This window comes from Sulfurimonas sp. ST-25, assembly GCF_048079205.1.
Classification (GTDB): Bacteria; Campylobacterota; Campylobacteria; order Campylobacterales; family Sulfurimonadaceae; genus Thiomicrolovo; species Thiomicrolovo sulfuroxydans.
Genome location: NZ_CP182225.1, coordinates 1798181 through 1854680 on the forward strand (window position 1 = coordinate 1798181; position 56500 = coordinate 1854680).

At 59.1% G+C, this 56500-nt stretch carries 57 protein-coding genes (2 of these 57 cut by a window edge); 27 read left to right on the forward strand and 30 right to left on the reverse strand.

Annotated features, from left to right (window positions below):
• Positions 1–51 carry the beginning of a TetR/AcrR family transcriptional regulator gene (locus ACM66T_RS09280; protein ID WP_231018680.1) on the reverse strand. Its footprint begins 567 nt before the window's first position, so only the first 51 of its 618 coding nucleotides appear in the window; it begins with the start codon at positions 49–51; its stop codon lies beyond the left edge, outside the window.
• Positions 52–161: 110 nt separating this feature from the next.
• A complete protein-coding gene (locus ACM66T_RS09285) occupies positions 162–533 on the reverse strand; it encodes an HIT family protein (RefSeq protein WP_231018682.1) in 372 nt (123 codons plus the stop codon).
• A 268-nt stretch (positions 534–801) separates the two neighbouring features.
• On the opposite strand from ACM66T_RS09285, the gene ACM66T_RS09290 reads away from it, so the two are divergent.
• The 3 genes from ACM66T_RS09290 to ACM66T_RS09300 all read left to right on the forward strand — a co-directional run bounded on the left by ACM66T_RS09290 (position 802) and on the right by ACM66T_RS09300 (position 3341).
• A complete protein-coding gene (locus ACM66T_RS09290) occupies positions 802–1257 on the forward strand; it encodes a hypothetical protein (RefSeq protein ID WP_231018684.1) in 456 nt (151 codons plus the stop codon).
• Between the two features lie 35 nt (positions 1258–1292).
• Entirely contained in the window at positions 1293–1976 is a 684-nt protein-coding gene (locus ACM66T_RS09295) for a metallophosphoesterase (protein ID WP_231018686.1), read from the forward strand.
• Between the two features lie 72 nt (positions 1977–2048).
• Positions 2049–3341 (forward strand): APC family permease, encoded by a 1293-nt coding sequence (locus ACM66T_RS09300; RefSeq protein ID WP_416768449.1) that lies wholly within the window; start codon positions 2049–2051, stop codon positions 3339–3341.
• Positions 3342–3415: 74 nt separating this feature from the next.
• Here the strand turns inward: ACM66T_RS09300 and ACM66T_RS09305 are convergent, their stop codons facing one another.
• From ACM66T_RS09305 to ACM66T_RS09345, 9 genes are all read right to left on the reverse strand, one after another.
• Entirely contained in the window at positions 3416–3982 is a 567-nt protein-coding gene (locus tag ACM66T_RS09305) for a DUF2202 domain-containing protein (protein WP_231018690.1), read from the reverse strand.
• A 214-nt stretch (positions 3983–4196) separates the two neighbouring features.
• Entirely contained in the window at positions 4197–5072 is an 876-nt protein-coding gene (locus ACM66T_RS09310) for an ABC transporter ATP-binding protein (RefSeq protein WP_231018692.1), read from the reverse strand.
• Positions 5072–5755 (reverse strand): molybdate ABC transporter permease subunit, encoded by a 684-nt coding sequence (gene modB / locus ACM66T_RS09315; protein ID WP_231018694.1) that lies wholly within the window; start codon positions 5753–5755, stop codon positions 5072–5074. Before modB ends, ACM66T_RS09310 begins: the two co-directional genes overlap by 1 nt.
• Positions 5742–6596 (reverse strand): ModD protein, encoded by an 855-nt coding sequence (gene modD / locus ACM66T_RS09320; protein WP_231018696.1) that lies wholly within the window; start codon positions 6594–6596, stop codon positions 5742–5744. Before modD ends, modB begins: the two co-directional genes overlap by 14 nt.
• On the reverse strand, positions 6593–7003 hold the full coding sequence (locus ACM66T_RS09325; RefSeq protein WP_416768453.1) for a TOBE domain-containing protein: 411 nt from the start codon (positions 7001–7003) through the stop codon (positions 6593–6595). Before ACM66T_RS09325 ends, modD begins: the two co-directional genes overlap by 4 nt.
• A complete protein-coding gene (gene modA, locus ACM66T_RS09330; protein ID WP_416768928.1) occupies positions 7000–7743 on the reverse strand; it encodes a molybdate ABC transporter substrate-binding protein in 744 nt (247 codons plus the stop codon). The genes ACM66T_RS09325 and modA overlap by 4 nt, the downstream gene beginning before the upstream one ends.
• Positions 7744–7757: 14 nt before the next feature.
• Complete coding sequence (locus tag ACM66T_RS09335; protein ID WP_231018708.1) at positions 7758–8177, reverse strand: TOBE domain-containing protein; 420 nt, start codon at positions 8175–8177, stop codon at positions 7758–7760.
• 17 nt (positions 8178–8194) lie between these two features.
• Positions 8195–8623, reverse strand: coding sequence for a TOBE domain-containing protein (locus ACM66T_RS09340; RefSeq protein ID WP_231018710.1), 429 nt, complete (start codon positions 8621–8623; stop codon positions 8195–8197).
• 10 nt (positions 8624–8633) lie between these two features.
• Positions 8634–10109 (reverse strand): hypothetical protein, encoded by a 1476-nt coding sequence (locus ACM66T_RS09345; protein ID WP_231018717.1) that lies wholly within the window; start codon positions 10107–10109, stop codon positions 8634–8636.
• Positions 10110–10385: 276 nt separating this feature from the next.
• On the opposite strand from ACM66T_RS09345, the gene ACM66T_RS09350 reads away from it, so the two are divergent.
• Positions 10386–11726, forward strand: coding sequence for an MATE family efflux transporter (locus tag ACM66T_RS09350; RefSeq protein ID WP_231018718.1), 1341 nt, complete (start codon positions 10386–10388; stop codon positions 11724–11726).
• Positions 11727–11910: 184 nt separating this feature from the next.
• Entirely contained in the window at positions 11911–12783 is an 873-nt protein-coding gene (locus tag ACM66T_RS09355; RefSeq protein WP_416768456.1) for a hypothetical protein, read from the forward strand.
• A 3-nt stretch (positions 12784–12786) separates the two neighbouring features.
• On the opposite strand, the gene ACM66T_RS09360 is transcribed toward ACM66T_RS09355, so the two are convergent.
• Genes ACM66T_RS09360 through ACM66T_RS09370 form a run of 3 tightly spaced genes read right to left on the reverse strand, consistent with a single transcriptional unit; the run spans position 12787 to position 16926 of the window.
• Positions 12787–13629, reverse strand: coding sequence for a thiamine pyrophosphate-dependent enzyme (locus ACM66T_RS09360; RefSeq protein WP_416768457.1), 843 nt, complete (start codon positions 13627–13629; stop codon positions 12787–12789).
• On the reverse strand, positions 13626–16199 hold the full coding sequence (locus ACM66T_RS09365) for a 2-oxoacid:acceptor oxidoreductase subunit alpha (RefSeq protein WP_231018721.1): 2574 nt from the start codon (positions 16197–16199) through the stop codon (positions 13626–13628). Before ACM66T_RS09365 ends, ACM66T_RS09360 begins: the two co-directional genes overlap by 4 nt.
• 46 nt (positions 16200–16245) lie before the next feature.
• Complete coding sequence (locus tag ACM66T_RS09370; RefSeq protein WP_283949352.1) at positions 16246–16926, reverse strand: superoxide dismutase; 681 nt, start codon at positions 16924–16926, stop codon at positions 16246–16248.
• A gap of 168 nt (positions 16927–17094) precedes the next feature.
• On the opposite strand from ACM66T_RS09370, the gene ACM66T_RS09375 reads away from it, so the two are divergent.
• A complete protein-coding gene (locus tag ACM66T_RS09375) occupies positions 17095–17988 on the forward strand; it encodes a DMT family transporter (protein ID WP_416768458.1) in 894 nt (297 codons plus the stop codon).
• A gap of 3 nt (positions 17989–17991) precedes the next feature.
• On the forward strand, positions 17992–19197 hold the full coding sequence (locus ACM66T_RS09380) for an NAD(P)/FAD-dependent oxidoreductase (protein WP_416768459.1): 1206 nt from the start codon (positions 17992–17994) through the stop codon (positions 19195–19197).
• A gap of 5 nt (positions 19198–19202) precedes the next feature.
• Here ACM66T_RS09380 and ACM66T_RS09385 read toward each other — a convergent pair whose 3' ends face one another.
• On the reverse strand, positions 19203–20078 hold the full coding sequence (locus ACM66T_RS09385; RefSeq protein ID WP_416768460.1) for an AraC family transcriptional regulator: 876 nt from the start codon (positions 20076–20078) through the stop codon (positions 19203–19205).
• A 100-nt stretch (positions 20079–20178) separates the two neighbouring features.
• Between ACM66T_RS09385 and ACM66T_RS09390 the strand changes: the two genes are divergently transcribed.
• The 9 genes from ACM66T_RS09390 to ACM66T_RS09430 all read left to right on the forward strand — a co-directional run bounded on the left by ACM66T_RS09390 (position 20179) and on the right by ACM66T_RS09430 (position 27109).
• Positions 20179–21327 (forward strand): PLP-dependent aminotransferase family protein, encoded by a 1149-nt coding sequence (locus ACM66T_RS09390; RefSeq protein ID WP_231018727.1) that lies wholly within the window; start codon positions 20179–20181, stop codon positions 21325–21327.
• A complete protein-coding gene (locus ACM66T_RS09395) occupies positions 21324–21821 on the forward strand; it encodes a hypothetical protein (RefSeq protein ID WP_231018730.1) in 498 nt (165 codons plus the stop codon). Before ACM66T_RS09390 ends, ACM66T_RS09395 begins: the two co-directional genes overlap by 4 nt.
• 62 nt (positions 21822–21883) lie before the next feature.
• On the forward strand, positions 21884–22462 hold the full coding sequence (locus tag ACM66T_RS09400) for a Spy/CpxP family protein refolding chaperone (RefSeq protein WP_231018731.1): 579 nt from the start codon (positions 21884–21886) through the stop codon (positions 22460–22462).
• A 209-nt stretch (positions 22463–22671) separates the two neighbouring features.
• Positions 22672–23064, forward strand: coding sequence for a DUF1924 domain-containing protein (locus tag ACM66T_RS09405; protein ID WP_231018732.1), 393 nt, complete (start codon positions 22672–22674; stop codon positions 23062–23064).
• A 10-nt stretch (positions 23065–23074) separates the two neighbouring features.
• Entirely contained in the window at positions 23075–23671 is a 597-nt protein-coding gene (locus ACM66T_RS09410) for a diheme cytochrome c (protein WP_231018733.1), read from the forward strand.
• A gap of 30 nt (positions 23672–23701) precedes the next feature.
• Entirely contained in the window at positions 23702–24817 is a 1116-nt protein-coding gene (locus ACM66T_RS09415; protein ID WP_231018734.1) for a cytochrome b/b6 domain-containing protein, read from the forward strand.
• Position 24818: 1 nt separating this feature from the next.
• A complete protein-coding gene (locus tag ACM66T_RS09420; protein WP_231018735.1) occupies positions 24819–25199 on the forward strand; it encodes a Spy/CpxP family protein refolding chaperone in 381 nt (126 codons plus the stop codon).
• Positions 25192–25863, forward strand: a complete 672-nt coding sequence (locus ACM66T_RS09425; RefSeq protein WP_231018736.1) for a response regulator transcription factor — start codon at positions 25192–25194, stop codon at positions 25861–25863. The genes ACM66T_RS09420 and ACM66T_RS09425 overlap by 8 nt, the downstream gene beginning before the upstream one ends.
• Positions 25864–25867: 4 nt before the next feature.
• The gene (locus tag ACM66T_RS09430; protein WP_231018737.1) at positions 25868–27109 is read left to right on the forward strand and encodes an ArsS family sensor histidine kinase; all 1242 of its coding nucleotides are present in this window, start codon (positions 25868–25870) and stop codon (positions 27107–27109) included.
• Between the two features lie 4 nt (positions 27110–27113).
• On the opposite strand, the gene ACM66T_RS09435 is transcribed toward ACM66T_RS09430, so the two are convergent.
• Positions 27114–27881, reverse strand: a complete 768-nt coding sequence (locus ACM66T_RS09435) for an ATP-binding protein (RefSeq protein WP_416768461.1) — start codon at positions 27879–27881, stop codon at positions 27114–27116.
• Between the two features lie 101 nt (positions 27882–27982).
• Here ACM66T_RS09435 and ACM66T_RS09440 point away from each other — a divergent pair, with 101 nt between their 5' ends.
• Both ACM66T_RS09440 and ACM66T_RS09445 read left to right on the forward strand, forming a co-directional pair.
• The gene (locus tag ACM66T_RS09440) at positions 27983–28849 is read left to right on the forward strand and encodes a TIGR01777 family oxidoreductase (RefSeq protein WP_231018742.1); all 867 of its coding nucleotides are present in this window, start codon (positions 27983–27985) and stop codon (positions 28847–28849) included.
• Positions 28850–28958: 109 nt separating this feature from the next.
• Positions 28959–29789, forward strand: coding sequence for a hypothetical protein (locus tag ACM66T_RS09445; RefSeq protein WP_231018743.1), 831 nt, complete (start codon positions 28959–28961; stop codon positions 29787–29789).
• 6 nt (positions 29790–29795) lie between these two features.
• On the opposite strand, the gene ACM66T_RS09450 is transcribed toward ACM66T_RS09445, so the two are convergent.
• From ACM66T_RS09450 to ACM66T_RS09470, 5 genes are all read right to left on the reverse strand, one after another.
• Positions 29796–30521 carry a hypothetical protein gene (locus ACM66T_RS09450; protein WP_231018745.1) on the reverse strand — a complete coding sequence of 242 codons (726 nt, stop codon included), beginning with the start codon at positions 30519–30521 and terminating at the stop codon, positions 29796–29798.
• Between the two features lie 111 nt (positions 30522–30632).
• On the reverse strand, positions 30633–36071 hold the full coding sequence (locus ACM66T_RS09455; RefSeq protein WP_231018747.1) for a cadherin-like domain-containing protein: 5439 nt from the start codon (positions 36069–36071) through the stop codon (positions 30633–30635).
• Positions 36072–36158: 87 nt separating this feature from the next.
• Positions 36159–36845 carry a response regulator transcription factor gene (locus tag ACM66T_RS09460; RefSeq protein WP_231018749.1) on the reverse strand — a complete coding sequence of 229 codons (687 nt, stop codon included), beginning with the start codon at positions 36843–36845 and terminating at the stop codon, positions 36159–36161.
• A complete protein-coding gene (locus ACM66T_RS09465) occupies positions 36842–38029 on the reverse strand; it encodes a sensor histidine kinase (RefSeq protein ID WP_231018754.1) in 1188 nt (395 codons plus the stop codon). Before ACM66T_RS09465 ends, ACM66T_RS09460 begins: the two co-directional genes overlap by 4 nt.
• Positions 38030–38082: 53 nt before the next feature.
• Complete coding sequence (locus ACM66T_RS09470; RefSeq protein WP_231018756.1) at positions 38083–38754, reverse strand: GNAT family N-acetyltransferase; 672 nt, start codon at positions 38752–38754, stop codon at positions 38083–38085.
• 351 nt (positions 38755–39105) lie between these two features.
• Here ACM66T_RS09470 and ACM66T_RS09475 point away from each other — a divergent pair, with 351 nt between their 5' ends.
• Positions 39106–39324, forward strand: coding sequence for a cold-shock protein (locus ACM66T_RS09475; RefSeq protein WP_231018757.1), 219 nt, complete (start codon positions 39106–39108; stop codon positions 39322–39324).
• A gap of 121 nt (positions 39325–39445) precedes the next feature.
• A complete protein-coding gene (locus ACM66T_RS09480; RefSeq protein ID WP_416768462.1) occupies positions 39446–39652 on the forward strand; it encodes a hypothetical protein in 207 nt (68 codons plus the stop codon).
• A gap of 34 nt (positions 39653–39686) precedes the next feature.
• Here ACM66T_RS09480 and ACM66T_RS09485 read toward each other — a convergent pair whose 3' ends face one another.
• Entirely contained in the window at positions 39687–41033 is a 1347-nt protein-coding gene (locus ACM66T_RS09485; protein ID WP_231018760.1) for a DEAD/DEAH box helicase, read from the reverse strand.
• 327 nt (positions 41034–41360) lie between these two features.
• Between ACM66T_RS09485 and ACM66T_RS09490 the strand changes: the two genes are divergently transcribed.
• From ACM66T_RS09490 to ACM66T_RS09500, 3 genes are all read left to right on the forward strand, one after another.
• The gene (locus tag ACM66T_RS09490; protein WP_416768463.1) at positions 41361–41894 is read left to right on the forward strand and encodes a flavin reductase family protein; all 534 of its coding nucleotides are present in this window, start codon (positions 41361–41363) and stop codon (positions 41892–41894) included.
• Between the two features lie 132 nt (positions 41895–42026).
• Positions 42027–42380, forward strand: coding sequence for a hypothetical protein (locus ACM66T_RS09495; protein ID WP_416768464.1), 354 nt, complete (start codon positions 42027–42029; stop codon positions 42378–42380).
• Positions 42377–43531 (forward strand): hypothetical protein, encoded by a 1155-nt coding sequence (locus tag ACM66T_RS09500; protein ID WP_416768465.1) that lies wholly within the window; start codon positions 42377–42379, stop codon positions 43529–43531. Before ACM66T_RS09495 ends, ACM66T_RS09500 begins: the two co-directional genes overlap by 4 nt.
• 20 nt (positions 43532–43551) lie before the next feature.
• On the opposite strand, the gene ACM66T_RS09505 is transcribed toward ACM66T_RS09500, so the two are convergent.
• Positions 43552–44460, reverse strand: a complete 909-nt coding sequence (locus tag ACM66T_RS09505; protein WP_416768466.1) for a DMT family transporter — start codon at positions 44458–44460, stop codon at positions 43552–43554.
• Between the two features lie 245 nt (positions 44461–44705).
• Here ACM66T_RS09505 and ACM66T_RS09510 point away from each other — a divergent pair, with 245 nt between their 5' ends.
• The 4 genes from ACM66T_RS09510 (at position 44706) to tpx (ending at position 47727) form a co-directional block, all read left to right on the forward strand.
• Entirely contained in the window at positions 44706–45047 is a 342-nt protein-coding gene (locus tag ACM66T_RS09510) for a hypothetical protein (protein ID WP_416768467.1), read from the forward strand.
• A gap of 168 nt (positions 45048–45215) precedes the next feature.
• The gene (locus ACM66T_RS09515; RefSeq protein ID WP_416768468.1) at positions 45216–46055 is read left to right on the forward strand and encodes a DUF6544 family protein; all 840 of its coding nucleotides are present in this window, start codon (positions 45216–45218) and stop codon (positions 46053–46055) included.
• An 84-nt stretch (positions 46056–46139) separates the two neighbouring features.
• Positions 46140–47021, forward strand: a complete 882-nt coding sequence (locus ACM66T_RS09520; RefSeq protein WP_416768469.1) for a diguanylate cyclase — start codon at positions 46140–46142, stop codon at positions 47019–47021.
• A gap of 145 nt (positions 47022–47166) precedes the next feature.
• The gene (tpx, locus tag ACM66T_RS09525; RefSeq protein WP_416768470.1) at positions 47167–47727 is read left to right on the forward strand and encodes a thiol peroxidase; all 561 of its coding nucleotides are present in this window, start codon (positions 47167–47169) and stop codon (positions 47725–47727) included.
• 202 nt (positions 47728–47929) lie between these two features.
• Here tpx and acs read toward each other — a convergent pair whose 3' ends face one another.
• The 7 genes from acs to ACM66T_RS09560 all read right to left on the reverse strand — a co-directional run.
• A complete protein-coding gene (gene acs / locus ACM66T_RS09530) occupies positions 47930–49903 on the reverse strand; it encodes an acetate--CoA ligase (RefSeq protein WP_416768471.1) in 1974 nt (657 codons plus the stop codon).
• Positions 49900–50529 (reverse strand): 3'-5' exonuclease, encoded by a 630-nt coding sequence (locus ACM66T_RS09535; RefSeq protein WP_416768472.1) that lies wholly within the window; start codon positions 50527–50529, stop codon positions 49900–49902. Before ACM66T_RS09535 ends, acs begins: the two co-directional genes overlap by 4 nt.
• Positions 50529–52346: a putative nucleotidyltransferase substrate binding domain-containing protein gene (locus tag ACM66T_RS09540; protein ID WP_416768473.1), complete on the reverse strand. Its 1818-nt coding sequence runs from the start codon at positions 52344–52346 to the stop codon at positions 50529–50531. Before ACM66T_RS09540 ends, ACM66T_RS09535 begins: the two co-directional genes overlap by 1 nt.
• Positions 52347–52525: 179 nt before the next feature.
• Entirely contained in the window at positions 52526–54175 is a 1650-nt protein-coding gene (locus ACM66T_RS09545; protein WP_231018779.1) for a cation acetate symporter, read from the reverse strand.
• Positions 54172–54504: a DUF485 domain-containing protein gene (locus ACM66T_RS09550; RefSeq protein ID WP_231018781.1), complete on the reverse strand. Its 333-nt coding sequence runs from the start codon at positions 54502–54504 to the stop codon at positions 54172–54174. Before ACM66T_RS09550 ends, ACM66T_RS09545 begins: the two co-directional genes overlap by 4 nt.
• A gap of 13 nt (positions 54505–54517) precedes the next feature.
• The gene (locus tag ACM66T_RS09555; protein WP_231018783.1) at positions 54518–55921 is read right to left on the reverse strand and encodes an OprD family outer membrane porin; all 1404 of its coding nucleotides are present in this window, start codon (positions 55919–55921) and stop codon (positions 54518–54520) included.
• Positions 55922–56059: 138 nt separating this feature from the next.
• On the reverse strand, positions 56060–56500 hold the 3' portion of the coding sequence (locus tag ACM66T_RS09560) for a response regulator transcription factor (protein WP_231018784.1). 219 nt of this gene lie beyond the right edge of the window; only the last 441 of its 660 coding nucleotides appear in the window; its start codon lies beyond the right edge, outside the window — the gene reads right to left on this strand; the stop codon is at positions 56060–56062.

Sequence of the window (56500 nt, forward strand, 5' to 3'; positions counted from 1 at the left end):
GGCCATTTCCAGCAGTTTCACTCTTTTCGTGTCCGGTACGCTCTTTGTCATATGGCACACCTTGTGTTGTGTGCTTTAAGTATAGGAGCCATTTTCTTAAGAGTAATTTAATTACTGAGAAATTCCCGCAGGCTGTTTTTGATGTAAACGCGCGTGGCCGGTCAGTACTTCCGTTTTCGGGGGATCACGCCGCGAACCCCGCCCTTGGGGTCATCCATGTCCCCCCGGCGGCGCGGGATCAGGTGCATATGGACATGAAAGATCGTCTGGCCGGCGTCGGCGCCGACGTTGATGCCGATGTTGAACCCACTGATCGTCTCATCTAACGCAAGCAGGCGCGCTTTTTGGTGCTGAAGAAGATCGTGCATAGCGGCGATCTCCTCCTGCGTCAGTTCAAAATAGTCCGCGACGTGGCGCTTCGGGATGATCAGCGTGTGCAATCGCGTGACCGGGTATTTATCGTAAAAAGCAAACGCGAGGTCGTTCCCGTCGACGATCGTGTTTTCAGGCAGGTGGCAAAAGATACACTTCATAGACATAGGATGACAGAATATCCATTAAAATGCCTTTCGCCCGCATGCATCGTCTTTTATGCATCAATAAAATTGATATAATTATTGTCATCCCATCGAAAGAGGGTGTGTAGGCTTCGGTATCGTCTCCTTTGCTATGCCTCTCTTTCAAATAGGTGTTTTATTGCCAAATCCGCACAGGATTTACATAAACATAAGAAAACACCTGTAACAATGGGAAATACCGATTTTCATCAGGCGGTACGTTTCGCGCCAAAGGAGTGCTTGCATGAAATACGTCCTTATCCTCTCACTGATCGCCGCTTCCCTGTTGGCCGAGATCGATGTCAGACAGAATATCAAGGCCCTTTATATGGGGGTTCCCCTGACAAAAAACCAGATGAATTACATTCTGGACAACCAGACCCAAATCCTCAGCCTTATGAAGGCCCAGGCGATCCAGACGGTCGGTGCACAGCAGATCCATGACAGCAACGTCGTGGAGTTCATGCTGCGCAGTGACGGCACTGCCGACAGCTACAGAGTCCTTGACCATGCCAGCCGACGCAATATCGACCGGCTCAGCGAACTCGTCGTGATGGAGGGGTACAAGCAGATGCCCGTTCCCCCCATGGACACCCCTATCCGCTTCATTATCCGGTACCGTACCGGTAATATGGAGAACGCCGTCGACCTCACACCCGAGCCCGAACCGCAGCCGAAGAAGAAAAAACGCGTACGCTGACCCCTTTCCCGGGGCAGCACCACTCACCCACGCCAATGCTACACTACTGCATCATCGGCGACGTCCACGGCTACTATGACAAACTGATGCGCCTCATCGCCCAACTGCCGAAGGAAGCGCGGCTCGTCTTCGTCGGCGACCTCATCGACCGCGGGCCGGATTCGGCAAAGGTCATCGCCTTTGTACGCGAAGGCGGACACTTCTGCGTACGGGGGAATCACGAAACGTTCATGCTGTCGCAGCGCCCCGAAAACGGGCGGCGATGGGAAGCGAACGATGCCTATCATCTCTGGATGCAAAACGGTGGCAACGCGACCCTCGCCTCGTACGGACTGCACGACTATCCCTCGTTACGGCAGGAAGGAAGCACCCCTCTGCTCCGCCCTTTTTTCCGCGATATTACGTGGCTGGAGACGCTGCCTTACTACCTTGAGCTCGAGGGGTGCAGCGTGGCCGGCCGCCGGGTCGTCGTCTCCCACGCCTCCGTGTCACGCATCTGGCCAAAGCGCCAAAGCGACCGTGAGGCCTTCAACCGCGACGTCCTCATTAACCGCGATCCCCCCGCGCCGCTCCCCGGCATCTACAACGTCTTCGGACACACCCCTTTTCGCACGCCTACGCTTTACGATTACGCGGCGCGCATCGACACAGGCCCCTATCTCTACGGCACGCTTAGCGCCCTCGAAGTGCCGTCGCTCAAACTGTTTGGCAGCACCTGACGCAGACGTTTCAAACCAAAGGTTAACCGCGGAAGCGTTACCATAGCTACATCCCAACCCAAGGCGGCAACAGTGCAAACGTCCCGGAAAAGTATCGGTCTTGTCGGCGCCGTCGCCATCGGGATCGGCGGCATGGTCGGCGGGGGGATCTTTGCCGTACTGGGCGAAGCAGTCTCCCTCTCCCGCGGCGCCACCCCGCTGGCCTTCCTCTTCGGCGGTGTCATCGCGCTGCTGACCGCCCTCTCCTATGCACGGCTCTCCGTTGCCTTTCCCGGGCGCGGGGGAACCGTCACCTACATTGACAAGGCGTTCGGCAACACCCTCGCCTCGGGCAGCGTCAACCTCATGCTCTGGCTCAGCTACCTTGTCACCATCGCCCTCTACGCCGTCGCCTTCGCCGCCTATGCCCACACCTTTTTTCCCGACGGTCCGCCGCTGCTGCGGCATATCCTGATCTCGGCGGCCATCGTGCTGCCGACGGCCATCAACCTTGTCAGTAGCACCTTCGTCAGCCGTTCGGAGAGCTTCATCGTCGGGATAAAGATGCTGCTGCTCGCCGTCATTATCGTTTCCAGTCTCCCCTACCTCCAGGCGGCCCCTTTCGAGCCGCGCCACTGGGGACCCCTCTTCTCGATCGTCTCCGCCGGAATGATCATTTTCGTCGCCTATGAGGGGTTCGAGCTCATCGCCAACGCCTCCGAGGACATTGCCGACCCCAAGCGCAATCTTCCCCGCGCCTTCGTACTCAGCGTCCTGATCGTCATCGCCCTCTATGTGCTCATCGCCGCGGTGACGGTCAGCACCGTTCCCGAAGCGGTGCTGGAAAAGGCCAAAGATTACGCCCTGGCCGTCGCGGCGCAACCGGCACTGGGACACGGAGGGTTCATCCTCGTCGCCGTCGCCGCACTGCTGGCGACCTTCTCGGCCATCAACGCCACCATCTACGGCAATGCCCGCCTGGGCTATACCCTCGCCAAAGATGGCCGTCTGCCCGAAGCCTTCGATGCGGAACGGCGAAACGAACCTTTCATCGGCATTCTCGCCACCATGGCCGCCGCACTGCTGATCGCCAATACCTTCGACCTGACCGAGATCGCCATCATCGGCAGCGCCGGTTTTCTGCTGATCTTCGCCCTCGTCAACGCCGCGGCGCTGAAACTGGCCGAGGCGACCGGCGGCAACCGTTTTCTGCACCTGTCAGCCCTGCTGCTGAGTGCATGCGCACTGGCAATACTGCTTTATCATACCTGGGAGGAGAACGGCCGTGCCGTCATAATCTTCGGGGGGTTCATCGCTCTGTCGGTCCTCTTCGAGAGCCTCTACGGACGGAGGGTTCGGGGGCACTTTCTCGATCGCCCCTATTGAGGGAATTTGAAGCACGTTTGCCCCCTCACATGCAAGATGATGTGACGGGACGAGCGTGTTGTAGGAGGTTTGCTTTAGGCCTCGAGACGGGCGATGGCCCGGCGGAAGGCATCGAGGTGGCTTTCGCTCCCCTCTTTGAGGTTTTCAAAGACCGACACCACATCCTCGGGCATCCCGGCGGCCGCCGATTCCAGATCGTCCAGGTCCGTCAGCTCGATCAGTTCGCCGACTTTCAGCCCTTCCAAGCGTGAGATATTCCCCTGCGCGACACAGGCGTCGTAGAGATTTTGCAGCGCCGGAAGCTCGAACACACCGACAGCGTCAAGGTCGACATAGGAGATATCGATCCCATAGCTTACACACAGTGCTCCGACGGCTTCGATATGGCTCTGCTCGGAGAGCTGGATCAATGCGAATGTGCTCTCTTCCGGGTAGCGTTCCCCCAGTGTGATGTAGACGTCGCGCGCCACTTTCTCTTCTTGGTAGATATAAAACAGCGTATCGCGCTGATCATCGCTCAAAACCGGATCGGTATCGCTCTTCGCACTCCCGTTTGCGTGCAGCACCGTCGCGCCTCCTGCCAAGAGCACTGCCCCCGTTTTTGCCACTTTACCGAGAAACTCGCGCCTCGCATTAATCATAAAAACTCCTTATATGTGATGGCGCATTGTAATGGGGAAGTGTGAGTGGAATGTGAGGGCACTTTATCCCTGAATCTTGGGATCGGCACCATAAATGATACGCCGGAAGAAATGCCTATAATTCAATCAAACTGTTTAGAAAAAAGGTATAAATTGAAGCAAAAAAATCGGTGCTTTGTCCGGGGGTGTGTTCACGGAGCGATCCGACCCGCCGTCAGAGACGCTCGCTCCCCTGTCTCGCATGCTGTATCGTCGGGGCAAAGGCCTTGGTGCTCACCTGCACGGTTTGACCGACTTCGAACTGTGCCGCCTCCTCTTTGTCGCAGACGACTTCGACGATCTGCTGCCCGATGGCCACGACGGCGATGTAGATGACGTCGGCGCGAATAATGTCAAGCAGCTCACCTTCCAGGGTGAACTTCTGGCTGCCGCTGGTCCGCAGCAGCACCTCGCCTGGGGTCCCGTCATGCACGATACGCCCGTGTTCAAGGACCACGACCCGCTCCGCCAGACGGTAGATCTCGCTGGGATCGTGGCTGACCATCACCGTCGTCGTGCCGAACGCCTTGTGCAGGGTAAGGATGTCATGCTGCAGCTTCAGCCGCATGGCAGGGTCCAGTGCGGAGAGCGGCTCGTCCATCAGCAGCAGTTTCGGACGGTTCATCAGGGCGCGGCAGAGCGCAACGCGCTGCTTCTGCCCGCCGCTGAGCGTCCCCGGAAGACGCTCTTTGAGCTCGAGCAACCCCGTCATCTCCAGTAAGATGGCGGCATGGGCGCGGTCGTTGTTGACGTAAAGCAGGTTCTGTTCGACGCTCATATTCGGAAAAAGCGCATAGTCCTGGAAGACGAAGCCGATCCCCCGTTTCTGCGGCGGCAGCATGGTCTTTTTGCCCAGCCACGTCTCGCCGGCGACGCTGATCTCCCCTTCCGCACGCTCCAGGCCGGCCAGCAGCCGCAGCAGCGTCGTCTTCCCGCTCCCGCTCTGCCCCGCCAGTGCCACAAAACTCTTTTCCCGGATGGAGAGCGCGATATCCAGCGGCATGTCGCCGCTGCTGCCCTGCAGCATTTTATGGATGTTCAGTTCGATCATCACGCCACCCCGATCCGGCGGTTCTGGCGCTGGTTGAAGAGGTAGACCCCCAGCAGCACCACGAAGCTGAGCGCCACCATGATCGCACTGTAGATATGTGCCGTGGTGTAATCCATCACCTCGACCATCTCGTAGATGGCGACCGAAGCGACCTTGGTTTCGCCGGGGATGGAGCCCCCGACCATCAGGACGACCCCGAACTCGCCGACCGTGTGCGCGAAGGTGACAATAAGCGCCGTAATCAAGGCCGGCTTGATGTTGGGCAGCGCCACGCGCAGCAGGGTCTCCGCCTTTCCCTTCCCGCTGATGTAGGAGGCTTCGAGCATGTTCTTGTTCAGCGCCTCGAAGCCGCTTTGCAGCGGCTGCACCATAAACGGAAAAGAGTAAAAAACGCTGGCAATGACAAGCCCCGTAAAATTGAAGACGAGCTTGATGCCGAAGGTCTGCTCGAAAAAGGCTCCCAGCGGCGAGTTGTACGAAAGCGCGTAGAGAATGTAAAACCCGAGCACCGACGGCGGCAGGACAATCGGCAGGGAGGTGACGGCTTCAATAAAGGGCTTGCAGCGGCACGCCGTCTGCGACAGCCACCATGCGACCGGCAGCGCCACGACAAAGAGGATGAACGTCGTCACACCCGCCAGTTTGAACGACAGGATAAAAGGGCCGAAATCAATCGCTTCCATCTGTCTCCCACCGCGCCGTCAGGTCGGCCATGCCCGCCTGGTAGGGGCTGCTTGTGACGACCCCCTCCACGCCCGATGCGGCGTAATCCGCCACGTTGGCCGGGTTGATTCCCCCCGCGGCCAGGATGGTCGCACCGGGATGGTTTTCGCGTTTGTAGGCCACAAGCTCCTGCAGCGTTTCGGGACCGCACTTATCCATCTGGATCACGTCCGCGCCCAGGGAGAGCATCCGCTTGGCATCGTCGAGGGATTCGGACTCCACCGTCAGTTTCTTCTCGACGCAGCGCTGTTTGAGCTCCCGCAGCGCCGCCTCGAACGCCGCGCTGTCTTCGTAGAGTGCGCGGTGCTGTTCGAAAACGAGTACCGTCTCCGAGAGGCCGAGCCGGTGCGGCATCGCCCCGCCGCACATCAGGGCGCGGGTGGAAAAGCGCTTGGCGAAGGGGAAACTTTTGCGGGTAACAAGCAGTTCGCAGTGCGGGTTGACCGCATGCGCCCTTGAGAGCATCGTCCGGGCGCGCGTGGCCATGCCGCAGGCGTATTCGAGCAGGATCTGGCAGAGTCGCCACGCGCTGTGCAGCGTCTCATGATCCCCGCGCAGCTCCAGCAGCACGCTGCCGGGCGCCGCGACGCTCCCCGAAGGGAAGCTGCTTTGCGCCTCGCACCCCAGGAGTTCGCCGATGCGTACCGCCTCTTCGGTGCAGGCCGCGACGACCTCGTCGCGCGTCAACACCTTCAATGTCGCCCGCTGCGGCGGCAGTGCGAGCAGCTGCGTCGTCAGATCGAAATAGGGAAGATCCCCCCTGATGTACTCCCAGAGCTCCGGGTCCGATAGCCGGTTCATGTCTCTCCTTTTTCAACGATCTCCAGGATGGAGAGATCGCTTGCCTTGATCAGCGCCGTGACGCTGTCGCCCTGATGCAGCGCCATCGTCTCGGCGGAATCGCGGGTGATGATGCTCTCCATCCGTGCCGGGCCGACACGGAGCGTTACGCTGCACAGCAGCGCCCCCGTCTCAACCGTTTCGATCACCGCTTCGAGGCGGTTGGAGATGGAGAGGTGCCCGTCAAGCTGCTTGGCCAGGGCCACATGGGAGGCCTTGGCCCCGAGGATCACCCGCGTGCCGACGGCAATGGGACTGGTCAGCCCCAGGGCCATCATCCGCATAGGCTGACCGTCCGCGTTAAACGAGACGACGGTGATGTTGTCCCGGCGTTCGATCCTGGTGATATAGGCTTCGATCCGGTTCACTCGACGATGTATCCGTAGTGGCGCAGGATCGTCTTGGCTTCGTCGCTCAGCATAAAGTCGTAAAAGGCTTTGTACTCCGCACTCTCACCCGCATATTTAAGCAAAACAATCCCCTGTTTGATCGGCGTATAGAGTGCCGGATCGACACTCGTCCAGTTAACGTTTTCCTTGTATTGTGCCATTTTCGGGCTGTAAAGGGAAGATTTCGCGATGAAACCGACGTCCGCCGCCGTCAAGGCATACGTCACCGTCTGCGAGATCGACTCGGCATAGACGAACTTCGTTTCAGCGGCATCATAGACGCCCCCTTTTTGCATCGCCTCGACTGCGGCGGTGCCGTAGGGGGCCGTTTTCGGGTTGGCGATGGCGATCTTGCTCACGGAGTTGTCCGCCACCAGGGCGATCCCCTTGGAGAAATCCATCGGTTTCGCGCTGAGATACGCCAGGGCGCCCTGGGCGTAAACGACCGGCTTGGTCACGGCGATGCCGTCGGCATAGAGCGATGCGGGGTACTTCATGTTCGCCGCCATGAAAAGCCCGTAGGGGGCGCCGTTCTTGATCTGTGCCGTCAGCTTCCCGCTGCTGCCCAGCGTGACCTGGACCTTTGTATCCGGGTAGTGCTTCGCGAAGACCGTCTTGAGTTCATCGATGGCGTAGCTGACGTTTGCCGCCACGGCAATGTTGATCTCGCCGGCAATGGCGGAGAAGGACAAAAGCAGTAACAAAAATGTCTTTTTCATCATAACAGGTTCCTTTATTTCGCGATCATAACGTCGCTGGCTTTGACAATGGCGATCACGTCACTGCCCAGTCCGATGCCCAGTTCGGCCATGGATTCGTTGGTGATGATGGAGGTCAGCAGATCGCCGCTCTCCAGCTGGATGATGAGCTCCGTATTGACCGCCCCCTGGATCACCTTCTCCACGCGGCCCGCCAGCTTGTTGCGGGCGCTGATCTTCGGCATGCCTCCCGTCGCGATCAGAACGTGCGACGCTTTGAAAAAGGCGCGGACCACATCCCCCACGGCCAAGTCGAGGCTTTCGACACTCTCAATCGTAATGATGGCGCTGAGCGTCGTCCCTTTCGGCGCGCGCAGCGCGATCTTGGCGTTGACCGCCCCTTTGTTGACGGAGAGCACCCCCGCCTCGATCTGGTTTCTGGCACTGATTTTCATTTTTTGTTCCTTCTTTCTTATTTGGCAGGTTTAGCGATCATCATGTCCGAGGCTTTGATGATCGCGACAACGGGCATACCCGATTGCAACTCAAGGTTTGAAACGGCGTCGTCGGTCACGGTCGCGCTGATGCGGTCCCCGCCGCCAAGCCGGATCCGCACTTCCGCATTGACAACGCCGCGGTGGATGGTTTCGATCGTCCCTTCAAGCCGGTTCCGCGCGCTGATGGGAATGGCCCATCCCGTGGCGACCAGCACATGCGAGTCTTTGAAAAATGCGATTACCCTGTCCCCCTCCTTGACGCAGAGCGTATCAGAGGCGTTCCCGGTGATCGAAGCGAACATCAAGGTCCCCTGCGCCGTTTTGAGCTCCAGCAGCGCACTGACCCCGTCCCGGCGCACCGCGACGATATCGGCATCGATCTGGTTCCGTGCACTGATCATCATGCTCTGTCCTTTAGAAGAGGTAGTTGAGCTCGAAGCGGGCATCCAGGCTGTCGGCATCCGGTTTTTCGGTGTCGTTGTACCCCAGGCGCAGCCGCCACTGCAGGTCGGCCAGCATGGGCAGGTTCTGCACGAATCCGAGGTAGTAGTAGTTCTCGTCATAGTACCCCTTCGACTCGTCCGCATCGGTATGAAGAATAGAAGCCTGCACGAACAGGTCGGTAAAGACCCCGGTTTTGTTGGCGGCGCGCTGCAGCTCGACGCGGTAGCTCTTCGTATTGGCCATCCAGTTGTAGCGGGCCATCGAGCGGGTATACCCCGCCGTCGGGAAGCCCCGCCACGGGGTGATCAGGTCCGCTTCGTCGAAGACCTGGGTATAGCCGAAGTTGAGCTTGTACTTGCCCAGCTGCGCCACGAGCCGTGCGGCCACCATCTGGGCATCGAGAGAATCGGCCTCTTCATAGCCGCCGGCCGCGCCGCTCTGGCCCGCCAGTTTGCCGCTGTACGCTGCGCCGCCGACCTTGCCGGCGCCGTTGTCGAACTGCTTGATGTAGCGCACACCGGGCGTCAGCGATATGCTGCCGAGGCTGATCTTGTAGTTCGCCTCCGCCATCACTTCGCTCACGAGCTCCGGGACGATATAGAATGACGCGTCGAGTTTAAGATTGGCAATCGCCGTATTGTGCAGGTCCCCCGTGATCAGCGGCGCGTCGGTCGGCTTGCCCGCCGCTTTGAGCCGCGTATAAGTAAGCCCCTTATGCATCGCGGAGTCGTCATTCTCACTCCACTCCGGACGCTCGGAGCTGCTGCTGTTCGCGTCGCCGTACATCAGAACCGAGTGCGCCTGCGTATGGTCGCGCAGCTTCTGTTCGGCGAGGTAGGCCACGCGAAGCGCCGTCGCCGGGACCGCTTTCGTATCGATGACGATGCCGTCAAAGGTGTTGGGGATCATTTTCGTGTCGTTGGACTTGGTATAGAAAGTCTCCACCAGCTGCCGGCCGACGGCAATGCGGGTTTTGGGGATGCCGCTGTAGGCGATGTACGCCTGGCCGAGTGCGCCCATCCCCTTGTTGCCCGTATTGACGTAATCGTAACGGCTCAGGACATCTTTGCCCGGTTTCAGCGTACTGACCGGATCTTTTCCGTCATCGAAAAAGGCCTGGGAGTAGTAAAGCCCCATGCCGAAATCGAAGCCGCCGTAGCGCGCACTGCGGTAGACCAGCGAACCGCCGAGGGCACTGATAAGATGGCTGTTCTGCTTGGCCGTCTCTGTCTGCCACTTGTAGTAAAACGTATTCGAACGCAGGCGGGCGTAAAACTCCCCCTCGCTGAACATCCCTGTAAAACTCTCCGCCGCTCCCGGAACAGCGTTATATACCAGTGTATAGTTCGAATTCAGCGCCTGTTTCGGGGCATCTGTATCCGCCGCGTGGAGTGAAACCCCAAGAACCCCCGTCAATACGGCACTTATCCAGCCTGTCGTTTTCAATGACTCTCCTTTTGTCACGCTGTTTTCGTAGCGTTATTTTCTATAAAACATAACGATGTCTGCAAGGTCTATTCTCTAAAAATTGGCTCAGAAGCACGAATAAAGCGGAAAAATGCGACAAAACATGACAAAAGTGTTATATTCTTAAAAATATAACGGTATCGTAGATGAAGTTGCCTTGCCCCCTGCTTAAGGAAGTGTACGCCCCCACACACATCGTCTTAGGACGAAGGGAGAGCGTTTATACTATAGCTAAAACCATCCGGACGGTAGCGTATGCAGCTAGATCTCACCCGCGGCAGTATCCGAAGCCATATCAGGACCCTGGCGGTGCCTGCATGCATCGGCTTTTTTTTCCACACCCTCTTCAACATCACCGACACCTACTTTGCCGGGACAATCTCGACCCAGGCGCTGGCGGCCCTCTCCCTCTCCTTTCCGATCTTCTTCATCATCATCTCTCTTGCCGAAGGGATGAGCGAAGCGGTGACGGCCCTCGTCGGCAATGCCCTGGGAGCGGGTGAAACGGCGCAGGCGCACCACCTTGCGCGCAACGCACTGCTCTTCGGGGGCCTGCTGGCCATTGCACTGACCGCCGCGGGGTTTGCCGCCGCTCCGGCACTGATGGTCTCGCTCGGGGCCCGGGACGCCTACCTCGCCGAAGCGCTGGCCTACATCAATGTTATCATCGCCGGTACGGGTCTCTTCGTCTTCACCTTCTTTCTCAACGCCCTGCTCAACGCCGTCGGGGACACCGTCTCCTTCCGCAACGTGCTCATCGTCGCCGCTGTGATCAACGTCGCGCTCGACGCGTGGTTCGTGCGCGGCGGGTTCGGCGTCGCGCCGATGGGCGTCACGGGCATCGCCCTGGCCACGGTCATCATCGAATCCATGAGCGCCGCCTACCTCTATTACCGCCTCAAGACCAAACCCGTCTACCGCGGCAGCGCGCCGTTTCGTTTCGACCCCGCTGCCCTCGGCGAGCTGATACGGCAGGGGATCCCCCCCAGTGCCAACCTGGCGCTGATGGCCGCGGGCATCTACATCATTACCTATTTCGCCGCACCCTACGGCCAGGAGGTCGTTGCGGCCTACGGCGTGGGCATGCGTATCGAACAGATCATTCTGATGCCCGCCGTCGGGCTCAACGTCGCGGTCCTCGCCATCGTCGCCCAGAACAGCGGCGCCCGCCGTTTCGAACGTATCGGAGAGACCGTCGGCCGCTCCCTCTTCTACGGTGCCGTCGTCGCCCTGATCGGCGGTATCGTGCTCTTCGCGGGCGCCGGAACGGTGATGGGCGTCTTCAGCGACATCCCGGACGTCATTGACGAAGGCGTGCTCTACCTGCGCGTCGAAGCCTTCCTGATCTACCCCTTCGTCGTCATCTTCACCTACGTCGCGATGCTCCAGGGGGTCAAACGGCCCGCGTTTATCTTCTACATCAGTCTCGCCCGGCAGGTCGTCGCCCCGCTGATCGTCCTCTGGGTCCTCGCCCGTATTGCGCCTGCGGCCCTCTCCGTATGGCTCGGCGTCGGGGGCGTCGTCATCACCGCCGCCGTCGTGACATACTGGTATGCGCGCCGCATCCTCACCGACCTCTCCCGCGTCCCGCTCTGATACCCTTTTATCCACCCAGAATGATGAAAAATTCATCATTCTGGCATAGACTTTGCACTAAAACTCATCTACAATGCCCGGCGTGAATACGATTTGACCACAGACATTTTATTTTCTCCTTATCCCTCTCCACGGTGCGGTTGCGCCGGAGCGGAGAACTTGGCAATTTTACGAAGGAGTTTCCATGCAGAATCTTGTTTCCATATATGAAGAGAATGCCGACCTGATCCAGAAATTCATCCTTGCGTCCATCCAGCGGATCGGACTCATTCATCTGACGGAAAAGAACGTCAAGCACATTTTTAACGTCTTCCCGAGCCTGGAATTGGCCTATGAAACCGACGAAGGGTTCGCCCAGACTTCGGCCAACTACAGCCGCCACAAAAGCGATACGGCGGCCGTCGGCGCGGACCGGAGCTATCTCATCGACGAGAGCAAGCTCGTCGGCGACTACTATTTTCATGAGCCCTACCTCTCCACAACGACGGGGCATCTGTGCATCACCATCGTTTACAAAACGGCCAAAGGGGGGTATATCCTGCTGGATTTCCAGCTGCGCAACCTCCTCGAGCGCTTCATGCTGATCGAGAACAACGGTGGGCTCAAAATGACCCACCGTACCCTCTACGGCATTATCGGAGGGGGGCTGCTGCTGTTGGGGATCTTTGTCGTTCTCTACGGACTCTTCAGCTTCGGCCACTACCTTATCGTCGAGGATGTCCTCTCGCTGGAGATGTTCTTCAAACCCGTCATTGCCCTCACCCTGGGACTGGCCGTGTACGACCTTGGCAAAACGATCGTCGACCAGGAGGTGATGCCCAAAACCCAGAAAGTCGACGAGGGGATCAAGGTGAAGACCCTGCTCAACTTCTCCGTCTCCATCCTCATTGCCCTGATGATCGAAGCCCTGCTGGTCGTCTTCAAGATCTCCATCTCCAACTACCACGATCTCCCCTACGCGGCGTCGCTGATCGCGGCGTTGGCCCTGCTCTTTTTTGTCTTCTCCTACTTTATCTACATCGTCAGGAAAAGCGGGAGCGCCCCGGAGATCGAGTAGGCCTCAGTAGGCGTCAAAAAGGGCCTGGATATGCGCGGCGTCGTGGGTCGCGAGGTAGAGCGGCCGCCGCTGCCCGTGGCGGACGCGTTCGTCAAAGGTCTCCGTTTCCCGGCGGTAGAAAATGCCCAGCGGGAACGGCCCGCCCTCCATCGCCCGTGCCATCGCCGCACCGATGTCGGCCGTGTCATGGGAAGCGTCCAGCTCATAGGTATGCTCCCCGAACCAGCCGAAGGTGTTGATCTTGTTGAAGGTCACGCAGGGCTGGAAAATGTCGACGAGGGCGTAGCCCCGGTGCAGGAAAGCGGCTTTGAGCACGCGCCTGGCGTGTTCGGGGTTGCCGATGTTGACCCGGGAGACGAACCCCGCCCGCAGCGCCAGCGCCACGGCGAGGGGGTTGAAGGGCTCGTTGCCGACCCCGTCGACCTGCACCTTCGTTTCCATCCCTCTCACACTCGTCGGCGACGCCTGCCCCTTGGTCAGCCCGTAGATCATATTGTTGTGAACGATATGGACGATATCGACGTTGCGGCGCACGGCATGCAGGAAGTGGTTGCCCCCCTCCCCGTACATATCGCCGTCGCCCCCCTCGGCCACAACGGTCAGTTCGGGGTTGGCCGCCTTGACCGCCGTCGCGACGGGAACGGCGCGCCCGTGCAGTACCCCGAACATATTGACGTCGACGTAATAGGGTGTCTTCGCCGCCTGGCCGATGCCCGAAACGATGACGACGCTGCGCCCGTCGGCATTCAACGCATCGAGTACCTCGCGGATCAGCGTCAGAATGCCGAAGTTCCCGCACCCCGGGCACCAGCCGATATCTGTATTTTCACGTTCAAACGGTTTCATGAGAGCTCCTTTAATTGGGCACCGAGTTCCTGCGCCAGCTGGTCGGCAAAGAAGGCGAAACCGTTGCTCTGCAGGATGCGCCGGTCGACCCCGACGCCGTGCAGCGCCAATTGCTCCGCGAAGGCGCCGTCGGCGTTGTTCTCGACGACGATGCGGTAGTCGTACGTCTCCAGGAAGGCGAGCTGTTCTGGGTTAAGCGGATGTACCCAGGCAAAGTGGACCTGGCAGGTACGCTCGTCTCCCAGACGCGCCAGGGCCTCGGCAACGGCGCCGCGGCTCGAGCCCCAGCCGATCACCGCGATGCTCCCCGCACCGCGCACTTCCGGCGCCCACGCCTCGGCCACGATCCCTTCGGCCTTTCGGGCCCGCTTGGCGACCATCGCCTCTCGGACGCGGAAGTCCTCGGTGATCTGCCCCCTTGCGTCGTGTTCGTGCCCGTCGCTGCAGACCAGCCCCTCGCCGCCGCCCGGGACGGCCCGGGGGCTAACGCCCGAGGGGGTGTCGGCGTAACGGTTGTACGTTTCGGATGCCGGTGCAATGTAGCGGCGCTGTTCGAAGGCAGCGAAATCGATGTCGCCGGTCATCGCCATCGTATCGGCGAGGTACTGGTCACTGAGCATGATGACGGGCACCTGCCACCGGTCGGCCAGTTCAAAGGCGAGATGGCCCAGTTCAACGCATTCGTGCAGCGAACCCGGGGCGAGAATGATCCGCGGGAAGGGGCCGTGGCCCGAGTGCAGCGCGAGGTTCAGGTCGCCCTGTTCGCTGCGGGTCGGCAGCCCCGTCGCCGGGCCGGGCCGCTGGGCCAGGTAGACGACGGCGGGGGTCTCCGTCATTCCCGAGAGGCTTATGCCCTCTCCCATCAGCGCGAACCCGCCCCCCGACGTCGTCGTCAGCGCCCGTGCACCGGCGTACCACGCCCCCATCACGAGGTGGATCGAGGCAATCTCGTCCTCGCTCTGTTCCACGGCGATCTCGAAGCGTTTGGACATCCCCGCCATAAAGTTCAGCACCCCCGTGGAGGGGGACATCGGATAGGAAGCGACGAAGTTGCACCCCCCGGCGAGGAAGCCGAAGCCGCAGGCGGTCGTGCCGTCCATCAGGTGCAGGGCGGCGGCCCCTTCGGGATGGGAGTGCGGCAGCGGCGGCAGCGGGGGATGCTGAAGAGTACGGCCCACATCGGCCCCGGCCTCCGCCGCGTGAACATTCCCCTCGTCCCGCGCGAAACGCGCCTGCACGCTGGCGTTCAATGCCTCCGTTTCAAGGCCCAGCATCCCGTAGACCAGCCCGGCGGCATAGGTGTTGGCGTAGCGCGGGTCGCCCAGCCGCTGCGCCTCGCGCTGCATCGCAACGGCAATCGCGCCGGGCGCCTCCGACGCAAAACGCTCGTCGGTCAGTACGACCGTCTGCGCGCTAAGGCGCGGCGCCGCGTGGGTCAGGGCCAGGGCGTCAAGCGCGATAAAGAGGTCCACCTCCCAGCAGGGTGCTTCCAGCGGGGCGTCGGCGATACGGATAAGCGTCGTATTGCTCCCCCCGCGTACCCGGGACATGAACTCCTTGCTCGAATAGACGTAGTAGCCGCTGCGGACAAAGGCGTCGCTGAGCACCTTCTCCAGGGTGTCGATCCCCATGCCCGCCGCCCCGCCGATCAGGATGGAGAGGCTCTGCCCGGTTTCGGGCGGGGTTGGGGACGCCGGCACATGCCGCTGCAGCGGCGGCATGGAAGGGTCGGCGGCGAAAGGGACCTCATACCGCCCGGCCGAGGGCAGCTTCGCGTTCATCTCCGGCAAAGGCGTTGGCACGGATGCCTTCACGGCGGCGGGCACGGGGGCCTCTTTCGCCTGGGGATAGGGCATGCTCTCGCCCCAGGTGATCTTGCCGCCGTAGTAGCCCAGCACGATCACCCCCGCGCCCGTCAACAGGACGATCGCATGGTAGGTAATGCCTTCGGCCGACATCGTGTAGACGATGCCAGGGGCTTCGAGATAGAGCATGATCGCGACGACCCCCGCCAGCAGCATCGCCACGGAGAGCACGATTTTGACGGCAAAGGGACGGCGCCACGTACCGCCGTAATTGATCCGCCAACTGATCAGCCCCGGTACCATTGCAACCACCCCCATAACCGTCGCCGCCAGGAAAGTATAAAAGACGGCAGCGGCATAGAGCGCGGTCGGTACGGCGAAAAAGAGCAGGTCCATCAACGCTGAAAAGAGGTGCAGCGCTATGGGGAAGTGGACGGTCATCGGGTGGGGGTGGTAGCGGCGGTAGAGCGCCTGCCAACGCCGGCGGCGCTCTTTGTTCGCGTCCGGCGGCGGCGAATCGGCCCGGGCCTTCTGTTCCGGCTCCGCCTCCAGCGTGCCGACGACGCTGTAGCGTTCAAATACCTCATCTCCGTGCGGCGCGCCTTCAAGCATCGGCGTGAGGTCGCGCCCCGCCTGATGCATCCCCTGGTGGTTCCCCTCCGCCCACATCGGGCTCTCCGACACGTCGTAGATCTTCCCTTTGTAGGCGACATAGGCGGGTCTTCCGTCGCGGCCGTCGTAGGCCGCAAGTTCACGCGGTGTCATGGCCTCCTCCTTTCGCTTCGCTTTTCGCGGAGGCCGTCACGCCTGCTTACGTGGCGGTCGTTTCGTTTGCCTGCATCGTATCGACATAGTCGCAGACTTCGCTGTCCTCATTGCACGGCTGGCTGTAGCCGGCGATGGGGTCGTTCTCCTCCGCGGCAAGGTTGTCGGAAACGAAGCGCCAGTTGATCAATGTCCACCAGTTCTCCAGGTACTCCGGCCGGGCGTTGCGGCGGTCAATGTAGTAGGCGTGTTCCCAGACATCACAGACCAGCAGCGGCCGACGCCCGTAACGTACGGGCGTATCCGCGTTGGAGGTCGTTTCAATCACGAGGGTATTGTCATTTCTGAGAACGAGCCAGGTCCACCCGGACCCGAACAGCCCCGCCGCCGCAGCAAGGAAGGCACCTTTGAACCCTTCCATGGAGCCGAAGTCGCGCTCGATCATCTCGGAGAGCTCCACCGACGGTGCCGTGGTCTCGGCGGAGAGGCCCAGCCAGTAGAAGTCGTGGTTGAAGACCTGCGCGGCGTTGTTGAAGACACCGTTCTGTGCTTCGCGGATGATCTTGAGCAGCGGCGCGTCTTCGAGGGGGGTCCCCTCGATCAGGCCGTTGAGCTTGTTGACGTAGCCGGCATGGTGTTTTCCGTAATGGAATGACACCGTTTCGGCAGAGATATAGGGTTCCAGCGCCGTCTCTTCGTACGGCAGCTTCATCAATTCAAATGCCATATTATGCTCCTTTGATTGGGCTCGCTTGTATTATCATAACTTATCGAGGTAAAGGGATGGGAAGGAAATTGTTTTAGCGTCCGGATAAAGCCTGCCTTCAGAATAAGCAGACCGCCCGGGCGCGGGGGAACCAAAGAGTGTATACTTCCGTCAAAAAAGACCCGTCCAGTGAAGCAGTTCCTCTCCCAGACCGACCGCGGCGTGCTCTTCATGCTGCTCAGCGCCCTCATCTCCGCCCTCAACGGGGCCGTCGCCAAGCTGCTCGGCGACGACCTGAGTGCCCTGGAGATCGTCTTTTTCCGGAACCTCATCGGGGTGCTTATTATTCTCGCGATGCTGCGTCACACTCCCCCGACCCTGCCCGGCGGCAAACTCCACCTGCTTTTGCTGCGCGGCTTTTTCGGCTTCAGCGCGATGATCCTCTTCTTCTATACCATCACCGTCATCCCGCTGGGTGAAGCGATCACGCTCAACAAAACCTCCCCGCTCTTCGTCTCCGTCCTTGCCTTTTTCCTGTTGAAAGAGCATCTGAACCGTTACGCGCTCAGCGCCCTCTTCATCGGCTTTACCGGGGTTCTGTTCATCTCCAAGCCGACGGGGATGCTGATGGGGTACGAGCACTTCCTCGGCCTGCTCGGCGGTTTCTTCGCCGCCTCCGCCTATGCCACCATCAAAACGATCCGCCACGTCTACGACACCCGCGTCATCGTCCTCTCGTTCATGGGGGTGGGTACCCTCGTCCCCCTGCTGCTCTTCGCCCTCGCCCCCTTCGTCAGCGCGCCGGATGCCCTGGCCTTTCTCTTTCCCGCGTTCTTCTGGCCGACATCGCCGAAGGTGTGGGGGCTGATCGCCTTCATGGCCCTCATCTCCACCCTCTCGCAGTGGCTGCTCACCAAAGCGTACAGTTTCAGCAAAGCGGGCATCATCGGGGCGGTGAGCTACACGAACATCCCCTTCGCCGTCGGGTTCGGCATCATGCTCGGCGACGGTTTCCCCGACGCCGCCGTCTGGCTCGGCATCGCCATGATCATCGCCGCCGGACTTCTGGTCAAAAAAGGATAAGAAATGCACCAAGAGCACATTGTCATTCTCGGCGGCGGTTACGGCGGCCTGCGGGCCGTCGAACATCTCGCCGGCGACCCGCGTTTTCGCATCACGCTGATCGACCGCCACCCCTACCACTACCTGCAGACCGAAGCCTACGGCTATATCGCCGGGCGTTTCGATATCCACGACATCACGATAGACCTGGCAAACTGGTGCCGGGGATTTGGCGACCGTGTCACCTTTAGGCAGGCCGAGATCACCGGGGTCGATCCCGAAGCGCGGGAGGTCGTTTTGGAGCAGGGGCGTATCGGCTACGACAGCCTTATCATTGCCACCGGGGCGCGCACGAACTTCTTCGCGTTCATCAAGGGGCTGCGTGAAAACAGCTACGGGGTCAAGAACCTCCAGCGCGCCTTCGCCTTCCGCCAGACCTTCGAACAACTGGTCTACACCAAGGTCGAAGAGCACCGCGACCCGGCGCCGGCCGAGCTGCAGATCGCCATCGGCGGGGCGGGGCTCAGCGGCGTCGAGATCGCCGCGGAGATGGCCGACGTCATCGAAAAACACCACAAGACCCTCGGTACCAATGCAAAGAAGATCAGGATTACCCTTATCGACGCGGCGGACACGATCCTGCCGGGGATGAGCAGCTATATCGTCAACCGCACGGCAAAGCGCCTGGAATCGCTGGGAATCCGGATCCTGACCAACGCCTTTATCGACCGGGTCGAAGACGGTGCCATCCATCTCAAAGACGGCACGGCTCTCCCCTACCGTTTCATGATCTTTACCGGAGGGATCATCGCCAATACACTGCAAAGCGACGCGCCCCTTGAAACGAACCGGCTGGGACAGATCGTTCCCGATGCCTATTTGCGCCTCTCCCCCCATATGGACGTTTACGCGGTCGGCGACTGCGTCGAACTCAAAGACGCGAAAGGCACCCTGCTGCCGCCAACGGCCCAGACGGCGGAGAAGAGCGCCGAGTACGTCGCCGCCTCCATCCGCAAACGCCTGAACGGCGATCCCGTTGCCCCTTTTCATGCCAAGGTCGACGGCGTCTTTGTCGCCCTGGGCGGCCACTACGCGGTCGGCGAGCTCTTCGGCATCATCCGCGTCAGCGGCTACACGGCCTACCTGCTGAAAAAACTGATCACCAAGGGCTACTACCTTGGCCTCAAACTGCGCATCAACACTGGCTTCAAAAAACGTACAGAGGCCTGAACCCGTCAGATGACGCTGACGGGCAGGTAGAAATCGAGGTCGAAACGCTCGTCGGCTTCGAGAAAATGGTTCCGGCGGTAGACGACGTAGGGCGGCAGGGTCTTCGCTTCGAAGCCGCTCTCAGGCAGCCAGGTATGGTAGATGTAGCGGATCAGGTTCGGCACCTCGCCGTAGCGCCCCTGCATCGTAAAGCGCGCGCAGAGCGATGAGGGGATGACGAAGCTGGAGACGGAGCCCGAGACCTCGAAACCGTCGGGAATCTCGATGGCGGCGACGTAGGCGCACTCCTCCAGCGGCACGATCGAGGGGTTGTCGTGGTGCAGCCCGATCTGCCGGGACGCCTCCAGGCCGTGCTCTACCGCGTAGGCGTAGAGCCGCCGCCAGACGTCGCCGATGGAGCGGTTGTAGCCGCGGTGGCGCATGTAGGCGACACGGATGGCGGGCATCTTGACGATCTCGGGCCTGAGGCCGGTCAGATCCGACGCGATCCGCGGCAGGTTGCCGGAGTAGCGGATATTCTCCTTTGAAAAGTCAAGATAGCCCCCTTCGCGCCACTGCGTCGGCGTCTGCGCGTAGCGCTGCCGGAAGGCCCGGATAAAGGCCGAATGCGTGCTGTAGCCGCACTGCTGCGCGATCATGGAGACCTTCTCGGTCTTGTTGACGATGAGCAGGTTCGCCGCCTTCTGCAGCCGGATGGACTGCAGCGTGTCGTAGAAGTTGCGCCCCGTCACCTCCTTGAAGATCCGGTGGAAATGGTAGACGCTCGTGCGGTTGCGCTCTGCGAGCACCTCCAAGGTGATCGGTGAATCGATATGACGGTAGATGTAATACAGCGCGTCGTTAACGACGTGGGCGTGGTGGCGCAGCGTCTCTTTCTTCATACGATAATTTTAGCAAGATCTGCATAGTTTTATGCAAGAAATATTGAAGATTAATCTCCGGAATCGGCGTATCATCGCGTTCATACAAAAGGATAAGAACATGAAACGCCAATTTATCCGGGAGATCCTGGATGTTATCACCGCGGACACCATCTCCTTCGCCGGAGGGCTTCCCGACGCCGACCTCTTCCCCCTAGACGCCTTCAAAACGGCGGCCGACCGCGTCCTCTCCGAGCCGGCCAGCCTGCAGTATTCGCGTTCGCAGGGATACGCCCCCCTGCGCGAAAAGATCGCCCGGCGCTACTGCGCCGCGGGCTTTGAGACCCGCGCGGAGGAGATCCTCATCACCACAGGTTCGCAGCAGGCCATCAACCTCATCGCCTTGAGCATGCTTCCCTACGGGGTCACCGTCGAACTGCCCGCCTACCTCGGGGCCCTCAGCGCCTTCCGGCTGGCAAAAGTAAAGACGGAGGGGGTCGCGCTGGAACACGACGGCATCGCAATGACACCGTTCAGACGCAGCATCGCCAGGACGGGGGCCGCCTACCTGATCCCGGACTTCCAGAACCCGACGGGGCTGCGCTACAGTGCCGCCAAACGCCAGGCCGTCGCCAAGGCGGTGCTGGACGCAGACGCGCTGCTGATCGAAGACGCACCCTACAGCGAACTCTATTTCGACCATGCCTCCCTGCCCATCAGCGCAAGCATGCCCGAACGCAGCTTCCACCTGGGCTCCTTTTCGAAGATCCTGGCCCCCGGCCTGCGGGTCGGGTGGGTCCGGGCCAGCGAGGCGAACCTGCGGCGGCTGCTCGTCGTCAAAGAGGCGATCGACCTGCATACGTCGACACTGGACCAGCGCCTGATCGACGCGTTTTGGGAGACCGAGGGGCTTGACCGCCACCTCTCATCGCTGCGCATCCATTACCGGGCTAAGAAAAACGCACTTTCCAACGCACTGCGCACCCAGCTGCCCGACTTCGTTTTTGACGAACCCCGCGGCGGCATGTTCCTTTACGGGAGGCTGCCCGGCCACGATACGAAATCATTGGTCAACCGCTGCCTGGAGCGCGGGGTCGCCTTCGTCCCCGGCAGCGAGTTCTACCCCGGCACGCCTGCGCTCGACGAGCTCCGGCTCAATTTCACCCACACCGACCCGGCGCAGATGCACCGCGGCGTCGGACTGATGGCCGATGCCTACCGCGAACAGATCGTTTCGAAAATCACGGGAGTGGCCAGGGCCACGGCATGAGAACCGCTTCGCACGCCTTTACGGAGAGAATGGCCGCGCGCTTCGAGGCCTTCGACCGAACCATCGAAGCCCGTCTCGACCTTGTCTTTTCCAAACTGATCACCGGGCTCAAATACGCCTTTATCGCCGTGATGGTACTCTACCTGGCCGTCTGCATCCTGAGCCTGTCGCACAAAATCGTCTCCTTCACCCTGGACCAGGGGGCGCTCGATTTCCGCTCCATAAAGATGATCCTGACCGACGGCCTCTTCGTACTCATCGTCATCGCCATTACGAGGACCTTCCTGATCCGCAGCGCATTCGATTATGCCCTTACCCTGCTCGAGATCGGTTTCGTCGTCATCATCCGCAAACTCATCCTGCTCGACACCGTCCCGGAGGAGACGGGACTGATGCTCGTTCTCAGCCTCACGTCGACGCTCTTTTTCCTGCTCATCGTCTATATCCACAATCTCAGACGCCGCTGGAACAGGGAGGACGGCACGGGAGGTTAACGGTAAATTAATGCCTTTGCTCTACAATGGTTTTTATTCAACCACTTACAGGAGTTCTTCGGATGAAACCTTTCGCAAAAATTGCCGTTATCGCGGCAGCAACCCTCGCCATCAGCGTCCCATCGGCCTTCGCGTGCAGCGCGCAGAGCAGCATGCAGGGCATGCACGGCGGCAGCGACAACAAAATGCACCTTGCCCGCAAAGTCGTCGATGCCGTCAGCCAGACGGGGCTGAGCACCGCGCAGACCCAGGCCGTCACCGATGCCATCAACACCTTTAAGGCAAAAATGATGACGCGCAAAGCCTCCAAAACCTTCCCCATCGACGCCTTCGGTGACACTGCCTTCGATGCCAAGCAGTTTAAAGCGGCCCAGCAGAAACAGTTTGATGCCAAGATGGCTGCGATGACCGAACTCTTCAGTACCATCTACACCGTGCTGACGCCGGAACAGCGTCCCCTCTTCAAGCGCGCCTTCACCGCACCGATGGTCAAGATGATGATCAAGCGGAACATGATCAAAGGTGGTATGAAAAGCGGCGGCATGGGCGGCGGCATGCAAAAGAGCGGTATGAAAGGAAGCGGTATGCAGCAGGGCGGTATGAAATGCGGAGGGATGAAGTGCGGCGGCATGTCCCGCTGAGAAGCGAGACCGCCACGCGCTGCTGAACCATACCTTACTCCAACCCGCCGGGCGGGAAGCGCTCGGGCGTACGCGCTGTCACCCCGCCATTCCGGCACGGATTCCTCCCCCCTTATCACGTTACTTTGTAAAGAGAGTGTCAAGAAACGCCCCTTGGCGTCTTGACATCATGGTACTACCATGTGAACATCCGAACACAAGGAGTACCTATGAAATCCATTCTGATCGCCCTCTTCTGCAGCGCCGCCCTTATGGCGGCGAGCCCGGAAGTCGACAACTACCTGCAGCAGCTACAGACGGAAGCCCCGGCCCCGTTTGATGCCGCGCGCGGCGAAGCGATCTTCACCGCCGAACAGATCGGCAAAAAAGGGACAAAGATCGCCTGCACCAGCTGCCACGGCAACGACCTGACCCGCCCCGGCAAAAACGTCAATACCGGCAAAGTCATCGACCCGCTCTCACCGGATGCCAACCCCGATCGCCTCACGTCGCTCAAAGAGGTCACAAAATGGCTGCGCCGGAACTTCAAGGATGTCTATAACCGCGAGGGAACGGCCCAGGAAAAAGGTGATGTTCTCACCTATATCATGCAATACCGCTAAGGAGTCTACGATGAAAAAGCATCTTTTTGTTATTACTTGCGCGCTGCTGGCAGCCGGTTCGGTCTACCTCGCGGCAGATGACCATCACGAAAAACACAGTGAGCAGAGGCATGAAAAAGCCGTTGCACAGGATGCCGTCACGACCGACGGCCAAAAACGAAGTGCAGCAGGGGTCGAAACGACCGCCGCGCGTCTCTATAAAAACGAGTGCGGGGCGTGCCATATGGCCTACCAGCCCGGCCTGCTTCCCCGTGCTTCCTGGACACGTATGATGGTGTCGCTTGGGGACCATTTCGGAACCGATGCGACCCTTGAGCCGGCTGATGCGGCAGAGCTTGCCACCTATCTCGACGCGAACGCCTACGGAAGCGCACCTTCATCGAAACATATGGCGCGGATCGCCAAATCCGTCTCCGCCGATGCGCCGATGCAGATCAGCCGGTCCGTCTACTTCGTCAAAGAACACCGAAGAATTCCGCAGCGTTTCATCGACCAGGCGGATGTGAAGAGTCTTGCGAACTGCAACGCCTGCCACGCGAAGGCCGAAAACGGCAGCTACCGCGAACGGGAGATCTTCATCCCGAACTACGGGCGCTGGGACGACTGACGCTTCTGCCCGTCAACCCGGAGGTGAACCATGAACAATAGCTATATCTGGAGTCTGCCGACACGCCTCTTCCACGGGCTGCTCGTGCTCTTTATCCTCGGCGCCTATCTGAGCGCCGAAGAGGAGCGCTGGCTGCTCTGGCACGCGGCGTTCGGTTTCGCCGTCGGGGCCCTGCTGCTTTTCCGCATCGTCTGGGGCTTTTGGGGGCCGGAGCATTCGCGCTTCGCCGATTTCGACCTGAAACTCTCTTCGTTGAAGACCTACATGCTGACGCTGCTGAGCTCAAAAGCAACGTACGCAGGCCATAACCCCGCCGCCAGTTTCGCCGTGATCGGTATTATCGCTGTGACGCTGCTGCTCGTGCTGACGGGCATGCTCACCTATGGTGTCCAGGAGAACCGCGGGCTCTTCGCTTTTCTGAACGGCACGTTTTTCAAGAAGATGGAACTGTTCGAGGAACTCCATGAATTCCTCGGGACCCTGCTCTATCTCCTGATAGGGGCCCATATCGCGGGCGTCCTGCTCGACCGCCTTCTGCACCCCTCCCACGGCACGCTGCGCTCCATCGTCAGCGGATACAAACCCGTTGAAGGCCGCAGCGTCAGGCTGACCTTTGTCCAAAAGACCATCGCCGTCCTGGGCATCGGGCTCGCCCTCGCGACCCCCATCTACCTGTTGACAGCAAGCGACACCCCCCTGACCGCCGCGCATACGGCAGCCGTCGATTTCGAAAAAGTGCATCCGCTCTTCGCCAACGAATGCGCGGCGTGCCATACCCTCTATCCCCCCGCGCTGCTGCCCGGCCGCTCCTGGCGGCGCCTGATGGCGGATCTGGAGAACCATTTCGGCGATGATGCCTCGCTGGAGGCAGCCGATACCCAGAGCATCCTGGCCTACCTTGTCGCCAATGCCGCGGAACACGCCACCTCCGAGGCTGCGTTCAAGCTATCGGCCTCTATGACAAATATGGATATCATAGCAGTGACGCAGACGCCGTTCTGGAAAAAGACCCACCGCAGGATCACTGCGGACGTTTTCGCGCGCGACGCGGTCAAAAGCAGGGCCAACTGCAAAGCCTGCCACAGCGATGTTGAACGCGGCCTGCTCGAGGATACGAACATCACGATACCCGGAGAAAGGAGCTGAGATGCGTTTCATCGTTCTGATTGCCCTGCTTTTCACCCTGCTGGCAGCGGACCACGACGACCACCGCGAGCACCATATGCCGATGGACATCAGCTACCTCGACCTCACCCCGCAGCAGCATGAGCGCGTCGAGAAGATCGCCCGCGACTACCGCAAGGCCCATCACCGTCTCAACCGCCTCGAAGCGCAGACCCGTGACGCCGTCAGGGCCCTCTTCGAAGCCGAACGTTTCGACCGGGCGAAATTTCTCGAACTGACCACCGCGCTGCAGACCGAAAACGACAGGGTGCAGGCGGATTTTTTCGAAGCGCTCCACGCCGTTCTGACCCCGCAGCAGCGACAACGCTTCACCCCCTACCTGGAGGAGTGGGAACGTGACTAAGCGGGTGATGCTGATCGAAGACGACCGGGCCATGCAGGCGCTTATCGGCGGCTACCTTACCGATTACGGCTACAGCGTCCGCAGTTTTAACGACCCCCGCAGCGCCATCGAAGCATTGAAACAGCACAAAGAGGGATTCGATATCGTCATCCTCGACCTGATGCTGCCCGGCATGGACGGCTTTGACGCCGCCAAAACAATCAAGGCCGTCAGCGACATCCCCATCATCATCTCCTCCGCCCGTGGCGACATCGGCAACAAGATCCACGGCTTTGAGCTCGGCGTCGACGACTATCTTGCCAAACCCTACGAACCGCGGGAGCTCATCCTGCGTATCGAGGCGGTGCTCCGCCGCTACGGCAACGCTCCGCAGCTGCAGGTCTCGGACTTCACCGTCGACGAACAGAGCAGAACGGTCAGTATGGAGGGGTACCCCGTCGACCTCACCCCCGTGGAGTTCGAAATCTTCCTTTTCCTGCTGAAAAACCGCGGCAACAACGTCTCGCGGGAGCAGATCGTCCATGCTACTTCGCTGGAACCCGAGACCAAGGGACGCACCGTCGACATGCACATCAGCAACATCCGCCTCAAAATAGGCGACAGCGCCAAATCCCCCCGCTACATCAAGTCGGTCTGGGGGATCGGCTACCGGTTCATAGGCTGATCCGATGTCCATTTTCCGAAAAATCATCCTGCTTTTTTCCGCCAGCCTGCTGCTGATGCTGGCCATCGGCTATCAGGTAGACGCCATGTACACGCAGCGTACGGAAGCCCTCGTCACGCAGCAGTACCTCGATGATGCCCGGAAGCTCTACGGGCTGCTGGCGACGACTGAAACCGAAGCCCTTGCATCTGCCCTCCCCTCCATGGGCCTTGAAGCGGTTGAAGCCACACGGGCAACCGGGGCCGAGCCCCTGCTTGAACGCCCCCACTCCTTCGGGGATATGCGGATCCTGAAGACGCGCGACGGCGCTTATCTGCTTTCCATCCGCTACATGGAGAGCGCGTTGCTGCTGCGGGACAGCGCCCTCGACGGGAGCCTTCAGGGACGGTGGCTGCCCCATCTGCTCGTCGGGCTCGATATTGTCCTTCTGGTCATGATCTTTCTTGTCATCATCACTATGCTGGCCCCCCTGGGTCACCTTGCCGCCAAGATGCGGGCCTTTGCCGAAGGGGATTACGACAGCCGCGCCGATGTTCCGGGGCGTGACGAGATCGGGGCCGTCGCCGAGACCTACAACCACCTCGCCCAGCGCCTGCAGGATACGATCGTGGCGCGCGAAGCGCTCCTGCGTGATATCGGCCACGAACTCCGCACCCCCATTGCCCGCGGCATGTTCGCCGCGGAGAAGCTCCCCGATTCCGACGAAAAAGTGCTGCTCCAGCGCTGCTTTGCGGAACTGGAGTCCATGACAAGCGAGCTGCTCGAGGTGGAAAAGCTCTCCGTGACCGGGGAGCTGCATGTCGAGACGATCCGCGCGGAAACGCTCATACTGCAGGCGCTGTCGAAAATGATGATTGATGACGAGGAGAAGGTTTCCATTGCACTTGACGAGGCATTTAACCTCGAAGGTGATCCCCTCTACCTCTCCATCGCCCTCAAGAACCTTATAGACAATGCGCTGAAATACGCCACCGCGTACCCGGTGACGGTCACGGCCGAGGCCGGAATGATCTGCGTCTGCAACCGGGGCAGGCCATTAAGAGCACCGGTCGCAGACGCGCTGGCTCCTTTCCGGCGCGGGGTACACTCCCGACAGCGAGGAGGGTTCGGCCTGGGGCTCTCCATCGTGGCCAAGGTCCTGGAGCGGCATGCCTATCCGCTTTCGTACCGTTACGAAAACGGATGGCACCGTTTCTGTATCGATTTTACTCCCGCAAAACTCCAACAGGGTACTGAACCCGCCTAATCGCCTAGGCACCCAGCCGCTGCATATAGTGCAGGTAGAACTGCTGCGCCGTCCGCCCGCTGCGTGACGCCCGTTCGGCCGAGAAGCGCAGCGCTTCGCGCATCAGCAGCTCCCGGTCGGCGTCGACCCCTTTGAAATAGTGCTCGACCATACGCAGATAATCGTCCTGCGTCCCCTGGTAAAAAGAGAGCCAAAGCCCGAAACGGTCCGCCAGGGAGATCTTCTCCTCGACGCTGTCGCCGTAATGCAGTTCGCCGTCTTTGACCGTTGCCCCTTGGTTTTCGCTCATGTATTCGGGGACGAGGTGGCGGCGGTTGGAGGTGGCATAGACCCGGACGTTTTCCGGCGCACTCTCGATGGAGCCCTCCATCGCGCTTTTGAGATAGGTATAGGAGAGGTCCGTTTCGCCGAAGGTAAGGTCGTCCAGGAAGAGGATAAAGCGGTAGGGTTCGTCGCGCAGCTCGTCGATCACCTCGGGCAGATAGCGCAGATCCTCTTTGAAAAACTCCACGATCCGCAGCCCCTCCTCGGCGTAGGCCTGCAGCAGTGCCTTCACCAGTGACGATTTGCCCGTCCCGCGGCTGCCCCAGAGCAGCACGTTGTTCGCAAAACGTCCGGCCAGGAAGTTCTCCGTATTCTCGACAAGCGCCGCCTTCTGGCGGTCGATATTGATCAGCGCCTCCAGCGGCATCGCTTCGATCCGGGCGATGGGTTTAAGCGTCTCCGTCCGCCGTCTGAAAACGGCGGCCAGGGTTGTGTTCCATGCGATCATGGCATCTCCTCTCCGGCAAAGTATTCCCCGCCATTATACCCCTGTGCAAATTTCGGGCACCTTCGCTACAATGATAATATAATTTCACAACGGAGGGCGGAATGAGAATTGCCATGGGCGGTGCGACGGGGTTCGTCGGGAGACACCTGCGGAAACGATTTGAAGCGGAAGGATGGGCGGTCATTCCGCTCAGCCGCAGCGACCTCGCGCTTCCGGCCGAAGCGCTGGCCGAGAAGCTCATCGGCGCCGATGTCATCATCAATATCGCCGGCGCACCCGTCGACCGCCGCTGGAGCCGCCGCTACAAGGCGCTGCTCGTCTCGAGCCGCGTCGGCACGACGAAGCGCCTCGCCGAGGCGATCGGCCTGCTGGACGTCAAACCCTCCCTTTATATCGGCGGCTCCGCCGTCGGCATCTACCCCTCGAAAAAATGGCATGACGAACTGAGCGAAGAGTACGCCTACACCTTCCTCGGCGACCTCTGCCAGCAGTGGGAAGCCGCGGCAACGGAGGTCAAAGCGCACGGCGTCCGAACGGTTATCTTCCGCCTGGGCATCGTTCTGGGCAACGGGGGGATGCTCGCACGGATGCTCCCGGCCTTCCGGCTCGGCCTCGGCGGCGTCGTCGGCGACGGGAAGCAGTACCTCTCCTGGATCCACATCGGCGATCTTTGCGAGGCCTTCGCCCGCGCGGTCACCGATGCCAAGATGCGGGGAATCTACAACCTCGCGGCGCCCCGGGTCTCGACCAACAAGGAGCTCACCGAAGCGCTGGGAACGAAGCTGCACCGCCCCATCTTCATGCGCCTGCCCTACTGGTTTCTGCGCCTCGTTTTCGGCGAGGGCGCAGAGGTGATCGCCGGCGGCCAGTGGGCCGTGCCGCGGCGCCTGCTTGACGCCGGTTTCACCTTCCGATTCGAGCATCTAGGCGATGCCCTGGACAATCTGCTCACAAAACGGAAAGATTAAAACGCCTCCTGCTCCGTCCGAGTGAAAAAACGCTATAATTCGACCATCATTCGCAGCGGCGGAGCGTACCAAGAATCCGTCTCTTTCCCTGCACTACCAAGGACACATCATGGCCATCCCATCCGTAGCGTTCAAACGCCAGAATCACCGCCTTCTGCTCTGCGAAGAGAGCCGTAAAAACGAGCTCCTTGCCCAACTGCTCGAGGAGAACGCCGACAAAAAGATCAGCGTCGTCACCGCCGGCGATGCCGGAGCCATCAGCGTCCCCGACACCGTCACCGTCCTTGGCGACGATGCTGTAGAGGGCGCTGAAGCGTGCGACCTGCTCATCAGCTACGACCTGCCCGAAGTGCCGCAGCGCTATCTCGATCGTATGGCGCTCGCCCGCGAAGGGGCCCTCGTCCTGCTGGGCGAGGCGGACCGTCCCCGCCTGATGGGCATCGAGATGCTGCTGGGCCGGGCCATCTCCCAGGAGCGTCCGGAGGGCTTCGCCCCCGAAGAGGCCCCCAAGCCGGTGCAGCGCCCGAAACGCTACAAGAAGCCCTCCGCCCGTCTCTACGAAGAAGACGCACCGAAAAAAGCCCCCGCCAAACCGAAAGGCAAAGGCGCCCCGCGCAAACCCAAAGCCAGCGGCGTCTCCCGCTACATCGGCACGGATGAGAACGGCAAGCCGATGTTCTCGGGCAAGACGGGCGAGCGCAACCACCGCTATGACGGCAAGCCCCACGACGAGGAGAGCCTTGCCGCCAAAAAAGAGTGGGAAGCGAAACGCAAAAAAAGCGGCGGCAAAAAGCCCTATGATACGAAGAAAAAACCACCGTACAAAGGTGAGAAGAAACCCTATGAGGCCAAGAAGACGGAGACCCCTAAGGACAAGCCGAAACGCCCGATGATCCGTATCAAGGCAGAAAAACTCAAAAAGAGTGAACCTAAAAAGTAAGCGCCGCTATTTCCCCAGCGTATAGAGGTTGTTGCTGCCGTGGCACGCCGCCTTGAAACGCTCTTTGAGCTCCCGGTCGTAGGTCATGATGAAAACGTCCGCCTGCCGGAGCTTTAAACGCTCGAACTCCCCCAGCAGAAAATCGTCCGCCACGTTCTTGCCGTGATCTACAACGGTAAAGTTGAACGACTCCAGCCGCTTGCCGTAATCGTACAGCTCCGCCTCCCACTCCCGCCGCTTGAGGTAGAGCGAGTCGGGGTTCGCCGCCAGGTAGATGCGGTCGTCGGGGACGTGGAACTTCTCGATGACATGGGTGAACATGGGCCCGATCGGGCCGAAGTTCTCGATATCCCAGAAGAGGTAGGTACCGCGCGTACGCGTGCGCCGCTGTTTGTTGAGCAATTTCAGGCGCTTGGAGATGTTGAGGTGGACATGGGCGTTGTCGTTGGTGAGCTCGATCTGCAGCTTCAGCGCCTCCGCCTCCGCCGTCTTGAACCCCAGCACCTTTCCCATATCGATAAAGAGCTGCAGTTCGGCCTGCTCGGCCTGCGCCCCGCCCTTCTGGTAACGCCCCAGCGCCTTGATCTTCTCCGGCGGGAAAAGCAGTGACAGCGTCGGAGGCCGCTTTTGCTCATAGGCTTTTTTGACGGCATGAAAGATGGTGTAGGCGTTTGGAGTCTCGGGCATTTCAACGCTCCCCTTGACCTCATCGCCGATAATGATTTGCTTCATGGCCTGGATTATAGAGGGAATGGATAAAAGCGGGCTGATGATTTTACGGAGCGGCCGGCGCCATGCCGGCCGTTCAGGAGAAATGGATTTAAACGTGCCCGAGTGACAGGTTTACTGGAAGATCGTCGGTCCGCCGGGTACGACCCGGGTGAACACCATGCTGCCGTCGACTGTCATGTAGTTGTTGGTCGGATCGAAACTGACCGTCATGTTGACCGGGACCTGCGACCCGAGCGTATCGTCGACCGTCAGGCCGAACTCCATGTTCGTGTCGCCGGCGATAGTATCGCATCCGGAGGTAATCGTATCGGTACAGACCGCGCTCTCGTCCGTCGGGGCAGCCGGCGTCATCGTTACCGTGCCGTTCGTTTCGACCACATAGGTACCGAACTCGGTCATGTTAAAGCGCCCGACGGTCCCCGGTTCTGAACCGACCGGATCGGAGCTCTGGCTGTCGTCAATGTCGGCAACCATATAGTTGCCGGCGCCGTCCAGGACCATGATGACAAATTTGATGTTGCCGGTCGTCGACTGGTTGACGATCCATGCCCCCGCTTCCGGACTGATTGCACTGCTCAGACGGTTTAATACCACCGTACCGTCAATGCTGGTCAACGTTGCCGTATCATCGCCGTTATCGCTCACCGTCGCTCCCACGGCAGTATCGCCGGCATTGGTGTTGATCACCGGGGCGGCCGAGGTGAAGCTGCCGGAGGCGTCGAGCGTGTACTGACCGACTTCCACGCCGCCGATGACACCGTTCGTGCCCAGGACCTGCTGAACCCCCATGTACTTGTCGTTATCGGCGATGATCAGGAGGGCGTCCATCGTCGTGATGCCGCCCAACGCCCAGGCACCGACCAGCGTCGAATCGTTGGCGGTCGTAGGCGTGGTGCTGCTGCCCCCTCCACTCATAAAGTAATTGATCAGCGCATCGCGGGCGATGATATTGAACTTGATCTCGATATCGCCCGTAAACGCCGGTTGCATTTCGCCCTCGGCGACATAATCGCCGCCCCCGTCGTTCATCACCGTCGCGGCGAACGGCCAATTCATACTCGGCAGCTCGACGATGATGACATCGCCGTTGCCGTCATTCTGGACATGCCAGCTGCCGCTTTCCACGACCTGCGGGTTCTGCATATCGCTGAAATCGATCAGCACGACCGTCCCGTTGCTGTTGATATCCGTATAAGCATCGCCGGTATTGAACTGGATACCGGTAGTGCCGTTGACGTTGAAGACGTAACCGCCCGTGCCGCCTTGGTTGGCCGCGACGAAGTCCGCCAGCGTCGTGAACGTCATGGAGGAGTAGTTCACATCATAAGATGTCAGCATCCCCCAGAAATCGTATTCGTCGCTCAAGCGCAGGTGCGCCGTTTTGTATCCGACGGAGCCCGCAGGCATGGTGATGCCGAACATCGCTTCGAGTGCCGCCTGGTCATAGACATCTCCCAGGTTTGCAAAGAGATGGCCGCTCGGCGGAATAGAGACATTGAGCTCCGTACCGGCAGGATTGATCGTGAAAGCAAAACTATCCGTCACCGTGCCGTTGATATCCTTGAACATGACCGTACCGTTCGAGTCGGCATAGAGCCCGTCGGAATTGACCGCATAGACCGCCGTACCGTTGCTGTCGGGCCAGACGCCCCACAGGTCCATATCGGCAAGGAGGGAGACCTGGGCCTTGGCAAGGGCATCCCACTCCGCCTGACTGATGGGGATCTCGGTCAACGCGTAGAACTCATCCACCGTTACCGGCGGTACCGGCGGTGTGTAGTTTTCGAGTGCCGTTGTAATCGCACCCATTGCGATATCATTCCCCATCAGACTGCTGTCACTGTCAAGCACATAGCCAGCCGTCGGTGCATTGTGCGCCCCCAGCCAGACCTCGCCGTTGTACAGCGTCACGAAGATATCGCCGTCTCGCATCAATGCATCGTAATTCGGGATACTGGCATTGAGTTCGGTGAAGATCGTCAGCTCTGCCTGATTCGGAAGATTGCCGACCGTCCAGGTACCAACGATTTGAGTGTTATCGCTGTCACTGACCAGGTAGCCGCTCATTCCCAGGCTGAGCGTTATGACGTCAGCACCCGTATCATCCACCGCTGCAGTAAAGGAGGCATTCATCTGCGGCCGTGCCCCTGTCGAGCTGTTATCGTCCCAGTAGATCATGTTCCCGTAGTTGTTGTTCATGAAATCTTCCATGAAAGCGTATGGCACGCTGACATTCATCGGGCGCCAGTCAAGGATGTATGTATCGACAAGATACTTGCTCTGCATCGTATAGTGCAGAGCGCCTGAGGGGAAGGTCACCGGCAGCGTCATACCGCCGCCGATGTCGATATCAACCGTCTGGCCGTCCAGCACTTCCGCCTGAGCGATCTGGTACGCCGCAAAGGGAGAAGAGAGTGTCGTACCGTCAGCGCTGATCGTATAGGTAGACGACACGGCTGCCTCCGTCGTCCATGTACCGTCGGCAGTATTGAGCATAAAGTTTGTACCGAACGATGCAGAAACCCAGGCGCTACTGTTTATGTCAAACAGGTATCCGTTCGTACTCATCGTACCGCCGCTCATCGTATAGGTTTCGTATGCCGGTGTACCGTTATCTTCGACCCAGTAGCTGTAGAGCGTCATGCCCTCATAGAACGTCGTATCGGTTACCACCGGATCGGCAACGACCGTTACGGTAAAGGTCTCCTGTGCACTAAGAACACCGTCGTCGACGGTGACCGTCACGGTCGCCGTACCGACACCGGTCGGGTCGACTGCCACCGTCGTACCGTTCGCCGAAACCGCGGCAACCCCCGAATCGGACGATACCGCGCTCAGCGTCAGTGCATCGCCGTCAACATCGGCAATGGAGACCTGCACTTCAAAAATCGGCGAACTGACCGCCGCGGCAGGCGGATTGCCGATGGGATCGATCGTCGGGGCGTCATTAACAGGCGCTACCGTAACCGTGACCGTCCCCGGAAGCGAGGTCGCGCCCTGGTTGTCCTGAATCGTGTAGGTAAAGCTGTCTGTACCGTTAAAGTTTGCATTCGGCATATAGGTCACAACGCCCGTCACCGGGTCAACGCTCAGGTTACCGTCCGTCGCGGCGGAGACCGTCACCGTCGTGGCATCTACCGAACCGTCGCTGTCGCTGGTGTGTGCCACCACGTCGATCAGCACCGCCGTATCTTCATCGGTACTGGCCGCAAAGTCGCCTGCGACGGGCGACAGGTTGGCCACGACATTGATGGTGACCGTTGCCGCAGCGCTTGTGAGGCTGCCGTCGGAGACCTGATAATCAAAGGTAAAGTTGCCTTCGGACGCACTGCTGAAGCTGAAGGTACCGTCACTGTTGAGTGTCAGCCCGGCAAGCGTCCCGACCTGTGTGAAGGTCAGCGTATCGCCGACATCGATATCCGACGCATACGCATTCAGATCGCCGTCGAGCTGGGTATTCGTCTGCACCTGGAACGTTGCAGCCGACGCCGTTGGGGCGTCATTGACGTTGATCACCTCCAGATCGAACGGTGCCAACGCTGCCGTCAGTACCGAGTCGGAGACGGAGATAACGATCCCCGTAGTGATGCCGACATCGGCATTGCCCGGGGTGCCCGAAAGCGTACCCGTCGCAGTGTCGAACGTTGCCCAGGCGGGCTTGTTGGCAATGCCGAAGGTCAGCGTGTCGCCGTCGATATCACCCGAAGACGGCGTAAAGGTGTAGAGCGCGTCCTGGTTCACCGACGTCGCCGGCGTACCGCCGATCGTCGGCGCATCGTTCACGTTGACGACCGTCACGGAGAAGAGCGGCAGGGCGACCGTCACCGTACCGTCACTGACCGAGATATTGATATCGGCGGTCGTACCGACGTCACCGTTGCCCGGCGTACCCGTCAGCGCCCCCGTTGCCGGGTCGAACGCCGCCCACGTCGGCTTGTTGACGATACTGAAGGTCAGCGTGTCGCCGTCGATATCACCGGACGACGGCGTGAAGCTGTACGGTGCATCCTGGTCGACCGACGTTGCCGGCGTCCCGCCGATCGTCGGCGCATCGTTCACAGAAATGACGGTCACGCTGACGTTGCCGTCGGCACTGCGTCCCGTGCCGTCGCTGACCGTATAGGTGAAGCTGTCCGGGCCGTTGTAGTTCGCGGCCGGGGTGTAGGTCACCGTCCCGTCAGGATTGATCGCCGTCACACCGTGGCCTGCGGTTGAAACTGCCGAGACGAAGAGCATGTCGCCGTTTTGGTCCGTATCGTTCGCCAGGACATTGAGCGACGCATTGGTATCCTCGTCGAGGGTCAGAATGTCGGCCACCGCTACCGGGGCAAACTCGTTGCGCTTGACGACAAGGTCAAATACACGGTTATTCGTGACCAGGCTGTTCGCGACCGTCGCTTTGAGCGTCACGGCCACGTCCGCCGTAGCACTGCGTGTCACGGCGCCGGTCGCGACATCGATGACGCCCACAGGGGTCGCCGACCATGTCAGGTTAAGATCCGGCGTATCATAGGGTGCCGCGGCGGGACTGCTCAGGACGAGATCGGCCGTAATGCTGTCATTGGCCGTATTCGTCCCGAGGTAGGTGATGTTGTTTGTAAGGGCATCCTCAACCTCTGCCAGCGCGGCGATCATCGGGTCGACATAGGTTCCCGTTTCGATCTCATCGGCGACCTGGGTCGTGTTCATGTCGTTCAACGTCGTCGTCAGCTCCGTGACGGCGGCCGTATCGCCGTTTTCGATCGCTCCTTCCGCGGCTTCGGCGTAGGTGTTGATCGTCTCGCCGAAACCGTCCAGTTCGTTGACGGTCGTGACGTTTGCCGCGAGCGCATCGATCGTCCCGGCGAGCGTTTCAACAAAAGTCGCGATCGACGGATCGAGCGTCACCCCCGTATCGGCACTGACCTGGCCGGCCAGCTCGGTCGCGTTAAAGTCGCTGCTGAACGTCGTGGCTGCCAGCGATTCAAACACTTTCGCATAGGCAGCGTCAAACGATTCGCCGTCGCTTTTTGTCGCGGCGGTCAGTACTTCGGCGACCTTCTGCACTTTCTGCGCCGCCATAAAGCTGTCGCTGTCGAGCATCGGGTCGTTTTTGACCTGATCGGCAGTCACCCCGAGGTTGGCCGCGACCGTATCGGCCGCAGCATCGAACGTGATCGACGGGTCCGATGCCATGATCGCCGCGACATAGGTTGTCAAAGGGGAAAGGACGATATCCGGACGCGTCGCGTCATAGACGGTTGAGAGCCTCCCTTCAAAGGGGTAGCCCGTACTGATATCGGTACCGCCGTAGGCATAGATCCTCGTTCCGTCGATTATGGTCGCCTCAAAGGCGAAGTCGCCGTTCGCGTCGGTCACCGTCGACAGCTCCGTATCGTTATGCTCCCCTTCGCCGGTGCTGTCGACAAAGACGGTCGCTCCCGATACATATCCGTCCACCACACCGCCGCCGCTGGCGCTGCTCGTATTATTACTGCTGCCGCCACCGCCGCAACCGCCAATCGCGATTACGGCAGCCACAGACAGCATGACCTGGCTTATCTTGATCATTATGAACTCCTAAAATTTTTCCTACTACAAAGCTACAGGAAAAAAGTCAAAAAAAGTCAAAAAAAGTGTTTGGGGGTGAAGCAGATTTTACGAAAGGATGTAACCCTGTTTGCTGAGGCTCTTGATCCGAAGCTCCGGAACGCGTTTTCGCAGGGAGTAGACGACCGTTTTCAGCGAGGATGATGACACCTCCTCGTCGGCCCAGATGGCAAATTCAAGGTCGTGGTAGCTGACGACCTGGTGGCGGTGCCGCACCAGATGCTCCAGCAGAATGTTCTGTTTGGCCGTCAGCGCCACATCCTCCCCGTCGGCATAGAGGGTTGCGGTGACGAGGTCGTAGGTATGGATGGGCGAGAGGACGATACCCTCGCCCTTTTCCGCATCGTGCTCCTCCAACCGTTCGCTTTGGTGGCGGCGGTAAGCGCTCCGCAGGACGGTTTCGAGCTCCTCCGGGCCGAAAGGTTTCATCACGTAACCGTATGCCAGAGGGCGGAAAGCCTTTTGCAGCGTCTCGTTATCGCAGTACGCCGTGATGTAGACGATGGGGACCGTGTGCTGCTCCCAGATCATATCGCTCAGCGCGAAACCGTCGACCTTGCCTCTGATATTCACGTCCATCAGGACCATCCCCGGGATCTCCTCTTCAAACGCGGCGATAACGGCCATGGCGTTATCGAACACACCGATGACGCGGATCCCCCACCCGTTGAGAATACTGGTGATATAGCGGGCCGTCAGCACTTCATCTTCCACCACCATCACGGAGTCGATCATGCCTGCCCATCCTTTGCGTCAAATGTTATGGTAATGGTCACGCCCCCGTCAGAAGCGATATCGCAGGTACCGTTATCCAGCCCTTTGACAAGGTCGGTGATCAGCATCATACCGATACCTTCGGACGTTTCCGAACGCTCCGGAAGCCCCTTGCCGTAATCCCGCACGATCAGATCGTAGCTTCCACGACCGCGCTGAACGAGTTTGATCAAGACCTCTCCGTGCTCCGTGCCGTCATAGGCATACTTGATGGCGTTGGTTACGCCTTCGTTGACGATCAGTCCGATCGACAATGCATTTCGGATTCCCAGCCTGATGGATTTCTCGCATTCGCAATGAATCTTTACCGCCGAGATTTTCTGGAGGTTCAGCGTCAGCATCTGCAGGTAGTGATGCATATCAATGTCTTCAAAATCCTCTGCGCTGTAAAGGTTTTCATGGACCATCGCCATCGCCCTCAGGCGGCCGATGTTTTCGGTGAAGTATTTGCGGTATTTCGGCTCTTCGATCTTCTCCGACTGCAGCCACAGCAGGCTCATGATGACCTGCATATTGTTTTTGACGCGGTGGTGAAGCTCCCGGAGCATGACTTCACGTTCCCGTGCCGTTTTCGCCAGGCGCACTTCATAATCCACGCGCATATGTTCGAAATAGTAGACGACGAACGAGATGGCGACATAGCCGATAAACATCTGGATCATGAGTCCCGCGGGAAAGATCGGATCGCCGATATTGAACGCGCTCAGCAGCAGCACGGCGCCGATACCGGATATATTCAGGATACTCCATCGGATCCCCCGCTTCAATCCGTGCTGGGCAAAAACGTAAATCGGCAGGGAGGCGGTCCAGAAGAGCGCGGAGTCCTTTTCAAACCCATCGATGTGCAGCGAGAGGATGGCGAGCCCCGAAATCACCCCGACCAGTATGCTGGAGGTCGTTTCCAATCTGACCCTGCGGGCACGGAACAGTATATTGTTTATCAGAATGGTTACGATCCCGAACAGCTCCAGGACGGCAAGCGTATTAAAACCGTGGGTCAGGTTGTTATAGATGTCCAGGGAGAGGACCAGGACCGCGAAGACCGTAATGAGGTTTGCAATGACGGAGCGTTTATACTCGATTGAATCTTCAGGATAGTCGATATTGTCACGGACAAAACTTTTACACCAGTGCGAGCAGAACATGCAGCCATCATAGCATGTTTTCTCTTGCGCCTGCCGCGATCGCCCTTTCCGGCTCACTTCCCGGGCTTATTCCCTCTGTCACGATCCTTCGCCTCTTCCACGCACGCGATCAGTTCCGTCTGCATATAGGCTCCCTGCAGCTTTGCGACCTGCTCGTCATGCCGCTCCTGCTGCTGCACATCCAGTCCAGTGTCGTTATCCGCTACTTTGTCGTAGATGCTCTGCATCGCCGACCCCGCAAGCGTTTCGGCGGAATCCGTATGGATCATCTCCCACAGTCCGTCGAGCCCGTTGGCGGGCACGGGGAGATTGCAGTAATAATACTTCGCCGGCGTCAAGCCCCAGAAACAGAAGCCGAGCGAGAGGTAAAACTCCAGTGCCTGGGGGACGCAGCTCGCCTTGAAACGCCGGACATGGTGGTGCACCGCCAGTTCGAACACCCAGTGCAACAGCATCAGCGCGTAGCCGTGGCGCCGGTGGCACTGTGGGGTGAGGATATTGTGGATGGTCAGGTAATCGTGATAGCGGTCGATCTTGTAGAAGAGGTAGCAAAGATGCTCCCCCGCATCATCCGTGAGGATAACGCTCCCCTCGGCATTCCAGCTGTAGTGGCGGTCCCACCACCGCATCGCCTGGTCGGCGAAGCCCCGGCTCTTCGCATCGTCGATCTGCGTGATGGAATCAAGATACTCTTTTCGGTTGACGTCAATGACACGGTACGGCATAAGTGCCCCTTTGCAAGCCAATAGTAATGCTTGAAAAGGGAAAACTTCACAGAGGTATTAAAAGTGACAAATAAGTGATGCGTTCAGTATAACACCCCGGCTGTATCTGCGGTTCACACGGGTGTATAATATGTAACCATTTCCAGTTTTCTCTCCACTAGTCCATATATGCATCACTTTGGCTTGCGTACGAAACCGTTTTTCAGGTATCATTCAGCAATTGAAAGATGATTTAGAGTTTCATCTTGGTTAGTTAATTGATTGGGGACCCGGTGCTCCCCGGTCATTTCAATACCTTGCAGAGTGCTCCACATTAAATTTCGACGACTACATTAACAACAAGGACTTGCTTTGGCAGATCTTAAAAAGGGAACCGTTAAATGGTTCAACAGTGAAAAAGGCTATGGGTTTATCTCCCCTGAAGACGGCGGCAAAGACGTATTTGTACACTTTCGCCAGGTCAACAGATCAGGCTACGGCCGCGTTGAGCTCCAGGAAGGTCAGGAAGTGACTTTCGAGATCGGCGAGGGACAAAAAGGCCCGCAGGCGGAGAACGTCACTCCCCTGTAATGCCTTCAACGGCGGAACCTTCCGCCGGCATCACGATTTGTCCCCGGGACACCTCTGAAAACCCTTCGATCTCCGGAGGTTTTTCAAAGATGCCCACAAAAGAGGATCGCTCTTTTACGCTATGGCTTCGGAGGACAATACGATGCAGAGCAAGGAAGCAGCACTCAAAGCGCTGGACGATGGAAAAGAGCTGACCAGTGCGGTCACGGGCATAAAATACAAACAGATGGATGGCGCGCTCTATTCGAAAAGCAGCGAACGCAGCGAATGGATCGTGTGCGGGCTGATGTTCTACACCCCCGGTTCCTGGCTGAACCTCTTCGAATAAGACGCGCTGCGCCGCCCCGATGCGGCACCCTCTCTTAACGCACGCCCGCTTTCATCTGCGCGAGATATGCCGCAACCTCTTCCGCTTTCATCGGCTGCTCTTTGCGGCGGTCGCCCTGCGCATTGCGCTTTTTGTTCTGCTGCCCCTGGCGCGGCTTAGCATCGGTACGCTCGTTGCCGTTGCGTGCCGGCCGTTTGCCGGAGGCGTTCGCTTTCGGCTTGGCGGCAGCTTTCGTCTTTTCGGGCAGCCGGGTCTCAAACCCTTCGACACTCTTTTGCGGGATCGCTGCCTTGATCAGCTTCTCGATATTGCGCAGGTAGTCAGCCTCTTCGGCGCAGACCAGTGAAACGGCCTCCCCTTCGTTGCCAGCGCGGCCGGTCCGGCCGATGCGGTGCACGTAGTCTTCAGGCACATTCGGCAGCTCGAAGTTGACGACATGCGGCAGCTGGTCGATGTCGATCCCGCGCGCCGCGATGTCCGTCGCGACCAGGACGCGGACGCGCTTCGCTTTGAAAGCGGCCAGCGCCTTGGTGCGCGCGTTCTGGGTCTTGTTGCCGTGGATCGCTTCGGAAGGGATGCCGTCACTTGTCAGCTGCTTGCAAAGCCGGTTTGCCCCGTGCTTGGTCCGTGTGAAGACCAGGACCTGCTCCCAGCCGTTGGTATTGATCAGCGTGGAGAGCAGTGCGCGCTTGCGGTCCTGCTTGACCGGGTAGACGACCTGCGCGACGCGTTCGGACGCCGTGTTGCGGCGGGCGACCTCGATCAGCTCAGGGGTGTGCAGCAGGCCGTCGGCCAGTGTCTTGATCTCGTCGGAGAAGGTTGCGGAGAAGAGGAGCTTCTGCGCTTTTTTCGGCACGAGCTTGAGCACCTTTTTGATGTCGTGGATAAAGCCCATGTCGAGCATGCGGTCCGCTTCGTCGAGAATAAGCAGCTCGATGCGCGAAAGGTCAATGTTCTTCTGGTTCGCATGGTCAAGCAGGCGTCCCGGTGTCGCGACGACGATGTCGACGCCGCGGCGCAGTTGACCGATCTGCGGGTTGATGTTGACCCCGCCGAAGATCACCGCCGAGTTCAGCGGCAGGTATTTGCCGTAGGTCTCGACGCTCTCTCCCACCTGCGCGGCCAGTTCGCGCGTCGGTGTGAGTACCAGTGCGCGGACGGGGCGTTTGCCCTTGGCAGGCGCCGCGCTGCTGAGCAGCTGGAGCATCGGCAGGGTAAAGCCCGCCGTCTTTCCCGTGCCCGTCTGGGCACCGGCAAGGAGGTCTTTTCCGCCGAGCACGACGGGAATCGCCTGCGCCTGGATGGGTGTGGGTTCGCTGTAGCCCGTTTCGGCGACAGCACGCAAGATGGGCTCTGACAGCCCGAGGTTAGAAAATGACATATGTTTTCCTGTCAAAATGGCCTACCTGCGTCCGAAAACGCCGCCGGTCCAGGCTCATCTATGAGTTGTAAAATTGTTAAGGTAATCAAAGGATGGCTATGCGCAATCGAAGGATGCCGAAAACGGAGTCAGACGCAGACCGTGGTGCGCTGAAAGTGGTGACATTATAGCGTATTTTGCAGCTGCCGTGCGACGTATGCGTCCAAATAATCGGCAATGCTTGCCTGACATAAAGGATAAACAGATTTTCTTACCGGATCACCAAGTAAAAAAGCTTATCATAGGTAAAAATGTACCTCATTCGGAGCGTGTTCCATGATGGAAAAGATGCCGATCGCTAAAGCCTTTACGCTGATGGAATCCGGCCCGGTCGTCCTTGTAACGACAAAAGACGGAGAAAAAAACAACGTCATGACCATCTCATGGACAATGGTGATGGATTTCACGCCGGTCTTTGCCATGACGACGGGTCCGTGGAACTACTCTTATGCCGCGCTGCAGCAAATGCGCGAATGCGTCATTGCGATCCCGACGGTGGACCTCATCGACACGGTCGTCGGCATCGGCACCTGCAGCGGCTCGGATACGGACAAATTCGGGAAATTCGATCTCACGCCGGTTGACGGTGACTTTGTCAGAGCACCGCTTATCAAAGAGTGCCTGGCGAATATAGAGTGCACGGTCGTCGATATCATCGAGCAGCACAACATCATCGTGCTCGAAGGCGTGTGCGCTTGGTTCGACCCTACCCGAAAGGAACAGCGGACCCTTCACGCCGTCGGCGACGGCACGTTTATTGTCGACGGCGAGCGGCTCGACCGTAAGCGGATGATGCGGTCGAAGCTGCCGGACGGAGTCTGACCTGCAGGCGTCGGAAATTAGAAATGTTGTAGTTTTTTCCAAATGGACTAAGATTCATTAAATATTGTTTTTATTAAATTATGAATAGTGAAACACGGGGGGACACTTACGCCCGCACAAAAGGAGAGTCTAATGGCATATTGGAGCAAAAACAATCGCGCCTGCAAAACGACCTGGTCCACGTTAAAGCTTCTGGACCAGCTGAACGCCGTCTTTCGTGAGGCCGGAGAACTCAAGATCAAAGAGCTTACCTTTTTCAATCAGACCAGCAGCGGTGATCAGCGCAAAGCCGCGGCCCGAACACTCGCGATCCAGATGGACAATGTTTTCCGCGAAGTACGCGGCGCGACGTACGAGGAGGATATCACGGGAGAGCAGGCTATCGACGCGATGGTCGACGTTCTGACAACACCGGAGGCAACCGTTTCGGACCTGGCGGAAAAGTGTGATATCAGTTACAACTTCTACGGCGAGGATGACGAATGAAAAGAGGCAGCTCCCTGTGCGCACTCGTCGCAGGTGTCCTCGGTGCATTTTTTCTCGTAATGAACCCGTCGCAGGCCCATGCAGAGATCAATACCGACACCATCGTCGCTGCATCCAAATCCGGTGTCAGCCGCCTGCTGGATGAACGGCAGCCCCTCGCCGATGCGGCGCAGCACTCCATTCTGGAAACAGTGCTCAAAGGCGCGGATATCAAGCTCAAAGTGTTTGAAAGCGACGACAACGCCTCCACATCGCTCGGTTTCGAGTATGAATATTCCAAAGACATCGCCCAGTACGCTTTCCGTTCAAAGAAGGCGACGCACACCGGGCTGGCACTGAACTTCAGCGCTTCGGGCAACGTCGCGTTTGAGCAACAAGCCAACCCGCGCAATCTCACAGACACGCGCTTTTCGTTCGGATACTACTTTTCGACCGGAGGCGTTCTGCCTGCGACACCGGATTTTGCGCTCCTGAACAGGCTCGAAGACGCCGCCGCCGAAGCCAACACGACGGAGGAGCTCCGGCAGTTGTCCGCATGGAAAGAGCTCGCCAAAGCGGTGCGGAATCAGCTCTCGGATCAGTACTACTTCGACCTCTCCGTCAAAGGGGGCCTTGAAGCGGATCAATCCTTTAAAGCGAAGCAGTATTACTACGGGCTTTATGCCAATATGATTGCGAAGGGTTGGAATGCCGAAACGTCGGTGCTGGCCCAGTTCAATATCCTCGACTACCCGGCGGCGCTGCTGCGTCTGCTCAGCGGCGTCGATGACACCTGGCAACCAAGAGGCTCCTCTTTTCCGGAGTTTTTGATCGGCATCGACCAGGTAGACCCGGATTCAGACACCCCGCGCCAGATCATCGCCGGGGATGAATCCTCTTTTACGCGGATGCGGTTCGAAGCCAGTTTTCGGACCCTCGCCGCGACCTACAATGACGCCGACGCTTTTATAGAGGCGAACTACCGCTACTACCAGGAGATCAATCCCTCCAGTGCGGTCAAAGCCGCGGGGCTGGACACCTACAGCTTTTTTACGGTGGCGCTCGTCATGCCTGAGGCCGAGGGCCTTTACGTCAGTTATTCCGACGGGAAACTTCCCCTGGACAGACAAAACGACCAGGTATACGAACTGGGCTTCAAGTACAAGTTTTAACGCGGGCTGCGGAGCAACGGCTACTCTGTTGCGGCCGCGGGTTTCGATAGAAAGAGCGACGTATAGATCCCCGCCCCGATCAACACCGCCCCGACGACGTGATAGAACTGCAGCGTTTCGCCGAGAAAGATATAGGCCAGTACGGCGCCGAAAAGCGGCATAAGGTGGGCAAACTGTCCCGTTTTCGCCGCGCCGAGCACGTCGATTCCCCTGTTCCAGAAGATATACGAGAGGATCGAGGCGAAGAGCGAGACGTAGATGAAGTAGGTCCAGTAATTTTCAAACAGCAGCAGTTCGGCATGAAACGTGTAGCCCTGCGCCAGGTAGATCGGCAGCAGGTAGGCGAACCCCAGGTACATATTGGCCATGAAGAGCTCCGCGCTGCTGAAGCCCGCGGGCTTCAGTTTGAACAGGACCGAATAGAGCGCCCACACCAGCGAGCTGACAAGCATCCAGAAGTCGCCGTGGCTGAGATTGAGCGCGGCGATGTTGCCGATCTCCCCTTTGAGGATCAGAAAGAGAACCCCCGTGGTCGAGAGGGCGATGCCGGCGACCTGCCGCTTCGTCACGTCATGCTTGAGCATGAGCGCCGAAAGAATCAGGATCATGATGGGCACGCTGGAGTTGATCAGCAGCGCGTTGGTCGCCGTCGTCGTCTGCAGCGCCGTGTAAAGGATCGTGTTGAAGAAGGTCACGCTCAAAATGGCCAGGACGGAAGTGACGACGAAGTGCGAGCGGATCAGCCGGATGATATTGCGGAGGCTGACATAGTACAGCGCCGGCAGCAGTATGACGCAGACCAGCAGCCAGCGGAAAAAGACCAGTTCCAGCGGCTGCACATCGTCACGGACGAAGCGCCCCAGCACGAAGTTGCCCGACCAGAAAAGCACGCAGAGGCCGACAAGGATATAGACGCTGTACTTTTTCAAAAAGTCCCCCCGTACCGTTATGAAGCGGCATTGTAACAACTTTTTGCCCCGCAGCGTTTTCCCCACGTTTTGGACAAAAGATAATCAACGCGCTTTACAGGACGCGCCAACGGTCTGGTAGGCTTGGGGCAGGCTTCCATAAAGGGAGCAGTTCGATGCAACAAATGTTTTTTTACTTGCATATCGCCACGATTTCAGTCCCAGCTGCTGCTACTTGCAACGTATAGATTACGGAGGAATTCATCGTGAAAAAATTCATCTGGTCACTTCTTGCCCTCGGTCTGTTTTTATCAACAAACGTCTTTGCCCAGGATGCCAAATTCTGTGTACACCTTGACGACAGATGGGGTGACAACTGCGGTTCTTCAGACTCTTTGTCGATCAGAGTCACCAACCAGTGCAACCAGCGCGTCTATGTCAAGATGTGCCTTGAGAAGAAAAACGGAAACTGGTCCTGCGGGTCGGACTCCACCCTTGACCCGGGCGAAACCAACAACGGGTTCTATACCTGCCACGCGACGGGCGACTACCGATGGTCGGCCTGCACGGGCGGCTACAACGAGTGCGGATTCAAAAACCCGCGCTGACCTTCAATTCTATGTTATGGAGCGCGGCAGATCGTTTTGATCTGGGCGAAACGGTGCCGCCCTCCTCCTGCAGTCACTCCCTACTTCTTTCTCGACCGCCTCTGAACGAAGCCTCATCATGAATTGGCTATGATAGCCATTATGCTACAACGGCACGGGATACCTTTCATGACCCTTCTTACCCTGCTCCTCGGCATCCTGTCCGTACTGCTCATTTTCCTTCTGCTGCTGCGCTACTTTGACCACGGTGCGGAAGTCCGGGAGTGGCGGCGGCTCCTCTCGGAACAGCCCGAGCACCCCGCACGGTTCGATCCGGCGATGGTGGCGGAGCTTCCGGAGGCGGCACGGCGCTACTTCGCCTACACCATCGCCCCCGGCACGCCGCTGCTGCGCGTCGCCGAGATCGATATGAAAGGTCTCTTCAGCCTCAAACCGCCCGAGTACTTTCCCATGGATGCCCGGCAGATCCTCGCCCTGCCCCACGGCTTTGTCTGGAAAATGCGGCTCGGCGGCGGCCTGCCCGTCTCCGGTTCCGATACGGGCAGCTGGACGCGGTTCCGGATACTCGGGCTCCTTCCCGTCGCCCGGGCGGGCGGCGACGCGGACCATACTCGTTCCGCCTTCGGCCGCTGCGTCATCGAAGCGGTGTTCTGGACCCCGGCGGCCCTGCTGCCCGGCGAAGGCATAGCCTGGGAAGAGGTGAGCGAGAGCATCGCCCGCGTCACCGTAACCCGCGGAGAGCTTTCTCAATCGGTGAATATCACCCTGGGTCATGAAAGGCAGCCCATCGAAGTCTCCATGATGCGCTGGAGCAACGCCAACCCACAACAGCAGTACCGGCTGCAGCCCTTCGGCGGGACCCTGTCGGATTTCCGCGACGTCTCGGGCTACCGCCTCCCCTTCAAGGTTGAAGGGGGCAATCTGTTCGGCACCGGGGAGTATTTCCCCTTTTACAAAGCGGAAGTCATGGCCATCCGGTTTCCCCTGCACACTACGCTTAAAAACTGATGGCCGCACATATTTTTTAAAAATTATTAGGAAATATGATAAGCTTGACGTCAGCAATGTTGTTTACCGGCAGGAGGGGATCAGATGTATCGTATCAACCGGGAGAAGCTCCTGGCCGTCATCCGCGAAGTGGATCAGGCCATCTACAACCATAGCCAGTGGTACCAGAACATCATCCGTTCCATCGTCTGCCATCTCCCCTTCGACCAGCGGGACATGGCCGAAGACGCCCACCATCACTGCACTTTCGGACAGTGGTACTACCACTGTTCCGAAAAGGAGATGCAAGAAAACAAGACCTTTCAGTCCATCCGCGGCGAGCATAAACAGGTACATGCCAATGCGAAGCTGCTGCTTGAGACCTCCTCCCGGGGCGAGGCCATCTCCTATATCGATTACGACAACTTCGCCAATGCCGTCGAACGCCTGCGCCTGAATCTGCAGACGCTCAAATACGAACTCGAAGAGACCCTGTACAACCGCGATCCTCTCACCGGTGTACGCAACCGTATCAGTATGCTCAGCGACCTGCGCAAGCAGATGGACCTGATCGATCGCCATGTGGATACGACGGTCATCGCCATCCTGGACGTCGACCACTTCAAGAAGGTTAACGACACCCATGGCCACCCGGTAGGCGACCTTGTCCTTGCCAACATCGCCGCCTATATCCTGCAGCATCTGCGCCCCTATGACAATGTCTACCGCTACGGCGGGGAGGAGTTCTTGATCATGATGCCCCATACGGATGTCGAGACTGCCGCCGCTGTCATCGAACGTATCCGCGAAGGGGTCGCACAAATGCAGACGCACATGCATAACGGCGAAACGATCAGTGTCACGATCTCTGCCGGTGTGACCAAGCTCCGGGACCACCACAACATTGAAACGGCCATTGAAGAGGCCGACAAAGCCCTCTACGAAGCCAAACTTGGCGGGCGAAACAAGAGTGTCGTTTCCGCCTGATTTGCGCCGCTCCCGCTATGCGGTGAGCCTTCCCGTCTAGAAATCTTCAATCAATATTAAAATATAAAATAAGAAAAATCTTTATCGTCATCTGTTTTTTTTATAGTAACATAACCGCCGTAACTAAAAACAAGGAAAAATCACAATGCGTATTCTTGCCGCCCTCACCCTCTCCGCTACGCTGGCATTCGCCCAAAGCGTCACCTTCCAGGGAAACCCCGTCGCCCTGGAAGGCACTATGCCCGGCGTAGGCGAAAAAGCCCCGACATTCACCGCCGTTAAGAATGACCTCTCGGTCGTCACCATCGGCGGCACCCATCCGAAGACGCAGATCATCGCGTTCGTGCCGTCTATTGACACCCCGGTCTGTTCCCTTGAATCCAAGGCCTTCGACGACAAGGTCAAACAAATGAAGGGCGTCGACCTCTACATCGTCTCCATGGACCTTCCCTTCGCCCAGAAACGTTTCTGCGGCTTTGAATCCATCGGCAACATTACACTGGCATCGGCCTACAAGCGCGCCGATCATGCGGGGGCGTCGCAGTACGGCGTCAACATCGGCGAACCGCTCCTCAAAGACCTCTTTACCCGTGCCGTCTTCGTCGTCAACAAAGAGGGCGTCATCACCTACAGACAGCTCGTGCCCGAAATCGCCAGCGAGCCCGACTATAACGCGGTCATCAAAGCGGTCAACAAACTCAACTGACGTTTTTCAGGCGCAGCTGCGCCGACCGGGAGCGCTCTGCTCCCATCCCCCTGATCTCTCCAATACGCATCATCTACAAATCATCCATCCGTGCAGAGATATAGACAGCGTGAAAAGCGCGGATATCGGTAAAAAATATAAGGAGGAGTGAAAAGAGAAGCAGCCGCGCGCCGAAGCGCGGCTGTTCAGATGCAGTGGATGCTTAGACGCGGCAGGCGTTGACGACTTCCTGGATCTTTTCGACGACACTGGGGTCTTCGAGTGTCGACGTATCCTGCGTGATCGCCTCGCCTTTGGCGATGGAGCGCAGGATGCGGCGCATGATCTTGCCCGAACGGGTCTTCGGCAGGCCCGGCACGAAGGCGATGTCGTCGCAGACGGCGATGTTGCCGATCTCCTGCTTGATAACATTGTTGATCTCCTTGGACATCTCGACGTCTTCGGCCATGCTCTCTTCGCCCTTGAGGACAACATAGGCGAAGATCCCCTCACCCTTGAGCTCATGGGGTTTGCCAACGACGGCGACTTCCGCGACGTTCGGGTGCTTCTTGCACGCCGCTTCGACCTCGGCCGTCCCCATACGGTGGCCGGAGACGTTGATGACGTCGTCGGTACGGCCCGTGATGGTGATGTAGCCCTCGTCGTCATAGTTGGCGCCGTCGCCGGTGAAGTAGACCGGCTGACCGTCTTTTTTGACGTCGCCGAAGTAGGACTTCACGAAACGCTCCGGATCGCCCCAGACGCCGCGGATCATGGACGGCCACGGTTTGGTGACACACATATAGCCGCTCTCGCCCGCACCGACTTTCTTGCCTGTTTCCGGGTCGAGGATCTCGCCCATGATGCCCGGCAGCGGGAAGGTGGCACAGGCCGGTTTGATCGGGGTCGCCCCCGGCAGCGGCGTGACCATGTGGCCGCCCGTTTCCGTCTGCCAGTAGGTATCGACGATGGCGCATTTGCCGCCGCCGATCTCCTCGTAGTACCACTTCCATGCCGGCGGGTCGATCGGCTCGCCGACGGTACCGAGGACCTTGAGGCTGGAAAGGTCGTACTTCGCAGGCTCTTCCGCCCCTGTTTTGTGCAGCACGCGGATCGCCGTCGGCGCCGTGTAGAACTGGTTGATCTTGTACTCTTCGACCATCTTCCACGGGCGTCCCGCGTCCGGATAGGTCGGGACCCCTTCGAACATCAGCGTCGTCGCGCCCATCGCGAGCGGGCCGTAGACGATGTAGGTGTGGCCGGTGATCCAGCCGATGTCGGCCGTACACCAGTAGGTGTCGTTCTCCTTGACGTCGAAGACCCACTCCATCGTCATCTGTGCCCAGAGGATGTAGCCCGCCGTGTTGTGCTGAACGCCTTTCGGCTTGCCGGTAGAACCGGAGGTATAGAGCAGGAACATCGGGTCTTCGGAGTCCATCGGTTCGCTTTCGCAGACGGCGGACTGCTGCTCGATCATCTCGTTGTAGGAGTAGTCGCGGCCCGCTTTCCAGTCGACGTCCTCGCCGTTGCGCTGGACGACAAGGACCTTGTTAACGCACTCGCACCCTTCTTCGAGGGCTTTGTCGACGACCGGCTTGAGCATGTACGGCTTGTCCTTACGGAACGCGCCGTCGGCCGTGATGACGAGTTTCGCCTCCGCGTCGATGATGCGGTCGCGCAGCGCTTCCGCGGAGAAACCGCCGAAGACGATGGAGTGGATCGCACCGATACGCGTACACGCCAGCATGGCGTAAGCCGCTTCCAGGATCATCGGCATGTAGATGACGACGCGGTCGCCCTTTTTGATACCGAACTCGTTCTTGAGGAGGTTCGCCATTTTGTTGACGTTGTAGTAGAGCTCCAGGTAGGTGACGATCTTTTTGTCGCCGCGGTCCCCTTCGAAGATGATCGCCGCTTTGTTCTTGCGGGAGTCGAGGTGGCGGTCGATACACTGGTGCGCCACGTTCAGCTTACCGCCCTCGAACCATTTTGCAAACGGCATGTTGCTGTCGTCGAGTACCTTGCCATAGGGCTCGAACCAGTCAATTTTCTCCTGCGCGAAGTGGTCCCAGAACCCTTCGTAATCCTCCTCGGCCCATGTTGCCAGTTCCTTGTATTCACACATATTCTTGATGCGTGCCGTTTTGGCGAATTCGCGGTTGGGTTGGAAAACCGGTTTGACTGTTGTATCACTCATGTTCTCTCTCCTGTTTTGAGTTTAATCGTATTGTTCAATTTGATAAAGATCATAGCCGTCATGATCGCGTCGTTGACGGCGTTGTGCCGCCCCATAGGGGGCACTCCCAGGTTGGCAAGGATTGTATCGAAGCGTAAATCAATGTTTCCTTGCGGTATTCCGAAATTTTTTTTGTCAAAGTAAAGGCCCGAGACCTCTGTTTTCGGGTTGGGAAGTTCCACCCCGAGCCAGGGTTTGACGTAGCGGTTTATCATCGCCACGTCAAACTCCAGGTAATACCCTGCCAGCGGCCGCGGGCCGATGAAATGCAGGAACTTCTCAATCCCCTCCGGCGGGGAGAGCGCATGCTCGAGATCGCAGGGACGAATGCCATGCACCTCGATGCTCTCCGCCGGAATGGGCCTCTGCGTTTTCAGGTAGACCTCGAAGGTCTCCGAGGTGAGGACCCTGTTGCCTTTCACCTTCACCGCGCCGATGGAGACGATCTCGTCCGTTTTGGGGTCGAGCCCCGTCGTCTCCGTGTCGAAAACGACGACCTCGTCGCCGTCGTAGGGTTCAAACAAAAAGGCGTACGCCTCATCCTTCAACCGTTTGCGGTTCCGCTGCTTTCGCCACGCCTTGAACATCACATCACCATGTTCAGGTGGAAGTGGTAGGTCAGCAGCTTTTTAAGGGCGTTGACGACCTTGAAGCTGTCCTTGAGCAGGTCCCGCTCCAGCTTGTCCAGCCCGCCCGGGGCGACCTCGTTGAGCATCCACCCCTCTGCGGCGTGCCCCAGGCGGGCCCGCAGCCTTATCGAGAGCAGCGTGTCGTAGGCCTCCATCAGCTCCGTCGAAAAGGTCTTGTCGAAGACCCCCGCGTTGTTGAGCTGTTTGATCCGCTCAAAAGTGTTCGTCTCCCGGATCTTCTTCTGCAGCGCCAGGACGCGTATGCCGTGCACGATGGGAAAGATGCCGCCCTTTTTCAGGTTCAGCGTGTTCCCGTGGCTGCGTTCGACCACCAGTCCCGAGAAGAGACTCAGCGGCGTCTCGAAACTGAGCGCCGCCTTCGCCATATGCGCCAGGACGTCGTCGCGCCCTTCAAAACGTCCGTAGAGGTACTGCTCGGCCCGCTCCAGAAGCTCGGCGTTCCCGGCGACGCAGCGGGCATCCAGGAAGATGTCGAGGTTCTGCAGCGCCGCCTCGTCCATCGAGCCGACCCAGCCGTCGATTTGCGCCTGGTAATCACCGAGCGGACGGCGCCACTGCGGATTGGTCACCATCACGTTGCCGGGGCAGTCGGGGAACCCGAGCTGCCGCAGGGCGGCGTTCATCGCCGCCATCTCGTCGGCAAAATCCTTCCCGCAGCCGTCGCGGATGATCAGGCCGTTGTCCTGGTCGGTCCGCAAAATCTGCTCGCCGCGCCCCTCGCTTCCCATCACGATCAGGGCGCAGTCGTCACGGTGTTCCGGCGCGACACAGAACTCGAACACCTTGCGGTAGATCTTCGCATTGAGGGCGTTGACCAGTTTGGTGATGTAGCGGACCTTGACCCCCTTGGTGTGCAGGGAACGGATCAGGTTGACCATCTCCCCGCCGGTGCGGTGAAGCGCCTCGATGCTGTCGGCCTTTTCGACCTGCATCGCCACCAGGTAGGAGTGGCTGGCGAAGAAACTCAGCAGGTCGAGCTGCTCAAGTATCCCGACGACGCGCCCGCCGTCCGTGACGGCGACGCGCTTGATATGGTGCGCAGTAAACAGTAGCAGCGCGTTGAAGAGGAAATCCTGTTTCTCAATCGTCACCAGGGGACGGGAAGCGATGGTGCCGATGGCGCCGGAAGCCTCGACCGCCCCCATCAGGACGCTGCGGCGCAGGTCCGAATCGGTCACGATGCCGTAGTCCTCCTCCCTCTCGACGAGGATCGCCGGGCTCTTCATCGCCTCCATCTGCCGCACCGCCTCCGCAATCGGGGTCTCCGCCGCGACGATGCAGGGCGTATGCAGGTAGATATCGCCGATGCGCGCCACCATAAACGGCGTCAGGTCGTTCTGCTGCTTGAGCATTTTGAGCTGTTCGTGTTTGGTGACAAAGTCTTCGAGGTAGAAGTGTTTGAAGGCGTCGTGGTCCTGGATCAGGTCGAGGAAAATCTGTTTGGGGAGTTCGTAGCAGATGAGTTCTTCGTCCACGACGAAGCGTTTGTCCGTTTGGCCGTAGATGAGGGCGTCGGCATCGAAACTGTCCATCGCCCCGTAGGCGTCGGTCAGCTCTTCGCCGAGCCACTCGTGCACACTGCCTTTGATGATGATGTAGAGGCACTCCGCGGGGACGTTGGGCGAGACCAGTACCGTCTCCCGGGGGTAGTAGGCGATGTCCATCTGCGCCATGACGTTGTCCAGCGCCCGCGATGACAACAGGTCAAAGGGGTGCATCGACGCCAAAAGCTGCTTCTGGTCGAATATGCTCATTGATGTCTCTGCTTTACACGCCATCCGGGCAAAGCCCAGAGAGCTGCGCTCGCCGCTGAGGTACATGCAGTGCAGCGGAATTGCACAGCACTGCGAGCACAAAAGCTTGCCCCTGACGGGTCAGATAAATTCGTTCCGGATTTGGCCGGAATCAACTCATGTTCCAACGATTTTGCTCCTTAGTGGCTGACGGCGCCTTCGGCACCGATACCAGTCTGTGAACGGATGTTCTGGGCCTCGAAGGCTTCGCGTTCGTTCTCGCCGTCCGCACTTTTGTCGGTGATGGAGAAGAACCAGATCCCAGCAAAGGCGACCGTGACGGAGAAGAGCGCCGGGTACTTGTACGGGAAGACCGCTTCGGCATTGCCGAGGATCTGGACCCAGACGATCGGCCCCAGGATCACCAGCAGTACCGCCGTCGCCAGACCGAGCGAACCGCCGATGACGGCACCGCGCGTCGTCAGTCTTTTCCAGAACATGGAGAGGAAGAGCACCGGGAAGTTCGCGGATGCGGCGATGGCAAAGGCCAGACCGACCATGAACGCGATGTTCTGCTTCTCAAACGCAATCCCCAGCAGGATCGCAACGATCCCCATGACGACGACGGCGATCTTGGAGATGCGCATCTCCTGCATCTCATCAACTTCTCCGCGGCGGAAGACGTTGGCGTAGAGGTCGTGGCTGATCGCCGAAGCGCCCGCCAGGGTCAGACCGGAGACGACCGCGAGGATCGTCGCGAAGGCCACCGCCGAGATGAAGCCGAGGAAGAAGTTCCCGCCGACCGCGTGGCTGAGGTGGATCGCCGCCATGTTGTTACCGCCGAGCAGTGTGCCCGCCGCATCAAGGTAGTGCGGGTTGGTCGCCACCATGACAATCGCCCCGAACCCGATGATGAAGGTCAGGATATAGAAATAGCCGATGAAACCGGTCGCATAGAAGACCGACTTGCGTGCCTCTTTCGCGTCGGAGACGGTAAAGAAGCGCATCAGGATATGCGGCAAACCCGCCGTACCGAACATCAGCGCGATACCGAGGCTGATCGCGGAGACCGGGTCGCTGACCAGGCCGCCCGGGCTCATGATGGCGTCATGGGTGCTGTGGACCTCGACCGCCTTCGCGAAGAGCGCTTCAAAGCTGAAACCGAAATGCGCCATAACGGCGATCGCCATAAAGGTCGCACCGGAGAGCAGCAGCCCCGCCTTGATGATCTGGACCCACGTCGTCGCCAGCATCCCGCCAAAGGTGACGTAGAGAATCATCAGGACACCGACCAGGATGACCGCGACCTCGTACGGCAGACCGAAGAGGATCTGGATCAGTTTGCCCGAACCGACCATCTGCGCGATCAGGTAGAGCGTGACGGTCGCAATGGAGCCGAAAGCCGCCAGGGTACGGATCGGTGTCTGTCTCAGACGGAAAGAGGCGACGTCGGCGAAGGTGTACTTGCCGAGGTTGCGCAGGCGCTCCGCGACGAGGAAAAGGATCAGCGGCCAGCCGACCAGGAAACCGATGGAGTAGATCAGCCCGTCATACCCTTTGAGGAAGACGAGGCCGGAGATCCCCAGGAACGATGCGGCGGACATGTAGTCGCCGGCAATCGCCATCCCGTTCTGGAAGCCCGTAATGCCGCCGCCGGCGGTGTAGAAGTCCTTGGCCGTTTTCGTGCGTTTTGCCGCCCAGTAGGTGATCCCCAGCGTCGCACCGACGAAGACGAGGAACATCACGATCGCGGAGACGTTCAGCGGCTGTTTTTCCACCGCACCCTCAATGGCGCCCGATGCCATCAGCGTAGACGCTGCGGCCGTCAGAAGAAGGAGAAGACGTTTCATTCCGCCCCCTTTGCCATGTCGCGCTCGAGTTCGGCGCGCACCTCGCGGTTAAGATCGTCGAACTCGCCGTTGGCGCGCTTGACGTAAATCCCCGTCAGGACGAAGGCGATGAAAATAATCGCGACACCGACCGGGATGCCGACCGTCGTGACCCCCGTCTCGCTCAGCGGCGTGCCGAGCAGCGACGGGTCAAAGGCGATGGTGAGGATAAAGGTGAAATAGACCACCAGCATCACGATCGAAAGCTTCCAGGCAAAGGCGCTGCGCGTCTTCACCAACTCCTGGTACTTCGGATTGTTCTTAATATGTTCAACCATTTCGTTCGTCATGATCGTCCTTTAATTAAAAGTTATAGTTTACAATAAACCGGTATTCGTCCCAATTGACGGTTTTCGCCGCGCTGTCGTAGAACTTGTCGGGGAAGTTCCCGCGCAGTCTCAGCTGCAGGTTCTTCACCGCCTCAGGGTAGTACTGGATGTCAAAGCCCGGTTCCGCCGCCGTCCAGGCATATCCTCCGGTCACGGTGCCGTTCACGTCTTTGACAACGGAGTAACCGTTGTTTTTGTCCATGTCGAATGCGACGTAGTAGGCCGCCACGCTCAGGTTGACGCCCTGCTCTTTAAAGGAGTAGGCCACCGCCCCTTTATAGGCTTTGGTCCCCGCCATGAACTGGTGGCGCGTCACCATCCCCTGCGTATATGCCGGCATCCCGCCCCAGGGCGTGATCACAGCATTGGCATAGGACTGGGTGCCGGTGATATCGGCATCGCTGTTCGCGGTTGTCTGCGAGTAGGCGGCATAGGCGCTGAAACCATGGTACTTCGCCCCGAGCTTCACCGCACCGTAGAGGCTGTCTATTTTGCCGTCGCCGCCGAGGTTCTGAAGCAGGTTGTCACCGACGTTATTCTCTTTGATCAGCTGGGCGCTCACAAAGGGTTGCACCTCCGGGTTGAGCAGACATTTCCAGCTCAGACTCCCCTCGGCATAGAAGGCGTTGAGAATGTCCCAGGCGTAGTAGTCCCACACCTGGAGGCTCAGATGCTCATCCTTATAGACCGCCGCAAGCGTCGTGATGCCCGGCGTCGTCTCGCCGACGGCCCAGCTCCCCACATTGGCGAAGTCGCCGCCGTATTTGGGGTAGTTGGCCGCAATCGGCGAATACCCCGACGTGGCGCCGAGAATCCCGCCGCCCGTGTAGATGTTCGAGAAGCTGCCCGGGGCGAACTTCGTGATGTGCGCCGCGACGAAACTCGTGTTCGCGAGGCTGCTGTTCGTATAGACATACGCCTCGAAGAAACTCGGAAGCATCCGTGCATCGTCGGCGGCGGCCATCGGCGTATTGAGAGACTGGCGTCCCAGTTTCAGGTTGCTCGCGCCCATCTTCAGGTTGACATAGGCCTCGCCGAAGATGCTGTAGCTCTTGTAGCCGTTGCCGAACAGGGAGGGATCGACCTTCCCTTCGGAAGCGGAACCGTATTCGAGCCCCTGAAAGATCCGGTTCGTCGTATAGGCCGATGCCCCGAGGCTCACGCCTGCGAGCGCGTCCGTCTCATAACCCAGGTGCCCGCCCAGCGCCGTTGCGTTACGATGCGGTGCCCCGTCGTAGCCGGAGTAGTCCCGGTCGACATAGAAGGCGCGGATTTGCCCGCTTGTTTTGCCGTTTGCAAACATCGCGGCGATATCGTCGGCCGCGTTGGCGGTAACGAGCGCAGCGGCGATGCCGGACAAAAGTAACGTTTTTCTCATAGTCTCTCCTTGTACTCCCAGCACATTAAGAGAGGAACGTAGCGCGAACATAGCAATAGGAATCTGGCGGAAAAAAATACGGATTTTCAGCAAAATGTGGAAAAAAAGTAACACTTTTCCGGCCGTGGTGGCCGGGGGTCAGCGTGAGGTGATCATATAACCCATGGCCCGGATATTCTGGATGAAATCCTCTTTGAGCCCCTTCTTCAGGCGGTTTACCTCGGCACGGATCGTAGCATTGTCGATGATCGCCTCGTCCCAGACGTAGATGCGGAATGTTTCGAAATCGACCACCCGGTTCATATTGCGGGCGAGCAGGTCGATGATCTGGTGCTGGCGCCGGGTGAGCGTCTGCGGTTCGTTGTCGAACAGCAGGGTCTCGTTGAGCATATCGTAGCTGTAGCGTTTGGAGAGACGCAGGTGTTTGCGCTGGTCCGGCGGGACGTCGCGCATGACCCGGTTGATGTGCAAGAGAAGCTCCTGCAGGTGGAAGGGCTTTTTGAGGTAGTCGAAACAGCCCAGCTCGTACGCCTTCGAGATCTCGGCGATGTCGGTCTGCGCACTCGTAAAGATCGCGGG

What these genes read in the sequence shown, in the direction of transcription:
- ACM66T_RS09285 (WP_231018682.1), bottom strand. Translation starts at nt 533, where the DNA reads ATGAAGTGTATCTTTTGCCACCTGCCTGAAAACACGATCGTCGACGGG.
- ACM66T_RS09290 (WP_231018684.1), top strand. Translation starts at nt 802, where the DNA reads ATGAAATACGTCCTTATCCTCTCACTGATCGCCGCTTCCCTGTTGGCC.
- ACM66T_RS09295 (WP_231018686.1), top strand. Translation starts at nt 1,293, where the DNA reads ATGCTACACTACTGCATCATCGGCGACGTCCACGGCTACTATGACAAA.
- ACM66T_RS09305 (WP_231018690.1), bottom strand. Translation starts at nt 3,982, where the DNA reads ATGATTAATGCGAGGCGCGAGTTTCTCGGTAAAGTGGCAAAAACGGGG.
- ACM66T_RS09310 (WP_231018692.1), bottom strand. Translation starts at nt 5,072, where the DNA reads ATGATCGAACTGAACATCCATAAAATGCTGCAGGGCAGCAGCGGCGAC.
- modB (WP_231018694.1), bottom strand. Translation starts at nt 5,755, where the DNA reads ATGGAAGCGATTGATTTCGGCCCTTTTATCCTGTCGTTCAAACTGGCG.
- modD (WP_231018696.1), bottom strand. Translation starts at nt 6,596, where the DNA reads ATGAACCGGCTATCGGACCCGGAGCTCTGGGAGTACATCAGGGGGGAT.
- modA (WP_416768928.1), bottom strand. Translation starts at nt 7,743, where the DNA reads ATGAAAAAGACATTTTTGTTACTGCTTTTGTCCTTCTCCGCCATTGCC.
- ACM66T_RS09335 (WP_231018708.1), bottom strand. Translation starts at nt 8,177, where the DNA reads ATGAAAATCAGTGCCAGAAACCAGATCGAGGCGGGGGTGCTCTCCGTC.
- ACM66T_RS09340 (WP_231018710.1), bottom strand. Translation starts at nt 8,623, where the DNA reads ATGATGATCAGTGCACGGAACCAGATCGATGCCGATATCGTCGCGGTG.
- ACM66T_RS09350 (WP_231018718.1), top strand. Translation starts at nt 10,386, where the DNA reads ATGCAGCTAGATCTCACCCGCGGCAGTATCCGAAGCCATATCAGGACC.
- ACM66T_RS09355 (WP_416768456.1), top strand. Translation starts at nt 11,911, where the DNA reads ATGCAGAATCTTGTTTCCATATATGAAGAGAATGCCGACCTGATCCAG.
- ACM66T_RS09360 (WP_416768457.1), bottom strand. Translation starts at nt 13,629, where the DNA reads ATGAAACCGTTTGAACGTGAAAATACAGATATCGGCTGGTGCCCGGGG.
- ACM66T_RS09365 (WP_231018721.1), bottom strand. Translation starts at nt 16,199, where the DNA reads ATGACACCGCGTGAACTTGCGGCCTACGACGGCCGCGACGGAAGACCC.
- ACM66T_RS09370 (WP_283949352.1), bottom strand. Translation starts at nt 16,926, where the DNA reads ATGGCATTTGAATTGATGAAGCTGCCGTACGAAGAGACGGCGCTGGAA.
- ACM66T_RS09380 (WP_416768459.1), top strand. Translation starts at nt 17,992, where the DNA reads ATGCACCAAGAGCACATTGTCATTCTCGGCGGCGGTTACGGCGGCCTG.
- ACM66T_RS09385 (WP_416768460.1), bottom strand. Translation starts at nt 20,078, where the DNA reads ATGAAGAAAGAGACGCTGCGCCACCACGCCCACGTCGTTAACGACGCG.
- ACM66T_RS09390 (WP_231018727.1), top strand. Translation starts at nt 20,179, where the DNA reads ATGAAACGCCAATTTATCCGGGAGATCCTGGATGTTATCACCGCGGAC.
- ACM66T_RS09395 (WP_231018730.1), top strand. Translation starts at nt 21,324, where the DNA reads ATGAGAACCGCTTCGCACGCCTTTACGGAGAGAATGGCCGCGCGCTTC.
- ACM66T_RS09400 (WP_231018731.1), top strand. Translation starts at nt 21,884, where the DNA reads ATGAAACCTTTCGCAAAAATTGCCGTTATCGCGGCAGCAACCCTCGCC.
- ACM66T_RS09405 (WP_231018732.1), top strand. Translation starts at nt 22,672, where the DNA reads ATGAAATCCATTCTGATCGCCCTCTTCTGCAGCGCCGCCCTTATGGCG.
- ACM66T_RS09410 (WP_231018733.1), top strand. Translation starts at nt 23,075, where the DNA reads ATGAAAAAGCATCTTTTTGTTATTACTTGCGCGCTGCTGGCAGCCGGT.
- ACM66T_RS09415 (WP_231018734.1), top strand. Translation starts at nt 23,702, where the DNA reads ATGAACAATAGCTATATCTGGAGTCTGCCGACACGCCTCTTCCACGGG.
- ACM66T_RS09420 (WP_231018735.1), top strand. Translation starts at nt 24,819, where the DNA reads ATGCGTTTCATCGTTCTGATTGCCCTGCTTTTCACCCTGCTGGCAGCG.
- ACM66T_RS09430 (WP_231018737.1), top strand. Translation starts at nt 25,868, where the DNA reads ATGTCCATTTTCCGAAAAATCATCCTGCTTTTTTCCGCCAGCCTGCTG.
- ACM66T_RS09435 (WP_416768461.1), bottom strand. Translation starts at nt 27,881, where the DNA reads ATGATCGCATGGAACACAACCCTGGCCGCCGTTTTCAGACGGCGGACG.
- ACM66T_RS09440 (WP_231018742.1), top strand. Translation starts at nt 27,983, where the DNA reads ATGAGAATTGCCATGGGCGGTGCGACGGGGTTCGTCGGGAGACACCTG.
- ACM66T_RS09445 (WP_231018743.1), top strand. Translation starts at nt 28,959, where the DNA reads ATGGCCATCCCATCCGTAGCGTTCAAACGCCAGAATCACCGCCTTCTG.
- ACM66T_RS09450 (WP_231018745.1), bottom strand. Translation starts at nt 30,521, where the DNA reads ATGAAGCAAATCATTATCGGCGATGAGGTCAAGGGGAGCGTTGAAATG.
- ACM66T_RS09455 (WP_231018747.1), bottom strand. Translation starts at nt 36,071, where the DNA reads ATGATCAAGATAAGCCAGGTCATGCTGTCTGTGGCTGCCGTAATCGCG.
- ACM66T_RS09460 (WP_231018749.1), bottom strand. Translation starts at nt 36,845, where the DNA reads ATGATCGACTCCGTGATGGTGGTGGAAGATGAAGTGCTGACGGCCCGC.
- ACM66T_RS09465 (WP_231018754.1), bottom strand. Translation starts at nt 38,029, where the DNA reads ATGTTCTGCTCGCACTGGTGTAAAAGTTTTGTCCGTGACAATATCGAC.
- ACM66T_RS09470 (WP_231018756.1), bottom strand. Translation starts at nt 38,754, where the DNA reads ATGCCGTACCGTGTCATTGACGTCAACCGAAAAGAGTATCTTGATTCC.
- ACM66T_RS09480 (WP_416768462.1), top strand. Translation starts at nt 39,446, where the DNA reads ATGGCTTCGGAGGACAATACGATGCAGAGCAAGGAAGCAGCACTCAAA.
- ACM66T_RS09485 (WP_231018760.1), bottom strand. Translation starts at nt 41,033, where the DNA reads ATGTCATTTTCTAACCTCGGGCTGTCAGAGCCCATCTTGCGTGCTGTC.
- ACM66T_RS09490 (WP_416768463.1), top strand. Translation starts at nt 41,361, where the DNA reads ATGCCGATCGCTAAAGCCTTTACGCTGATGGAATCCGGCCCGGTCGTC.
- ACM66T_RS09495 (WP_416768464.1), top strand. Translation starts at nt 42,027, where the DNA reads ATGGCATATTGGAGCAAAAACAATCGCGCCTGCAAAACGACCTGGTCC.
- ACM66T_RS09500 (WP_416768465.1), top strand. Translation starts at nt 42,377, where the DNA reads ATGAAAAGAGGCAGCTCCCTGTGCGCACTCGTCGCAGGTGTCCTCGGT.
- ACM66T_RS09515 (WP_416768468.1), top strand. Translation starts at nt 45,216, where the DNA reads ATGACCCTTCTTACCCTGCTCCTCGGCATCCTGTCCGTACTGCTCATT.
- ACM66T_RS09520 (WP_416768469.1), top strand. Translation starts at nt 46,140, where the DNA reads ATGTATCGTATCAACCGGGAGAAGCTCCTGGCCGTCATCCGCGAAGTG.
- tpx (WP_416768470.1), top strand. Translation starts at nt 47,167, where the DNA reads ATGCGTATTCTTGCCGCCCTCACCCTCTCCGCTACGCTGGCATTCGCC.
- acs (WP_416768471.1), bottom strand. Translation starts at nt 49,903, where the DNA reads ATGAGTGATACAACAGTCAAACCGGTTTTCCAACCCAACCGCGAATTC.
- ACM66T_RS09535 (WP_416768472.1), bottom strand. Translation starts at nt 50,529, where the DNA reads ATGTTCAAGGCGTGGCGAAAGCAGCGGAACCGCAAACGGTTGAAGGAT.
- ACM66T_RS09540 (WP_416768473.1), bottom strand. Translation starts at nt 52,346, where the DNA reads ATGAGCATATTCGACCAGAAGCAGCTTTTGGCGTCGATGCACCCCTTT.
- ACM66T_RS09545 (WP_231018779.1), bottom strand. Translation starts at nt 54,175, where the DNA reads ATGAAACGTCTTCTCCTTCTTCTGACGGCCGCAGCGTCTACGCTGATG.
- ACM66T_RS09550 (WP_231018781.1), bottom strand. Translation starts at nt 54,504, where the DNA reads ATGACGAACGAAATGGTTGAACATATTAAGAACAATCCGAAGTACCAG.
- ACM66T_RS09555 (WP_231018783.1), bottom strand. Translation starts at nt 55,921, where the DNA reads ATGAGAAAAACGTTACTTTTGTCCGGCATCGCCGCTGCGCTCGTTACC.